Genomic DNA, 57,671 nt, shown 5'->3' with positions numbered 1-57,671 from the left:
TTTGCCGAGCCGGATGTTCTCGCGGATCGACATGTTGAACAGCATGTTCTCCTGGAACACCACCGCCATGCTCCGACGCAGCGAATCCAGCGTGACCTTGCGGACGTCGACTCCATCGATGGTGACGCGCCCCTCGTCCGGGACGTAGAGTCGCAGGATCAGATTGAGCAGCGTGCTCTTGCCGGAGCCCGACGGACCGACGATGGCGATGCGCTTACCAGCATTGAGCTTGAGGCTGAAATTGTCCAGCACCGGCGTCTGGCTGCCTTCGTACTGGAAGGTCACGTGGTCAAAGGTGATGTCGTTGGTGATGCGCGGCAGGTCGGGCGCACCGGGGCGATCGGCGCCGCGCGTGGGCTCGTCGAGCAGCTCCTGGATGTGACGGATTGCGGCGGCCGAGGAGATCGACACCGGGATGAAGTGCATCACGTGGGCGATGTTGTAGGAGACCTCCCAGAACGCGCTTTCGAAGGTGACGAAGGTACCGATGGTGATCTGGCCCTTGGTCGCAAGATAAGCGCCGATCGCGAGCACGACGAGATGCAACAGCAGCACCGAGATGGTGACCGTCCGTTCTACCATCGTCGACAGGAATCCGGCCGCGGCAATCCGGTCGCGGGTCGCGTCGTTGCGGAAGGTGAAGAAGCCGAACATCTTGCGCTGCAGGCTGAACGCCTTGATCACGGCCTGCGCCGCCACGTTCTCCTGCACCATGCCGAGCAGCGCGCTTTCGTTGAGCTTCTGCTCGTAATTGGCCTGCACCGCCTTCGGGGTCAGGATGCGCGGGCCGATCAGCGTGATCGGAAACACCAGCAGCGCGACCACCGCGAGCTGCCAGTTCAGGAACAGCATCAGGATGATGCCGGCGATCAGCTCCAGGAAGGGCAGCGCGGCGCTGTTGGTGAAGGTCTTGACCGAGCCTTCGAAGGCCGAGAGGTCGACCGAGAAGCGCGACAGGATCTCGCCGCGCTTGGTACGGCCGAAATAGGCCGCCGGCAGGTCCTGAACGTGCTCGAACAGGCGCTTGCGGACGTCGGAGATGACGCAAGCCGCCAGCCGCGCGTCCCAGCGCTCGTACCAGACCGCGACGATTGAGGTGAAGATGCCGGCGACCGCGAGCACGCCGAGGATCTTGTACAGCGCCTGAAAGTCCTCCTCGCCGAGCGCGTCGTCGATCAGGAACTTCAGGCTGAGCGGCATGATGACGTTGAACAGCGTCTCGACCAGAACGCCGAACGCCACATAGCCCAGGATGCGTTTGTAATTGGACAGGAACGGCTTGACGAAACCCAGGATGGTCGCGAGCGCGCCGGCGGCCTCACGGGCGGTAAAGACGACGAGATCCTCGTCATCATCGTCGTCGAGCTCAAGCTCGTCGTCGTCCTCCTCCTCGTCGTCTTCAAGCTCGGGCTCGTGAGCGGCAGCGAGCTTGTTCTCGAGCTCGGCTGCCTCTTGCGCGGCGAGCTTTTGTTTGTCGGGAGAGAGAGGCCTGGATGCCATGAAACCAACCGATGCTGACGGCCGGCATGACCGCAGAGAAAGCAGGACATAGCGGAGCGCCGCTATGACGCCGATTCTATGCGATCAGGATGAATTCGGCAAAGCAATTGGCAAGTTCATCCGCTTGTGAGGCTAGTCGTCGTCTTCGTCCTCGACCTTGTCGAAGAAGGAATAGCGCAAGGAATCGGCGTCGGCATACCACTCGCCCGGCCCCTTGTTGGCGGCGAGCGTCGCGGCCCAGAGCGCGTCGGTGCAGTCCTTGCGGTGCATCGACAGATCGAAGCCGTTGCCGAAGAATAGCTCGGACCATTCCCACCATGTCCCGAGCTTCTTGACCCCACGCAACAGATCGTAGCGGTCGATCACGACTGAGGCCATGTCCGAGGTGACCGAGCCGAACACGAGGCCGGTCTTGACCACGCGATTCAATTCGCGGATCGCGCGAACGACCTGCTTCGGAGCCACATGGCAGAGGCTGGTCTCGAACACATAGTCGAAGCTGCCATCCTTGAACGGCATGTCGGTGATCGAGCCGAGCTTGTTGTACTTCTTCAGCGCCTTCGGCGTCTTGGCGTGGATGGCGCGGTTGTTCTCGATGCCCCAGGCATCGATGCCGCACTCACGTAGCGCACCGACCAGCTCGCCGCTGGCAGAGCCCGCGACCAGGAGTTTTGCGCCCTTCGTCTTGCCCCAGACGATACCGATCAGCTTGGTCAGATAATCGGGATCGGTGAAGTGGCTCCAAACCTCGCTGTAGGGACCAAGGCCGCGATAGTTCTCGAAATAGTCGCGGTCGATCTTGTCGGAGATCGGCTCTCCATTCTGCTGCGCGCGCTCGCGGCGCAGCCGCATCATCTCGGTCAGGATGATGTCGGTCGCCGCATCCGAGGAGTCGAGCAGGCCGTTCAGCGTGGAGTCGAACAGATAGTCGCCGACCACCACGATGCCAGGATGTTCCTTCGGCTCGGGCCGGTGGTTGGTCATGACGTCGCGCACCGGCAGCCCCCCCGGGATCGCGTTCACCGACGACAGCCAGCGATGGATCTTGCCTTCCATGAAATGCGCACGCGCGTCGCCGAGCGAGGCCGGCAGCGATTTCAGCGCGGCATCGATCAGCTCCTGATCCGACAGATTGGCAAAGGCCAGCGCATCGGAGCCGGGAATCAGCCAGTTCAGGACTCCGTTCCTACCGACGTCGTGGCGCGCGCCCTCGTTGTAGACACAGCAGCCGCCGAAGGCTTCCGACATGAACCAGGCGCCGGGAATCTTTTCGCCCCAGAACGGGGCGTCGAACAGGATCGAGACGCGCAGGTAATGCGCAGGACGGTCGAAATAGGCAACATGCTTGACCATCGACTTGCGCAGCTGCTCGCCTTCCCACCCCATGGTGGCGAGCCAGGAATGCGGCAGGCAGACCAGCACGAGATCGAAGTCGCGCGTCTCCGGTCCCTTGCCGTTCATCATCTTCAGCTGGTAGCGCCCGGTCGGCGCCCTGCCGACGGTGAGGACACGATGATTGAGCTGGATGTCGGCATTGACCTCCGATTGCAGGCATTCGATCAGCTGCTCGTTGCCGTTCTGGATGGAGTAGAGGCCGATATAGCCGTCGACATCCATCAGATAGTTCTTGAGCGCATTGAGTCCGTTGGTGTTGTGGCTTTCGGTCGCGATGTCAGAGCGCGCCATCACCTTGAAGAAACGCTTTGCGGTCTCGTCCTCGACCTCCTCGTCGAGCACTTGCTCGGCGGTCTTGTAGGCCCAGGGGTTCTCGTTGTCGTGGGCTCCGACGCCCTCGTAATATTCGATCGGCGACATCGCGTCGGCGCAGCGCATGCGGAAGGCCTCGATCGCGGCCGCGGTCTTGGCGCCGTATTTACGGCGCATGCCGGGAACGTCGTTCAGCAGTTCGCCGTCGAGGTGCACCTGCTCGGCGTCCATCGGAATGGTCTGCAGTCCGAAATGCTGGATCAGCTCGCGCAACGGGTCGGGACCCGTCATCGAGTAGTCGTAGATTTCCGCAACGCCGGCCTCGTACATCGCCGGCGCGGAATCGAATTTGCGCGTGACGATCTTGCCGCCGAGCCGGTCGGACGCTTCGTAGATGGTGATACGGCAGAGGTCGCCGAGCTTACGCTTCAGATACCAAGCGCTCATCAGCCCGCCGGGGCCGCCGCCTACGATTGCAAGATCAAGCATGTGAGTTCCGTGGTCTTCCGGCCCTGCCCCCATCACGGGACCACCGGTCTAAGCTCCCTTAGCAGAAGCACTTTTGCGCCTGAAGGAAAGATGAACAAACGTTGATGCCGCATCGCAGCAGTCAATCAAAGCAGCAAAAAGGCCGGCTTTCGCCGGCCTTTTCATTGTCCTCGGTATTCCTACGGATGAACCATTATTCCGCAGGCGGCAGCGCCATCGGCTCGGCTTCCGGTGCCGGCGGCACGACGGACGCCTGCTTCTCGCGCTCATCGAGAATCAGCTTGTCGCGCTTCATGGCAACTTCGCGGATCTTGGCCATGGAAGCGCCGGTGCCCGCCGGGATCAGCCGGCCGACGATGACGTTCTCCTTGAGGCCTTCGAGCGGATCGATCTTGCCGTTGACCGCCGCTTCCGTGAGGACGCGGGTGGTCTCCTGGAACGAGGCCGCCGAGAAGAAGGAGCGGGTCTGCAGGCTCGCCTTGGTGATGCCGAGCAGAACCGGCGTACCCGTGGCGGGCTTCTTGCCCTCTTCCTTGGCCTTCTCGTTCAGCGCGTCGAACTCGATCTTGTCGACTTGCTCGCCGGAGATCATGTCCGTGTCGCCCTGGTCGGTGATTTCCACCTTCTGGAGCATCTGACGAACAATCACTTCGATGTGCTTGTCGTTGATGAGCACGCCCTGCAGCCGGTAGACCTCCTGGATTTCGTTGACCAGATAGGCCGCGAGTTCCTCGATGCCCTTGACCGCAAGGATGTCGTGCGGCGCAGGGTTGCCTTCCACGATGAAGTCGCCCTTCTCGACGACGTCGCCGTCCTGAAGGTGGATGTGCTTGCCCTTCGGGATCAGGTACTCGCGCGGCTCGTCGGTCTTGTCCATCGGCTCGATCGAGATGCGACGCTTGTTCTTGTAGTCGCGCCCGAACCGGATGGTGCCCGCGATCTCGGCGATGATCGCCGCATCCTTCGGACGCCGTGCCTCGAACAATTCCGCCACCCGCGGCAGACCGCCGGTGATGTCACGCGTCTTGGCGCTTTCGGTCGAGACACGAGCGAGGATGTCGCCCGGGTTGACCTTGGCTCCGACGTCGACCGAGAGAATGGCGTCGACCGACAGCATGTAGCGGGCGTCGCCGCCACGGGCGAGCTTGAGCACCTTGCCGTCCTTGCCCTTCACCACGATGGCCGGACGCAGGTCCGAGCCGCCGCGGGTCGAGCGCCAGTCGATGACCACGCGCTTGGCGATACCGGTGGCCTCGTCCAGCGTTTCCGAGATCGACTGGCCTTCGACCAGATCCTCGAAGCCGATGGTGCCTTCCACTTCGGTGAGAAGCGGACGGGTGTACGGGTCCCACTCGACGATGCGCTGGCCACGCTTGACCATATCGCCTTCGTCGACGTGCAGGCGCGAGCCGTACTGGACACGGTGCGTCGCACGTTCGGTGCCGTCGGCATCGACGACAGCCACCACCATGTTGCGCACCATCGCGATCAGGTGACCTTCGCTGTTACGGGCGATGGCCTTGTTCCGGATCACGATCTTGCCATCGAAATTGGCTTCGACGAAGGACTGCTCGTTGAGCTGCGCCGCACCACCGATGTGGAAGGTGCGCATGGTGAGCTGGGTGCCCGGCTCACCGATCGACTGCGCCGCGATGACGCCGACCGCTTCGCCGTGGTTGACCGGCGTGCCGCGGGCGAGGTCGCGGCCGTAGCACTTGCCGCAGATGCCGTTGACGAGTTCGCAAGTCAGCGCCGAGCGGATCTTCACCTCCTGCACGCCACCCTGCTGGATGGCCTCCAGATGGCTCTCTTCCATCAGCGTGTCGCGCTTGATGATCACCTTGCCCGAGCTGTCACGCACGTCTTCGCAGGCCGTGCGTCCGAGGATGCGCGAACCGAGCGAAGCGACCACGGTGCCGGCGTCGACGATGGCGCGCATCTTGATGCCGAGCTTGGTGCCGCAATCTGACTGCGTGATGATGCAGTCCTGCGCGACGTCGACCAGACGACGGGTCAGGTAACCGGAGTTCGCGGTCTTCAACGCGGTGTCCGCGAGGCCCTTACGGGCGCCGTGGGTCGAGTTGAAGTACTCGAGGACCGAGAGGCCTTCCTTGAAGTTCGAGATGATCGGCGTCTCGATGATCTCACCCGACGGCTTGGCCATCAGGCCGCGCATGCCGGCGAGCTGGCGCATCTGGGCCGGCGAACCGCGGGCACCGGAGTGAGCCATCATGTAGATCGAGTTGATGTCGGCATCGGCTCCGGCCGCCGTCTTCTTGGTGGCGGAGATCTCCTTCATCATCGCCTTGGCGATTTCTTCCGTGGCCTTCGACCAGGCGTCGACGACCTTGTTGTACTTCTCGCCATGGGTGATCAGACCGTCGTTGTACTGCTGCTCGAAATCCTTCGCCAGCGTACGGGTGGTGTCGACGATCTTCCACTTGCCGTGCGGCACGACCATGTCGTCCTTGCCGAACGAGATGCCGGCCTTGAACGCGTTGTAGAAGCCGAGCGCCATGATGCGGTCGCAGAAGATCACCGTCTCCTTCTGACCGCAGTGACGATAGACCTGGTCGATGACGCCCGAGATCTCGCGCTTGGTCATCAGCTTGTTGATGATCTCGTACGAGATGCGCGGGTTCTTCGGCAGCAGATTGCCGAGCATGACGCGGCCGGCGGTGGTCTCGATCCAGCGCTTGGAGACCTTGCCGGTCTCGTCCATGCCTTCCCACCGGTACTTGATCTTGGTGTGGAGGTGGATGACCTTCGCGTGCAGGGCGTGCTCGAGCTCGGCCATGTCGCCGAACAGCTTGCCCTCGCCGGGCAGGCCTTCGCGCATGATCGAGACGTAGTAGAGACCGAGCACGATGTCCTGCGACGGCACGATGATCGGCTGGCCGTTCGCCGGATGCAGGATGTTGTTGGTCGACATCATCAGCACGCGCGCTTCCAGCTGCGCTTCGAGCGACAGCGGAACGTGCACGGCCATCTGGTCGCCGTCGAAGTCGGCGTTGAACGCCGAGCAGACCAGCGGGTGAAGCTGGATCGCCTTGCCCTCGATCAGCACCGGCTCGAACGCCTGGATGCCCAGACGATGCAGCGTCGGCGCGCGGTTGAGCAGCACGGGATGCTCGCGGATCACCTCGTCCAGGATGTCCCAGACCTCGGGCCGCTCCTTCTCGACCAGCTTCTTCGCCTGCTTCACCGTGGTGGACAGGCCCTTGGCGTCAAGCCGCGAGTAGATGAACGGCTTGAACAGCTCGAGCGCCATCTTCTTCGGCAGGCCGCACTGATGCAGGCGCAGCTCGGGACCGACCACGATCACCGAACGGCCCGAATAGTCGACGCGCTTGCCGAGCAGGTTCTGACGGAAACGACCCTGCTTGCCCTTGAGCATGTCGGCGAGCGACTTCAGCGGGCGCTTGTTGGCACCGGTGATGACGCGGCCGCGGCGGCCGTTGTCGAACAGCGCATCGACCGCTTCCTGAAGCATGCGCTTCTCGTTGCGGATGATGATGTCGGGCGCGCGCAGCTCCATCAGCCGCTTCAAGCGGTTGTTGCGGTTGATGACGCGGCGGTAGAGGTCGTTGAGGTCCGAGGTCGCAAAGCGGCCGCCGTCCAGCGGCACCAGTGGACGCAGGTCCGGCGGGATCACGGGAACGACGGTCAGGATCATCCATTCCGGCTTGTTGCCGGAGTGGCGGAAGGCCTCGACGATCTTCAGACGCTTGGCAAGCTTCTTGTGCTTGATGTCGGAGTCGGTCTCCTGCATCTCGGCGCGCAAGCTGAGTTCGAGCTTCTCGAGGTCCATGCCCTTGAGCAGCTCACGGATCGCTTCCGCGCCGATCATGGCGGTGAAGGAATCCTGGCCGTACTCGTCCTGCGCCTTCAGATACTCGTCTTCCGACAGCAGCTGACGGTCCTTCAGCGCGGTGAGGCCCGGCTCCAGCACGACGTAGTATTCGAAGTAGAGGATCCGCTCGAGATCCTTCAGCGTCATGTCGAGCAAGAGGCCGATGCGCGACGGCAGCGACTTCAGGAACCAGATGTGGGCGACGGGCGCTGCGAGCTCGATATGGCCCATGCGCTCGCGCCGGACGCGCGACAGCGTGACCTCGACCGAGCACTTCTCGCAGATGATGCCCTTGTACTTCATGCGCTTGTACTTGCCGCACAAGCACTCGTAATCCTTGATCGGCCCGAAGATGCGGGCGCAGAACAGACCGTCGCGCTCGGGCTTGAAGGTACGGTAGTTGATGGTCTCCGGCTTCTTGATCTCGCCGTAGGACCAGGACAGAATCTTCTCCGGGGACGCGATCGAGATCCGGATCTGGTCGAAGACCTGAGCCGGCGTCGTCGGGTTAAAGAGATTCATAATTTCTTGGTTCATCGTCTTCTCCTCGCGTACCGGTCGCCTCCGGCCGCAAATTCGAAAATCACTCGAGCGGGGCGCCCTGCCCTCAAGGCATCGGGAGGGGCGCCAATGCCCGGCCGCGAAGGCCGGGCATGAAAGGTCGTATTACTCGGCCGCTTCCGACGTCGGCGTCGGACCCATCTTGGAATTGTGCAGGTCGACGTTGAGGCCGAGCGAGCGCATTTCCTTGACCAGCACGTTGAACGATTCCGGGATGCCGGCCTCGAAGGTGTCGTCGCCGCGCACGATCGCCTCGTACACCTTGGTACGGCCGGCGACGTCGTCCGACTTCACGGTCAGCATTTCCTGGAGCGTGTACGCCGCACCGTAGGCTTCGAGCGCCCACACCTCCATTTCACCGAAGCGCTGGCCGCCGAACTGCGCCTTGCCGCCCAGCGGCTGCTGGGTGACGAGCGAGTACGGACCGATCGAACGCGCGTGGATCTTGTCGTCGACCAGATGGTGCAGCTTGAGCATGTAGATGTAGCCCACCGTCACCTTGCGATCGAAGGCATCGCCGGTGCGGCCGTCATAGACGGTCGACTGGCCCGACGCGTCGAGACCCGCGAGCTTCAGCATTTCCTCGATGTCGGTCTCCTTGGCACCATCGAACACCGGCGTCGCAATCGGCACGCCGCGGCTCAAGTTGTGGCCAAGCTCAAGCAGCTCGTTGTCGTTGAGCGTCTTGATCGTCTCGTCCTCGCCGTAGACCTTCTTCAAGGTTTCCTTCAGCGGCTTGATGTCCTGCTTCGACAGGTAGGCATCGACCGTCTGGCCGATACGCTTGCCGAGGCCGGCGCAGGCCCAGCCGAGATGGGTCTCGAGGATCTGTCCGACGTTCATGCGCGAAGGCACGCCGAGCGGATTGAGCACGATGTCGGCATGCGTACCATCCTCGAGGAACGGCATGTCCTCGATCGGCACGATCTTCGACACCACGCCCTTGTTGCCGTGGCGGCCGGCCATCTTGTCGCCGGGCTGGATCTTGCGCTTCACCGCGACGAAGACCTTGACCATCTTCATCACGCCGGGCGGCAATTCGTCACCCCGCTGAAGCTTCTCGACCTTGTCGAGGAAGCGCTGTTCGAGCCCCTTCTTCGACTCGTCATACTGCTTCCGCATGGCCTCGATCTCGGCCATCAGCTTGTCGTTGGGCGAGGCGAACAGCCACCACTGCGACTTCGGATACTCCTCGAGCACCGCGCGGGTGATCTTGGTGTCCTTCTTGAAGCCCTTGGGACCTGCAATGCCCTGCCGCCCTTCGAGCAGCTCGGCAAGACGGTTGTAGACGTTGCGGTCCAGGATCGCCTGCTCGTCGTCGCGGTCCTTGGCCAGACGCTCGATCTCTTCCCGCTCGATCGCCAGAGCACGCTCGTCCTTGTCGACGCCGTGACGGTTGAACACGCGGACTTCCACGATCGTGCCCTGCACGCCCGGGGGAACGCGCAGCGAGGTGTCGCGAACGTCGGAGGCCTTTTCGCCGAAGATGGCGCGCAGCAGCTTCTCTTCCGGCGTCATCGGGCTTTCGCCCTTCGGCGTGATCTTGCCGACCAGGATGTCGCCGGCGCGCACTTCAGCGCCGATGTAGACGATACCGGCTTCGTCGAGGTTCTTCAGCGCTTCTTCCGAGACGTTCGGAATGTCGCGGGTGATTTCCTCCGGCCCGAGCTTGGTATCGCGGGCCATCACCTCGAACTCCTCGATATGGATCGAGGTGAAGACGTCTTCCTTCACGATCCGCTCGGAGAGCAGGATCGAGTCTTCGAAGTTGTAGCCGTTCCACGGCATGAACGCGACGAGCACGTTACGGCCCAGCGCGAGCTCGCCGAGATCGGTCGACGGACCGTCAGCGATGATGTCGCCCTTCTTGACGATGTCGCCGACCTTCACCAGCGGACGCTGGTTGATGCAGGTCGACTGGTTGGAGCGCTGGTACTTCATCAGCCGGTAGATATCGACGCCCGACTTGGTCGGGTCGAGATCTTCGGTGGCGCGGATGACGACGCGGGTTGCGTCGATCTGGTCGATCACGCCCGAACGGCGCGCCGCGATCGCAGCACCCGAGTCACGCGCAACCACACCTTCCATGCCGGTGCCGACGAACGGCGCCTCGGCGCGAACCAGCGGCACCGCCTGGCGCTGCATGTTCGAGCCCATCAGCGCGCGGTTGGCGTCGTCGTTTTCGAGGAACGGGATCAGAGCCGCGGCGACCGAAACGAGCTGCTTCGGCGACACGTCCATGTAGTCGACCTTGTCGGGCGTCAGCGGTACGACGTCGCGGGTGCCGCTGGCGCGGCAGACCACGAGGTCCTCGGTGAAGCGGCCCTTGGCGTCAACAGGCACGTTGGCCTGAGCGACCGAGTAGCGGCCCTCTTCCATCGCCGAGAGGTACACGACCTCGTCTGTGACGCGGCCGTCCTTGACCTTGCGATACGGCGTCTCGACGAAGCCATACTTGTTCACGCGCGCGAAGGTGGCGAGCGAGTTGATCAGACCGATGTTCGGACCTTCCGGCGTCTCGATCGGGCAGATGCGGCCGTAATGCGTCGGATGCACGTCGCGCACTTCGAAACCGGCACGCTCGCGGGTCAGACCGCCCGGTCCAAGCGCCGACAGACGGCGCTTGTGGGTGATCTCCGACAGCGGGTTCGTTTGGTCCATGAACTGCGAGAGCTGCGAGGAGCCGAAGAACTCGCGCACGGCGGCAGCCGCCGGCTTGGCGTTGATCAGGTCCTGCGGCATGACCGTGTCGATGTCGACCGAGGACATGCGCTCCTTGATCGCGCGCTCCATACGCAGGAGGCCGATGCGGTACTGGTTCTCCATGAGCTCGCCGACCGAGCGCACACGGCGGTTGCCGAGATGGTCGATGTCGTCGATCTCGCCCTTGCCGTCGCGCAGGTCCACCAGCGTCTTGATGACGCAAAGGATGTCTTCCTTGCGCAGCGTGCGCTGCGTGTCGGGCGCATCGAGGTCGAGACGCATGTTCATCTTGACGCGGCCGACCGCGGAGAGGTCGTAACGCTCGGCATCGAAGAACAGCGACTGGAACATCGCCTGCGCCGAATCCAGCGTCGGCGGCTCGCCCGGACGCATCACGCGGTAGATGTCGAACAGCGCGTCCTCACGCGTCATGTTCTTGTCGGCCGCGAGCGTGTTGCGGATGTAGGCGCCGACATTGACGTGGTCGATGTCGAGCAGCGGCAATTCCTTGTAGCCGTGCTCGTTGAGCACCTTGAGCGATTTGTCGGTGATTTCCTCACCGGCTTCGGCGTGGATCTCACCGGTCTTCGGATTGACGAGGTCCTCGGCGAGGTAGTTGCCGACGAGTTCTTCGTCCGACAGGCGCAGCGCCTTGAGCCCCTTCTCCTGAAGCTGGCGGGCGGCACGGACGGTGAGCTTCTTGCCGGCCTCGAGCACGACCTTGCCGGTGTCGGCATCGATCAGGTCGTTGATGGTCGAGTAACCGCGGAAACGGTTGGCGTCGAACGGAACGCGCCAGCCTTCCTTGGTCCGCTTGTAGAGGATCTTCTTGTAGAACGTGGAGAGGATCGCCTCGCCGTCGAGGCCGAGGGCGAACATCAGCGACGTCACGGGAATCTTGCGGCGACGGTCGATACGCGCATAGACGATGTCCTTGGCATCGAACTCGATGTCGAGCCAGGAACCGCGATACGGGATCACGCGGGCAGCGAAGAGCAACTTGCCCGAGGAATGGGTCTTGCCCTTGTCGTGGTCGAAGAACACGCCCGGCGAACGATGCATCTGCGAGACGATGACGCGCTCGGTGCCGTTCACGATGAAGGTGCCGTTCATCGTCATGAGCGGGATGTCGCCCATGTAGACGTCCTGCTCCTTGATGTCCTTGACCGACTTCGCGCCGGTTTCCTCGTCGATATCGAACACGATGAGGCGGAGCGTCACCTTGAGCGGGGCCGCGAAGGTCATGCCGCGCTGACGGCACTCGTCGACGTCGTACTTCGGCTGCTCGAACTCGTAGCGGACGAATTCCAGCATGGAGGTGCCAGAAAAGTCGGAGATCGGGAACACGGAGCGGAACACGGCCTGGAGGCCCTCGTCGAGGCGCCCACCCGCGGGTTCGTCGACCATCAGGAACTGGTCATAGGACGCCTTCTGAACCTCGATGAGGTTCGGCATCTCGGCGACTTCCTTGATGTGTCCGAAGAACTTGCGAACGCGTTTGCGACCGGTGAATGTCTGCTGCGCCATCGTGGCCTCTCATTTTCGTCGCCCGCTCTGGGCGAACCGTCCGGAACGCGGCTGCCACCGCTCCCCGGGTTGAATTTGTCGAACCCGCTTTGGGGGCCGGAGACTCAGCTTCAGGCAGGAATGTCCTGAATCTGTTCTTCAGACCTTCAAAACGCAAAACGACGCGCGGGGCGCTGGTGCGCGCCCGCCCGTCACAACGATCGTCTTCACGGACTGCAAAAGCCCGAAATAGCCTGCTCTCCCAACGGCTTACAGGGAAATCCGACGCCCTGCCCACCGCGCTTTCGTGCTGCCGACCCGATATGGGGCGACAATAGTGCAGATTCGAGGGACAAACCCTCAAATCCCCACACTTTTTCGTGTTTGGCCCGCGTCGGGACGATCCGTCGCACGCCTTTTGCATCCGGCCCCGGTCTTCCGATCGTCATGGCCGGGCTCAACCCGGCCATCCACGATCGTGGGACGAGATCCCGGGTCTCGCTTCGCGAGCCCGGGATTTTCGCTGAAGTAACTTGCGTTACTTCAGCTCGACCTTCGCGCCAGCCTTCTCGAGCTGGGCCTTGATCTTGTCGGCTTCTTCCTTGTTCACGCCTTCCTTCAGCGGCTTCGGAGCACCCTCGACGAGGTCCTTTGCTTCCTTCAGGCCGAGACCGGTGATGGCGCGGACTTCCTTGATGACCTCGATCTTCTTGTCGCCTGCGCTGGCGAGAACGACCGTGAACTCGGTCTTCTCTTCCGCCGGAGCGGCAGCGGCGCCACCAGCAGCCGGGCCGGCCACGGCGACAGCCGCGGCAGCCGAAACGCCCCACTTCTCTTCGAGGAGCTTCGCGAGTTCGGCAGCTTCGAGCACGGTGAGGCTCGAGAGGTCGTCAACGATCTTCTGCAAGTCAGCCATTGTTCAGTTTCCTTGAGTGTAAGTCTGGTTCGGGTTTGAGTTTTGCGAAGGGCGTCAGGCCGCTTCGCCCTTTGAGGCATGAGCCTGGATGACGCGCGCGAGCTTGCCCGCGGGCGCGTTGGCGAGCTGAGCAAGCTTGGTCGCCGGGGCCACGATGAGGCCGACGATCTTGCCGCGCAGTTCGTCAAGCGACGGCAGCGAGGCAAGCGCCTTCACGCCGTCGACATTCAGGACGGTCTTGCCCATCGAGCCGCCGATGATGACGAACTTTTCGTTCGCCTTGGCGAATTCGATGGCGACCTTCGGCGCCGCTACCGGATCGTTCGAAGTGGCGATCACGGTCGGTCCCTTCAGCATGGGGCCGATGGCAACGACGTCAGTGCCTTCAAGAGCAATTTTGGCGAGACGGTTCTTCGAGACCTTCACCGAGGCACCCGCCTGCTTCATCTGCTGGCGCAGCTTCTGCATCTGGGCGACGGTGAGGCCGGAATATTGAGCAACGATCGCGACGCTCGTGGTCTTGAAGACCCCATTGAGCTGTTCGACCGCGTCTTTTTTTGCCGCTCGTTCCACAGCAAGCTCTTTCCGGTTGGCGGTCAACGCGAAAGCGGGACCGCCGGGCTGCACCCATCGTCCCGCCCAAAACCTGAACCTCAGGGTCAAAACCCATCGGACACGCCGGGCAAGACGACAATTCAAAGCCTGCCCTCCGGGAGCCCGTAAGAGCCCACGGCGTGTCGAGGTCCGAACCAAACTCCTTCCGCGACCACCCCTAAACGGGAGGCGCGAAGTGAAATCCGGTCTTCACCCGTCTATGCAGGCCGTGCGATTAAGCCATTGAGAAATCGAAATTTCCCGCAGGCGCCTGCAGTCTTGGACAGGACAAGGCCAGCCGGCGAACCGCCTGACCTCTGCCCGCATCCCACCGGCCGATGGATTTTCTTTCCTTTTCGGGCAAATCCTTGCGGACGTCCTGAAAAGGAATGATCTCCTACGTGTCGGGTTTTCGGAATACGTGCACGGACGCGCCAGCCAGGGCCGGCGCGTCCGGAGGCGGTTCTTTAACCGCTCTCTGCCCGATTGCCAAGACATAATTCACACCAGTTCCAATCCGCTGCCATCGGGGCTTATTACGGCCCGACAAGGGCCGATTCGACCCGATAAGTGCCGCCCACAAACGACGAGGGGCGGAACCGATTGCCCGATTCCGCCCCTCGCCTCATGCAATTTCCAGACTCAGCCGAGGATCGTGCCCGGCTCGACCTTCACGCCCGGACCCATCGTCGAGGACACAGCAACGCGCTGGATGTAGGTGCCCTTGGAGCCAGCCGGCTTCGCCTTCGAGACGGCATCGGCGAGCGCCTTGATGTTCTCGACCAGCTTCTCCTCGGAGAACGAGGCCTTGCCGACGCCGGCCTGCAGGATGCCGGCCTTCTCGACACGGAACTCGACCGAGCCGCCCTTGGCACCCTTCACCGCACCGGTGACGTCCATGGTCACGGTACCGATCTTCGGGTTCGGCATCAGGCCGCGCGGGCCGAGCACCTTACCGAGACGGCCGACCAGCGGCATCATGTCGGGGGTGGCGATGCAGCGGTCGAAATCGATCGCGCCGTTCTGCACCTTCTCGACCAGATCTTCGGCGCCGACGACGTCAGCACCCGCAGCCTTGGCTTCGTCGGCCTTGGCACCGCGGGCGAACACGCCGACGCGGAGCGTGCGGCCGGTGCCGTTCGGCAAGGTCACGACGCCGCGGACCATCTGGTCGGCGTGACGCGGATCGACGCCGAGATTGATCGCGACCTCGATGGTCTCGTCGAACTTCGCCTTCGCGCGTTCCTTGACCATCTTGATGGCATCCGCGAGCGGGTAAAGCTTTTCGCGGTCAATGCCTTCGCGGGCTTTGTTCAAACGCTTTCCGATTGCCATGACCGCTTACCCCGCAACTTCCAGACCCATCGAACGGGCGGAGCCCTCGACCATCTTCATGGCCGATTCGATGGTGTCGCAATTCAGGTCCTTCATCTTCTTCTCGGCGATCTCGCGCACCTGCGCGCGGGTCACCTTGCCGGCCTTGTCACGGCCCGGGGCCTTCGAGCCGGACTGGATCTTGGCGGCCTGCTTGAGGAAGTAGGACATCGGCGGCGTCTTCATCTCGAAGGTGAAGGAACGGTCCGCATAGATGGTGATGATCACCGGGATCGGGGTGTTCTTCTCTTCCTTCTGGGTCTGGGCGTTGAACGCCTTGCAGAACTCCATGATGTTGAGACCGCGCTGACCGAGCGCGGGACCGATCGGGGGCGAAGGATTCGCCGCACCGGCCGGGACCTGAAGTTTCAGGTATCCGGTCACTTTCTTTGCCATGTAGCACTCCTGTTGTGCCGGCAACCGCCGGCGGTTTCAGGTTCGTGGTTTGGGTCGGATGCGGCTGGCAACCGCCCTCTCCCTCCCACGGCCTCTCTTTGCGGGATGCCTCCCGGCGTCCCGCACTACCCGGTCAGACCTTCTCGACCTGACCGAATTCCAGCTCGACCGGCGTTGCGCGACCGAAGATCGACACTGCGACCTTCACGCGCGAGCGCGCCTCGTCGATTTCCTCGACCACACCCGAGAACGAGGCGAACGGACCGTCGGCCACGCGCACGTTCTCGCCGATCTCGAACGACACCGACGCCTTCGGCCGTTCCACGCCCTCCTGCACCTGGTGCAGGATGCGCATGGCCTCGTTCTCCGAGATCGGCATCGGCTTGTTCTCGGCGCCGAGGAAGCCCGTGACCTTCGGCGTGTTCTTGATCAGATGAAACGCCTCGTCGGTCAGCTTCATCTTCACCAGCACGTAGCCCGGGAAGAACTTGCGCTCGGCATCGATCTTGCGGCCGCGGCGCACTTCCGTGACCTTCTCGGTCGGAACCAGCACCAGCTCGAACAGCTCCTCGAGGCCGCGCTGCTTGGCCTGCTCGCGGATCGATTCGGCGACCTTCTTCTCGAAGTTCGAATAGGCGTGGACGATGTACCAGCGCTTGTCGGACGATTGGGTTGCGGCGGCTGTTGCCATCAGTGAATGCCCAGAAGGAAGGTGATGAGGTAACGGATGATCTGGTCGGCGGCGAAGAAGAAAATCGAGGCCAGCGCGACCATCACGAACACCATGATGGTGGTGATCGTGGTCTCACGACGGGTCGGCCAAGTGACCTTGGCGGTCTCCGAGCGCACTTCCTGCAAGAACTTGAACGGGCTGACTGCCATCGTTTGAGACGCCAATGAGGATTTCAGGGATCCGAACAGCCTGATGTGGCCCAGCCCTCTGTCTCGAAGGATGAGCCGGAAAACCGGGCTCTGCTGTTCGGGGGATTTCAAAGCCGCGCCGGATATCCGCGTCTAACGGGCCGGCTGCGAGTGCGGGCTATCTACTGCGGATGGGGCCAAAGGTCAAGGATCACCGGGTGCTGCCAGTCGGCCTTGGATCCTGGGCAAGCAGATCGGAATAGTTCGGCATCAAGGGGTTAGCCAGCGGATTAGCTGGCAGGAGTGGCAGGGCTCGAACCTGCGACCCCCGGTTTTGGAGACCGGTGCTCTACCAATTGAGCTACACTCCTACGGACCCTCGCGTCGCCGCTTCGGATCAGGCGCGCTTTCAAGCACAGGGGACGGCCGGATTGCAAGGACGGATTGCAAGGGTGAAGCGCGCTGGCTTCGCTTGTGACTGCCGCGGCTTCTGGGTCACAGTCTGCCTCCGACAATAATGTGCCCCCCCGGGAGTGAACATATGACCGCCGCAGCCCCTCACCTCTCGACCGCGCCGAAATCCCCGCCTCTGCCGGAGGCCAAGCCGGAAACGCTGGGCCTGTCGCGTCCCCGCCTCCAGGTGATGTCGGACGCCTTCAGGCGCGAGATCGACAAGGGAACCGTGCCCGGGGTGACCGTGCTGGTGGCGAGAGGCGGCCAGGTCGGCTGGTTCGAGGCGCTTGGCAGGCAGAGCCCGGCGGGGTCCGCGCCGATGGCGCTTGATTCGATCTTCCGGATCTTCTCGATGACCAAGCCGATCGTCTCGGTCGCCATCATGGCGCTGGTCGAGGACGGCCACCTGCTTCTCGGCGACCCGGTCGCCAAATTCATCCCGGAGTTCGCCAACCAGAAGGTCGGCGTGGTCAGCGGCGGCAAGCTGGAACTGGTTGCACCCAAACGGCCGATGACGGTGCAGGACCTGCTCCGTCACACCTCGGGGCTCACCTACGAGCACCAGGGCGACGGTCCCGTGCACAAGATCTATCAGGACTCGCGCGTCCGCAGCCGCAAGATCACCAATGCCGAGCATGCTGCGCTGGTGGCGAGCTTTCCGCTGGTCTGCCATCCCGGCGACGAGTTCAACTACAGCCGCTCCACCGACATTCTCGGCCGCATCATCGAGGTCGTCAGCGGCAAGTCGCTTGGCGCATTCCTCGCCGAGCGCGTGCTCGCCCCGCTTCAGATGACCGAGACCGCGTTCTCGACCAGCGAGGCCAATGCTGGCAGGCTTGCCGAACCGTTCGCCGCCGATCCCTGGACCGGCGACAAGGTCGCGCTTTTCAACATGCTCGAACAGCCGGTGATGGAGTCAGGCGGCGGCGGCCTGGTCTCGACCACGATCGATTACGCCCGCTTCTGCCTCATGCTGCGCAACGGCGGCACGCTCGACGGCGTCAGGATCATCGGTCGCAAGACGCTGGAGCTGATGGCGTCCGATCATCTCGGCCCTCACGTCGTGACCAACGGCACGCTGCTGTCGCCCGGCCACGGTTTCGGCCTCGGCTTCGCCGTCCGCCGCGAGGCCGGCATCGCGCCCTTCCCCGGCAGCGTCGGCAACTATTTCTGGAGCGGCATTGCCGGCACGTTCTTCTGGATCGATCCGAAGGAGGATCTGTTCGCGGTGTTCATGAGCCAGGGCCCGGGACAACGTGACTACACGCGGACCTTGGTGCGGGATCTGGTTTACGCCGCGGTGGAGTGAGGCGCAGGGTCATTCGGGACGATCCGCAGGACCGAACTATGGTGCGCAGTTGCGCACCTGAGAATCTCGAGATCCCGGGTTCGCGCTAAGCGCGCCCCGGGGTGACGCTCTATCGCGTCAACTGATCGTCGCGCCGCCGTCGATCACCATGGTCTGGCCGGTCATGAAGTCCCCGGCCTTCGAGCCGAGGAATACGGCCGCGCCCGCGATCTCGTCGGGGATGCCGATGCGGAGCAGCGGCGAGCGCGCGGTCGAGGCCTTCAGGTTCTCGGGATTGTCCCACAGCGCCTTGGCGAAATCGGTCTTGATCAGGCCGGGCGCGATGCAGTTCACGCGGATGTTGTGCTTGCCGTATTCGCAGGCGAGATTGCGCGCGAGCTGCATGTCGGCCGCCTTGGAGATCGCATAGGCGCCGAGGATGGTCGAGCCCTTGAGGCCGCCGATCGAGGAGACGATGATGATCGAACCGTCCTTGCGCTCGATCATCTGCGGCACCACCATCGAGATCAGCCAGTTGTTGGCGACGATGTTGTTGTCGAGGATCTTCCTGAACTGATCATCGGAGATGCCGGCGAGCGGACCGTAATATGGATTCGACGCGGCGTTGCAGACCAGCACGTCGATCTTGCCGAAGGCGCGGTTGCTCTCGTCGACGAGGTTCTGCAGATTCTCCTTCGAGGAGATGTTGGCGGCGATCGCGACCGCGGTGCCCTTGCCGAACTTCTCGTTGATGCCCTTCGCCACCTGCTCGCAGACGTCGGCCTTGCGCGAGGAGATCACGACCTTGGCGCCGTGCTCGGCCATGCGCTCGGCGATCGCAAGCCCGATGCCGCGCGTCGATCCCGTGATGACGGCAACTTTGCCCTTCATGTCGAACAAGGTCATGTTTCTCTCCCAGATTGGTCTTCAATGTCATTCCAGGGCGATGCGAAGCATCGGACCCGGAATGACGGATTAACTCACGCGAGCTTCTTCACTTCCGGCCCCGCCGGCTGGTGCATCGCCGCATGCGCATCGTCGGCGATCCAAGGTTGCTGGTTCACCATCGGCAACCGCCACACCGTACGCTCGGGACTCGCAAAATAGTCGAGCCGCGTGATCGACACATTGTCGATGTCGAACGACAAGGCCCGCTCCAGCTGGCCGTCGAGTGCGAGGCCGATCGCCGCCTTGATGGTGCCGCCATGCGCCACGGCGATGATGTCCTGCCCGGCCGCCTCATTGTTGATCCGCTCGATGGTGCGGCGCGTCCTGATGTAGAGGTCCATGAAACTTTCGCCACCTGGCGCGGGCTCGTTGATGTCGGCGAACCAGCTCGCGCCTACCGGCCGGCTGGCAATGAACTCGGCGCGGTTCATGCCTTGCCAACCGCCGAGATTCTGCTCGGCAAGGTCCGCCTCCCGTTTCATCGACGCAGGCCGCGGGTAGCCCGCTTCCCAAATCGCTTCCGCGGTCTGGTGCGTGCGCATCAGATTGCTCGAATACCAGACCGCCTTGCGCGGCAACACTTTGGCAACAGCGTTGAACACGTAGGTGTCACTGGTGTCGCAGGCGATATCGCTCTGCCCGTAGATGTTGCCGCCGTCATTGCGCACCGGCGCGTGACGAACCCACCACCAGCGTGTCGTGATCACGTTCGGCTTGTCTGCGGTTGCCATGAAGCTCTTCCATCCCGTGTGATGTCGCTGTACGTCAGGTGTGAACGTGTCTCAAGACACTTTGCCGTTTGAAATTCTGTTTGAAATTCCGTCGCGCGGCAAGCGTCGCGCGAATACCAGAGGGAGAAACGCATGGGCCGCCTGCAAGGCAAATCCGTCATCATCACCGGCGCCGGCAGCGGCATCGGCCGCGCCGCAGCGCTGTTGTTCACCCGGGAAGGTGCCAAGCTGATCGCGGTCGATCGCACCGAGGGGGTGAAGGAGACCGTCGACGAGGTGAAGAAGGCCGGCGGCATTGCGGAAGCGATGATCGCCGACGCCGGCTCCGAGACGGACGTCATCGCCGTCGTCGACAAGGCCGTAAAGACGCACGGAAGGCTCGACGTTATCTGGGCCAATGCCGGCATCTCCGGCGGCCTCGTTCCGCTCGGCGAGCAAACCGTGGAACACTGGCAGGAAGTACTGCGTGTCAATCTGATCGGACCCTTCCTTGCGGTGAAGCACGCGATGCCGCACATGGTGAAGCAGCAGTCCGGCGCGATCGTGCTGACAGCATCGGTCGCGGGCCTCAAGGCGGGCGCGAGCGGACATCCTTATGCGGCGAGCAAGGCCGGCGTGATTTCTCTGGTGCAGACCACGGCCTATTCCCTCACCGGCACCGGCGTGCGCATCAATGCGGTCTGTCCGGGCCTGATCGAAACAGGAATGACAAAACCGATCTTCGACCGCGCCAAGGAGCGCGGCACCCAGGACAAGATCGGCCAGCTCAATCCACTCAAGCGCCCCGGTCAACCGCACGAACTCGCCGCGATGGGACTGTTCCTGGCGAGCGACGAAGCCTCGTATGTGAATGGCCAGGCCTTCCCGGTGGATGGCGGCCTCACCGCGTCGATGCCGTATACGGGTAAGCCGGTCTGATCGCGGCGCTCTTACCAAACCCGTCATCCTGAGGCGCGAGGCGTACGATGCGAACGCATCGTGCGCCGAGCCTCGAAGATGACGGTGATAAATTTGAACATGCAACGGCGTGTTTAGCCCGTCGGACAGCGCAAGGGGTCGTAGCGCCGACGTCATTCCGGGGCGCGACGACGTCGCGAACCCGGAAATCCATTTCACGTACCCTGGTGCAGCGCGATGGATTCCGGGCTCGATGCTGCGCATCGCCCCGGAATGACGGCTACAGCGTACGTTTGCCCATCCGCCCCCCGCGCTGGTATGGTTCATGCAAGCAGCCTCAGCCTGCGCAATCCCCTGACAAGACCATGACAATGCCAAGCTCAAGACCCGATCGTGTTCGACAAATCCTCGCCGACCTCGTCGCCTTCGACACGATCAGCGACCGTACCAACCTGCCCCTGATCGCCCATATCGAGGGCTATCTCGCCGCGCTCGGCCTCAAAGGCGAGCGGATCACCGATGAGACCGGACAGAAAGCCTCGCTCTGGGTCACGATCGGGCCCGAGGATAAGCCCGGCTTCGTGCTGTCAGGGCATACCGACGTCGTCCCTGTTGTGGGCCAAGACTGGAGCCACGATCCGTTCAAGCTGGTCGAGCGCAACGCCAAGCTCTACGGCCGCGGCACCACCGACATGAAGGGCTTTGTCGCAGTGTGTCTCGCGATGGTGCCGGAGATGCTGGAAGCAAAGCTGACCACACCGATCCATCTTGCGATCTCCTATGACGAGGAGATCGGCTGCGTCGGCGTCCGACCGATGCTCCGCGAAGTGGCAAAGAAAAAGGTGCGGCCTCTCGGCGCTTTTATCGGCGAGCCGACCGAGATGAAGGTCATCATCGGCCACAAGGGCAAGCACGGCGTGCGCGCAACATTCCGCGGCCTCGCCCGCCACTCCTCGATCGCGCCCGACGGCGTCAACGCCATCGAATACGCCGCCGAGCTGATCACCGAGATCCGCCGCCGTGCCGTGAAGCTCGCAAGCGAAGCCGAGCGCAACAGTCTCTACGATGTGCCGCATTCAACATTGCTGACCAGCATCGTGCATGGCGGCGCGGCGCTGAACATCGTGCCCGACACGTGCACCGTGGATTTCGAATGCCGCGGCATCGGCATCACCGAGTCCAGGGAGGTGACGGATGCGATCGTCGCCTGGGCCAAGGCCGAGCTGGAGCCGGCCATGAAGGCGAAGAGCCCGGACTGCGGCATCGATTTCGAGGAGATCCTCGACTACCCCGCCCTCGACACCACCGCCGATGCCGCCATCGTCACGCTGGCCAAGAGCCTTGCGGGGCGAAACGATCACGCCAAGGTCGCCTTCGGCACGGAGGCGAGCCTGTTCGCCAGCATGGCCGACATCCCGTCGGTGGTGATCGGCCCGGGCTCGATCGCGCAGGCGCATACGCCGGACGAGTTCATCGAAATGGCGGAGCTGGAGAAGTGTGCAGGCTTCGTGGAGAAGCTGATCGCGCATTGCGCGAAGGGATAGCTCGTCGTCATTGCGAGGAGCCCGCGACGAAGCTGGACGACGGTGAATAATCCACCGGCACAAGCAGACGGTCCTCGATCTGGCCAACCATAAGGCCGTGCTCCGCGTGGGTCATCCGCTTGATCTCGGCCCATTCCGCATCGGCCATGAAGGCCGCCCACGCCGAAGTCCTGGCCGCCTCATCCGGCCACTCCAGCAGATAGGCAAACTCGGTGCGTTCGCCGAACTTGGTTTCCCACATCGCCACGATCTGGAAACCATATCGGCTACGCATGATGCGCGCGGCGTGGTCGCGGAAGCGGGCGTGAAAGGCAGCTTTGTTCTTCTCGAAGATCTCGTAGATGCGCAGTTGCTGGATCATGTCCGTCTCCTTGGTGTGAGGAGATGGGGTCGAACGGCGCGTTGTCAAACCGGAGGCAGCAGTTCGCGGATCCCGTGTCCCGGACGCGGTGCGGCACGAAGTGACGCTCCGCAGAGCCGGGACCCAGAATGCCTGGCGACGCCGCTCAGTTGTGCAATCTTAGGTCGCTGAGATCATCAGTGCTGGGTTGCGCAGCAATGCCCTTGTTCGTTTAGGGCGAGCAAGCGGAACGGCACTCCCTACATCGGAGTGACGAACGATCTTCCGCGTCGAATGAGCGAGCACAAGGCCAAGCTAGTCCCCGGCTTCACGAAACAGCACGACGTTACTCAGTTGGTCTATGTCGAAACCTTCGAGTCAGTTGTCGAGGCGCGCTCGCGTGAATCCGGATTGGCGCGATCTGACGGATAAGCTGAATACCTTGGCGTCATGACTGGGTCCCGGCTCTGCGGAGCAGCACTGCGTGCTGCACCGCGTCCGGGACACGAGGGCCCAACCAAACGAAAAAGGCGCGGCCGGCAGCCTCGCCCCTTTGTCTATCCTAGACCGCGCCCGCCTTCTGCGCGTAGTCCCAGGACGCTTTTGACAGGGGCACGGTGCGCTTGGCTGATTCCAGCGCCTTGGCATTTGCCGCGGTGCCGTCACGGACGCGGCCCGCAATTCCTTGCGTGATGCCGGCGAGACGGAACAGATTGTAGGCAAAGTACCAGTTGAGATCAGGCACCGTCATCTTGGTGACGTTGCAATAGATCTGCGCGGCCTCCTCCAGGCTCGGGATGTTGAGCGCCTTGAGGTCGGCGTCCTCGAGGCCCGGCATGATCCACTGCATCAACAGGTAAGTGAAGTCGGCCATGGGATCGCCGAGCGTCGACAGCTCCCAGTCCAGCACGGCCTGCACGCGCGGTTCCGTCGCGTGGAAAATCATGTTGTCGAGGCGATAGTCGCCATGGACGATCGAGACGCGCGCCTGCTCCGGCACGGTCCTGGGCAGCCATTCGGCAACCTTCTCGAACTCGGGAATATGCTGCGTCTCTGAGGCGCGATATTGCTTGGTCCAGCGGTCGATCTGCCGCGCGAAATAATTGCCAGGCTTGCCGAAATCGCCAAGGCCGATCGCGACAGGATCGTACATGTGGAGTTTCGCCAGCGTCTCGATCTTGCTGGTGAATATCTTTCGGCGGGAATCGTTGTCCTGGCTCGGCAGCGTCGGATCCCAGAACACGCGCCCCTCTTCCATCGACATGATGTAGAAGGCCGCGCCAATGACGCTGTCGTCCTGGCAGAGGGCATAGGCGTGCGCGACCGGAAAACCCTGCTTTCCAAGCGCCGCGATGACGCGATACTCACGATCGACCGCATGCGCGGACGGCAGCAGTTTGCCGAACGGCTTGCGGCGCATCACGTAGGAGCGCTTCGGCGTATTGAGCCGGTAGGTCGGATTGGACTGGCCGCCCTTGAACTGCAGCACGACCAGCGGGCCTTCAAAGCCTTCGACATTGTCGCGCATCCAGGCTTCGAGCCGCAGCTCGTCGAAGCGATGACGCTCCTCGACCGGCTTGGTGCCCGAGAACTCTTCGTCTTTCCTGACGCCGTCAGCCACGGTGACGCTCCCTCTTTTCATTGTCGTCATTCCGGGGCTCGCGCAGCGAGAACCCGGAATCTCGAGATTCCGGGTTCGATGCTTACGCATCGCCCCGGAATGACGGTGTGGGGAGCATTACCCTCCCCGATTTTCAGTGCTTCGGAGAGTTGGCATACTTCCGAACCTCTAACCTTGCAATGGCGCGATTGTGCACCTCGTCCGGGCCGTCGGCGAGACGCAGCGTGCGGATGTGGGCGTAGTCCTTGGCAAGACCGGCATCGTCAGAGACGCCCGCGCCGCCAAAGGCCTGGATCGCTTCGTCGATGATCTTCAGCGCCATGTTGGGAGCTGCGACCTTGATCATGGCGATCTCTGCCTGCGCGGTCTTGTTGCCGACCTTGTCCATCATGTCGGCGGCCTTGAGGCAGAGCAGCCGAGTCATCTCGATGTTGGTGCGGGCCTCACCAATGCGCTGCTCCCACACCGAATGTTCGACGATCTTCTTGCCGAAGGCGGTGCGCGAGGAAAGCCGCTTCACCATCTTCTCCAGCGCCTCCTCGGCCTTGCCGATGGTGCGCATGCAGTGATGGATGCGGCCAGGTCCGAGCCGGCCCTGCGCGATTTCGAATCCACGGCCTTCGCCGAGCAGGATGTTCTCCTTCGGCACGCGCACGTTTTCGAGCAGCACCTGGGCGTGGCCGTGCGGTGCGTCGTCGAAGCCGAATACGGGGAGCATCTTCTCGACCTTGATGCCTGGAGTGTCGAGCGGAACCAGAATCTGCGATTGCTGCTGGTGCTTGGCCGCATTGAAATCGGTCTTGCCCATCAGGATCGCGATCTTGCAGCGGGGATCGCCGACGCCCGATGACCACCATTTGCGGCCGTTGATGACATAGTGATCGCCGTCCTTCTCGATGCGGGTCTCGATGTTGGTCGCGTCGGAGGACGCGACCGCCGGCTCCGTCATCAGGAAGGCCGAGCGGATCTCGCCGTCCATCAGCGGGCGCAGCCATTTGCGTTTCTGCTCCTTGGTGCCGTAGCGGATGAACACCTCCATGTTGCCGGTGTCGGGTGCGGAGCAGTTGAACACTTCAGAGGCCCAGGTGATGCGGCCCATTTCTTCCGACAGCAGCGCATATTCCAGATTGGTCAGCCCCGCGCCGCGGAATTCGTCGTCCTCATGCTCGCTCGGCGGCATGAACATGTTCCAGAGGCCTTCGGCCTTCGCCTTCTTCTTGAGGTCTTCGAGTATGGGGATCACCTTCCAGCGCTCGCCGCTCTGATCCTGCTCGTTGTAGACAGGCACCGCCGGACGCACGTGCTTGGCCATGAAGGACCGCACGCGGTCGAGCCATTCCTTCTGCTTGGGCGACATATCGAAGTCCATGGGACGCTCCTCGTCTCTCTTTGCGATCTCGTTTTGCGCCGGACTGTCCTCCCGCCTTGCACGACCCGCAAGCGCGAACATGTGCGCTTTGCGAACGCTTCGGAACCGGCTCGCATTGCGAACGAGTTGCGATTGCGGATTGACTTTCTCCGGCCTTCAAACAATAGTTTCATACAACTGTTTGAATTGCAACTCCCCTCGCTTCGCTCCCCCGTTCGTCATTCCGGGGCGACGCGGAGCGTCGAACCCGGAATCTAGAAGTTGCGGCGCGAGATTCCGGGTTCGCGACTGCGTCGCGCCCCGGAATGACGAGGTTTCTCACCATGGCCAGCGATCATACGAGGTCTGCCATTCTCGCCGCCGCCGAACGGCTCTACGCCGATCGCGGCTTCGGCGACGTCACGCTGCGCGACATCGTCGCCGAGGCGAATGTCAATCTGGCTGCGGTGAACTATCATTTCGGCTCGAAGGACGAGCTGATCGCGGAATTATTTGTCACCCGCTCGATCGCGACCAACCGCGAGCGTTTGCGCGAGCTGAAGGCGGCGGAAGAGCAAGGCGGCGGCCGCGCGCCGATCGAGGTCATCCTGCGCGCGCTGGTCGGGCCGACACTGCGCGGTTGTCTCGGGCCGGAGAACCAGCGCTCGACCGCAGCGCGCTTCATGATCCGCGCCTCGATCGAATCCGTGCCGCCGATCCGCCGCATCAAGAACCGCGAGATCGACCATTTGCGGAAGTTCGTCGGCGCGATGCGAAGGGCCCTGCCCGACCGCAGCGACGTCGATATTTATTGGGGCCTGAATTTTGCGCTGGCGATGGCGCACCACACCATTCGCGAGAGCGAGCGGCTGACGAAACTGTCGGACGGCCAATGCGATCTCGACGATGTCGAGGACGTGGTCGCGCGCGTCGTCAGCGTCGCGACCATGGCGCTGGCGGCTGGGCGGACGGAGACGAAGGCGTCGGCAAAGGTTGCCGCGCGCTAGCGCGATGCTGTCCAAATTCCTGCCCGCCCCGCAAGCAGGAGGGCTGGGACGCCAGAGTTCAACGTGTGGTCTGGCGGGTCAGGCCCGCTGCGGCATCTCCTCGGCCTCTTCCTTGGCGAGCAGCAGCAGCATTTCGATCCCCATGTCGCCTTCTTGCGGCGAGCGGATGAACTTGATCTCTTCGGCGCTTTGCCGCAGTGCGGCAATGATGGCGACCGCCTGGTTGGCCGTTGCCGCCTCGGTCGCCAGAATTCCCTTCTGGTCCTTCGCCTGGAACCCGATCGTGTAGGACATCCATTTCCCTCCCGAACTCAGTGGAGGGATCGAATCAGAATCTCGAGCAAAGCGGAAGCCTGTGCGACTACGGACCGGGATTATCTGGGGATTGCGCGCAAGCCCCGCACAAGTCCGCCCCGTCGACATGGTTCCGCCACTCATCATCGGCACGCGGGATCGGAACTTAAGGCAAGCAGCGAGGCAAGAAGCGCTAGATGATACCCTGCTGCTTCAGTTCCTCGATCTTCCCCGCATCATAACCGAGCTTGCCGCCAAGCACTTCCCGGGTGTGCTCGCCGAGCAGCGGCGGGGCGCGGTAGGTCTCGATCGGGGTCTCCGAGAAGGTCAGCGCGTTGCGGATCAACGATAGATCGGGCTCGAAGGGATGGTTCACCTTCACCCGCATGCCGCGCGACTGGACGTGCGGATCGGAAAACACCTGCTCGAAATTGTTGATCGGGCCTGACGGCACGCCGGCCTCCTCCAGCTTTTCCAGCCAGTACGCCACCGGCTTCTTCAGGAACAGGCCGGCGAAGATCGCCATGATTTCCTTGCCGTGCACGACGCGGTCGTTGTTCTTGATGAAACGTGGATCGCTCGCGAGTTCCGGCTCGCCGAGCACGGCGCAGGTCTTGCGGAACTGGCCGTCATTGCCGACCACCAGCATCAGCTCGCCGTCGGTGCAGCGGAACACGCCGGCCGGCATGCCGCCATTGCCCCAAGTGCCGCGGCGCGGCGGCGTCTTGCCGTTGACGAGATAGATCTGCAGCCAGTGCGACAGCGAGGCGATCACGGTGTCGAACAGGCAGACGTCGAGATGTTGTCCGACGCCACCATTGGCATCGCGATGGTAGAGCGCCGACAGAATGCCGATCGAGGTGTTCATGCCGGTCATGTAGTCGACGATGGAGGGACCGACCTTCATCGGACCCTCGCCCGGCTCGCCGTCCATGTGGCCGGTGACGCTCATCAGACCGCCCATCGCCTGCAGGATCGCGTCATAGCCGGCACGCGGCGCGTAGGGGCCGGTCTGACCAAAGCCGGTCACGGAGCAATAGATGATCTTGGGATTGATTGCCTTGATCGTCTCATAGTCGAGACCGTAGCGCTTGAGATCGCCGACCTTGTAGTTCTCCATGAAGACGTCGACGTCTTTCGCAAGCTCGCGGATGATCGCCTGCCCCTCCGGCTTGGCGATGTTGACCGTGACCGACTTCTTGTTGCGGTTGGCGCAGAGATAGAACGAATTGTTATTGTTCGCCTTGCCCTCGGGGTCGGTCAGATAAGGCGGGCCGAAGGCGCGCGCATCGTCGCCGGTGCCGGGCCGCTCGATCTTGATCACCTCGGCGCCGAGATCGCCCAGCATCTGGGCCGACAAGGGCCCGGCGAGCACACGCGTGAGGTCAAGGATCTTGATGCCTGAGAGCGGCAGGGCCGACATGTCGATTTCCTCCGGGGAACTGGTATTGGCGGGGCGGCGAGACCGCGGACCACGCTCCCTGCGGATACACCATTTTGGGGTCCCGAGCACTGCGCTCTCGGCATACGGCCATCTCTCAGCGGCCGCCAGACTCGTATTTCCGCCTCGCGAATAACCCCTACATTGCGCCAACTGCGGCTAGCTGCGGGCGGCGCCGTCCGAGCAGGACCAGGATCAGCACCGTCGCGCAGGAAAACAGAAGAGTGAGGCCAAGCGCGCCGCGGCTGCCGAACTGGGTGAGCAGGCCGGCGAGCAGCGGCGGCGAGATCGCGGAAGCCAGATTGAGCGGCAATGCGATCATCGACATCGCCTTGGCGAATTCAGCCTGGTCGTAGAACACGAGAGGGATCGTCGCCCGCGCCACGGCCATCGCGCCGCTGCCGGCGCCATAGAGCAGGATGAAGACCGCGACCGCCCAGGTCGCGCTCTCGCTCAGCATCAGCAGCACCATGGCGACCGGAAGCGCCGTGCCGGCGACGAGCCCGGTGGTGATGCCGTCCCAGCGGCCGCCACCGAGAAAGTCGAGACCGCGCGCGCTGACCTGGATCACGCCCAGCATCGAACCGAACGCAAGCGCCTGCGCCGGCGCAAGGCCCTCCGCTCGCAACAGCTCGATCAGAATGGCGCCGATTCCGAAATTGACGAAGGCATTCATCGTGATCACGCAGACGACGAGACCAAACGTGCTTCTCGGAATCGCGGGCGGCGGTACGGCCTTGACGGCCTCGCCACGATCCTCCGCCGCGAATTTCCGGCGCGGCGCGAGAAAAGCATAGAGCGGAAGGTTGATGGCAAGCATCATCGCCGCATAGACCAGACAGGTCCCGCGCCAGCCGAGCAGGCCGCTGAGGAACGAGGTGGTCGGCCAGAAGATGCTGCTGGAGAGGCCAGTCACCAGCATCAAGGCGCCAATCGCATTCTTGGCGCCTCGTCCGACCACCTCGTTCAGCATGATATAGGCGCCGGTCGACAAGGTGGCGCTGCCGCCCATGCCGAGAATCACCCATCCAGCAAAATAGAGCGCCGGCTCGCGTGCGAAGGACAGAACGACAAAACCCGGCGCAGAGACGACAGTGCCCGCCATCATCACCTTGCGCGCGCCGTGCCGCGCGAAGGCCTTGGCGAGCCAGGGCGCGCACAGGCCCATAGTGACGTAAAGAACCGAGCTGCCCGCGAACACTGCCGGCAGGCTCATGCCGAGATCGGCCCCGAGGTCGCGGCCGATCACGGCCGGAAGGCCGATCGTACCCCATCCAATCAGTTGGGTGATCGCAAGCACCAGCAGGACCCCGATGAGCCTGCCCTCAGATTTCAAGAAACGCATTCCAGTCGTCGCCTGCCCGGCAGGCGCCGATCACGCCTGTGCGTCCCGTCTTATCCGGAGACTCAGCGCGCGGGAACGCCGACCGCCGAATAGCAGAAGGCGGCCAGGAGCATGTCGGGCCAATATCAGGCTGGGATGGTCGCCCCTACCGCCCGATCCCGAGCAAGGATCGCGCTTCGGCCGCGGTGGCGGCTTGGCGGCCGTGGCGCGCCAAGGCCTCGCAGGCAATGCTCACGAGTTCCGCATTGCTGGCGGCGAGGCGCGTCTTGTTCACCCTGATATTGTCCTCGAGCCCGGTGCGAACCGCATCGGCCCCGCGCGCCAGGGCCCAATCCATGACCTCGGCTTGATGGCGGCCGATCCCGGCCGCGGTCCAGGTCGCCTTCGGGATCAGGCGGCGGAGCTCTGCCAGCAGAATGTCGAGCACATGCTCGTCGGCCGGCATCGCGTTCTTGACGCCCATGACGAATTGCACGTGCGGACGCTCATCCATCAGCCCCGCCTCGATCAGGCGTCGCGCGCCGTGCAGATGCGACAGATCGAATATCTCGATCTCAGGACGAACGCCATTTTCCTTCATGCCGGTGGCGAGAGTCTCGACCAGGGCCGCGCTGTTCTCGTAAACGATGGTCGGAAAGTTCACCGACCCCGTGGACAGGGAGGCCATGTCCGGCTTCAGATAAAGCGACGATCCGCGCGCTGAGGGATCGCGGCCGCGCCCGCCGGTCGAGAACTGCACGATCATCCCAGGACAATGCTTCCGGATGCCCTCCTGCACCAGAGCGAAGCGCTCGGGGTCGGAGGACGGCGTCTCATCGTCGTTGCGAACATGGATATGGGCGAGCGTAGCGCCGACCTCGAAGGCCAGGTGCGTCGATTCGATCTGTTCGGCCGGCGAGATCGGCACCGCCGGGTTGTCCTTCTTGCGCGGCACGGAGCCGGTGATGGCGACGGCAACAACTGCGGGATTCATCCTGCAACCTCATCATGATCGTGCTCACGCGCACTAAACTTCAACCCAGAGTCAAACTATATCGCGAAGCGATGCCGCTGCGAACATCATCGCAGCGGCACTGCCTCCTCCTGTACGGATCAGGTCTGAACCGCAGCAGCACTATTCGCCTTGCCTGCACGCCGCCGCTCGTAGTCGGCTTGCGCCATCGGAACGGCCGCGGGATTGCCGAGATCGTCGATGTGGATCCGATAGGTTTCCCGGGCCGTGACTGCCGCAAGCGCCGCGATAACAGTGATGCCGAAGGCGATCGCCCCCACCGTCATTGGAATGTTGGCCGAGCCGGGAGGCGCCACTGTCGCAAACAGAGCCGGCAGCAGGGCCGTGATGGTCGTCCCGATGTTCTGCGAGATCGCCATTGCCGACACGCGGGTGCGCGTCGGGAACAGCTCCGGGTAAAAGCTCGGGAAGATCGCGTTGTAGCCTTGATAGACGACGCCCCACATCAACAGCGAGACCAGGATCGCCAGCGGCACGTTCTTGATGCTGATGGCATAGAGGTAGACGAAGGCGAGCAAGCCGGACAGCAGCGCACCGACGATGATCGGAGGCTTACGACCGATCCTGTCGGAGAGATTACCGACGAAGGGAATGACGAATACGGCGACCATGTTTCCGAGCACTGGGATCCACAGATAGACGTCCTTGGCAAAGCCGATGCCATAGGCCGGCTGGACCGCGTAGGCCGCACCGAAGATGGTCGCAACCACCGGGATGACGTTCATCAGCGCCATGCAGATGACCCTGAGCATGTCGGGCCAGCTCAGTCTGATCGCCTGGACGATCGGAGCCCGTGGCGTTTCTCCCCGGCTCTCCTCCCGCGCAAAGGCAGGGGTCTCGTCGACCTCGCGACGAATGATGTAGCCTGCGACAATGACGAAGAAGCTGAGCAGGAAGGGAATGCGCCAGCCCCAGCTGTTGAAGGCGTCGGCTGGCATATAGGCCGCCAGCGGCAGGAACACGGCGGCAGCCAGAATCTGTCCGGCTTGCACGCCCTGCAGGGCAAAGCTTGCAAAGAAGCCGCGGCGACCGAACGGCGCATGCTCCAGGATCATCGAGCTTGCGCCGGAGATTTCACCGGCGACGGCAAAGCCCTGCACCAGGCGCAGGACCACGAGCAGGATCGGCGCGAGAATGCCGACCTGCTGATAGGTCGGCAGGATGCCGACCGCCATGGTCGAGAGCCCCATCAGGAACATGCAGACGAGGAGAATGGTCTTGCGGCCATGGGTATCGCCCCAATGTCCGAGCACGAAGGCGCCGATCGGCCGCGCCACATAGCCGACGCCATAGGTCGCAAGCGATGCGACGATCGCGACAGTGGGATTGTCCGATGGAAAAAATATCTGCGGGAAGATCAGCGATGCCGCAGTCGCGTAGATGAAGAAATCATAATATTCGAGAGCCGACCCGATCCAGCCGCTTGCGGCAGCCTTCCTGGACTGGCTCATGTCATGGATCGCGCGCGTTGTAGCCATCAGAAAAATTCCTCCCGATCTGTTGTTTGTTGGCGTCCCGTTGGCGGGCTTCGCTGGACGATTGGACAGCAATTCCCGGACGCTTCGCGGAGCTCCGCGAGCGCTTGGCACTGCCGGTCGGTGTCTTGAGTGAGATGACAATAGGCTTTCGCCGGACTAACACAATTACCCAGTTATGCGATAAACCTAACATGATGTTATGGAGGGTACTCGAACCGCGCGGCGGCTATAGCCGCAAAACCCGCAGCAGTCACGTCCGGGCGACCTTACTCCGGCGGATTGAACGTTCGCACGAAATACACGGGCTCCCTGCCCTTCTTGAGCCGATAGAGCTGCGCCGGGCGGTTCAGGCCCCGCCGCATTTTCGCGACCGGCTCAATCATGTCGGCCGACAGGATCCGGGTGCGGAAGGCGCTCTTCTCCAGAGGCCGGTCGAGCACGATCTCGTAGACGCGCTGCAGATCGGGCAGCGTGAATTCCACAGGCATCAGGTAAGCGGGCAGCGAGGTGTATTCCACCTTGTTGCGCAGGCGCTGGATTGCACTTGCCAGGATCTCGCCGTGATCGAAGGCGAGCTTCTCCTTCAGCCTTCCGCCTCGAATCGGACACCAGCGCGCATCGCTGGTGAGCTCACTTGCGTCGGCCGGAATCAGCGCAAAATAGGCGTGTGTCGCCGACCAGCCGCGCGGATCGCGCGTCGCGCTTCCCCAGCTGCCGAGCTGCTCGAGGTAAGGGCTGGTAACTCCGGTCTTCTCCTTCAGCTTGCGCGCCGCACAGGCGGCGAGATCGCGGTCTTTCGCGACGTCAACGAAGCCGCCCGGCAGCGCCAAGCTTAGCGGAAACGGCTCGCCCGCGCCGGCCGGACGCTGCACCAGCAGCACCTGAAGCTGGTCGTGAAGAATCGCAAACATCACGACGTCGACCGTGGTCAGCGGCCGCGGGAAGTCCATTTGCCCTGATTTTCCAGACCCTTCGGTCCGATCCTCGCCCGCCATCGGCAGCCTCCCCTGTCCGGCCTTGACAGTAGCACAGTTAGTTGTACAGTCCAACTTACTTAGTTGTTCAGACCAACTTATAGCATCGTTGGAGACGGCCATGTTCGGCATCCGATTTATCAAGGCCCAGCCCACCACCTTCCTGATGAAGTACCGCGCCGGCGCGGTCGTCGCCGAAGGCACCGGCCTCTCCGCGCTGTACTACGCGCCCGTGACCACGCTCGTCGCCGTGCCCGTCGGCAGCCGCGACGCCTCGTTCATCTTCCAGCAGATCGCGCGCGACTTTCAGACGCTGACCGTGCAGGGCCACATCACCTATCGCGTCAGCGAGCCGAAGAAGGCGGCCTCGATGCTCAACTTCACCCTGAAGTCCGATGGCAAGACCTACGAGACCGACGATCCCGAGAAGCTCCCTGAACGCATCCTCGGCACGGTCGAGGTGCTCGCCCAACAGGCGATCAAGGAGCTGACGCTGAAGGACGCGCTCCAGGCTTCCGACCGCATTGCCGAGATCATCGCGATCGGATTGCGGGGACGCGCCGACATCGAAGCTCTCGGCCTCGAAATCCTGGGCGTGGCCATCCGCGGCATCAAGCCGACGCCGGATACCGCAAAGGCGCTGGAGGCTCAGGCACGCGAGGCGATCTTGAAGAACGCTGACGAAGCGATCTTCGCGCGGCGCAATTTCGCCGTCGAGCAGGAACGCGCCATTCGCGAGAGCGAGCTCGACACCGAGATTGCGGTCGAGCAGAAGAAGAGGTCCATTCGCGAGACCCAGATGGATGCCGAAGCGAGCGTTGCCGCCAAGCGCAACCAGCTGCGCGAGGCCGGCATGGCCGCGGACATCGTGCTGGAAGGCAAGCGCAAGGATTTCGTCGGCCTCAACGCCGAGAACACCCGCACGCTCGCCGATGCCGAGGCCTATCGCGTCGGCGCGCTGATGAAGATCTTCGAGGGCGTCGACACCCGCGTGATCCAGGCGCTCGCCGCGGCCGGCATGCAGCCGGGCCAGCTGATCGCGCACGCCTTCTCCGGCATCGCCGAGAAGGCCGAGAAGATCGGCCAACTCAACGTCTCGCCCGACCTGCTCAGCCAGTTGATCGGGAAGCCGAAGCCGGAGGCTGCCAATGTCCGCCGCCAATGACCGCAAGATCGTGCTGGTGACGCGCAAGACCAGGCTGGAGGATCTGATCGCGCGTTACCTGACGGCGGCACAGGCCCGCTTCTATGTCGAGCATCTCGGCGCCGACTTCTCCGACTATGAGCGCGAGCACGAGGTCTATCAGGCGCAGCGGCACGCGACGCTGCAAGTGCTTGAGCAATGGGGGCGCTATCAGGTGATCGAGCGCGGCTTCCTGCCCAACTTCATCTTCGCGCCCGATGACATCGTCGTCGCGCTGGGGCAGGACGGCGTCGTTGCCAACACCATGAAATATCTCGATGGCCATCCGCTTGTTGGCCTCAACCCAGACCCTGCCCGCTACGATGGAATCCTGCTTCCCTTCGCGCCGCGTGATCTGGCAAAATTGCTGCCGGAGGTCGCCGCCGACAAGCGCAACAGCCAGACTGTGACGATGGCGGAAGCCCGGCTCAGCGATGGGCAGGTGCTCCATGCCGTCAACGACCTCTTCATCGGCGCCCGCACGCACGTCTCAGCGATCTATGAGATCGCGGCCGGCGGGACGACGGAGCGGCAATCCTCGAGCGGGCTGATCGTCTCGACCGGGCTGGGATCGACGGCCTGGTTCAAGAGCATCGTCACCGGCTCGCTGGCCATCGCCGGAAGCTTTGGCCAGCCCTCCTCCCTCGGCGACTACGACGCCCTGCCCTGGGACGCCGCGGAGCTGCGTTTCGCCGTGCGTGAGCCCTTCCCGAGCCGCTACTCCCAGACCAATCTCGTTTGCGGCCGCCTCGCCTCCGAGGAGCAGCTGCGCATCCGCTCACTGATGGCAGAGAACGGCGTCATCTTCAGCGACGGCGTCGAAGCCGACCGCCTCGACTTCAACGCAGGCGCCGAGGTCACGATCGGAATTGCCCGGCGGCGCGGCCGGCTGATCGTGTGACGTGGCTAGATTCCGAGTGCGTTCTCACCCGTCTCGCGGCCGGGCACGCTGAGATGAATCTCGTGCCCCTGGCGGAGCGCCAGCGAAGCAGCGGCCACCGCGGACTCAAATGCCGCCTCCTTGGTGGCGTATTTGCTTTTGACGTCACCGTCGTGCAGCACGCCCCACTCGTCCTCGACCGGTACGATCGCGTATTGGGCAAGGCCCATCATCCCTCTCCTATCGTTGCGTGACATGCGGATGCGCCGCCGTTACCCGCCAGACCGTGTTGCCGCTGTCATCGGCCACCAGCAGCGCGCCTGATTTGTCGATGGCGACGCCGACAGGACGGCCCCGCGCCTGGTTGTCTTTGTTGAGGAATCCCGTGACGACGTCCTGCGCCGGCCCGCTCGGCTTGCCGTCGGTGAACGGCACGTACACGACCTTGTAGCCGTTCAGAATCTGCCGGTTCCAGCTACCATGCTCGCCGACGAAGGCGCCGTTGCGATAGGCCTCCGGCAGCTTGCTGCCGCTGGAGAAGGCAAACCCAAGCGGCGCGACATGGGAGCTCAAGGCGTAGTCGGGTACGATCGCTTTTTCCACCAGATCCGGCCGCTGCGGCTTGACGCGGGGATCGACGTGCTGGCCGTAATAGCTGTAGGGCCAGCCGTAGAAGCCGCCCTCCTTCACCGAGGTCATGTAGTCGGGCACGAGATCGGGTCCGAGTTCATCGCGTTCGTTCACCACCGTCCACAGCGCGCCGGTCTGCGGCTCGAAGCTGAGGCCGTTGGGATTGCGCAGGCCACTGGCAAAGATGCGCCAGCGGCCGCTGGCGCGGTCGACCTCGAGGATGTCGGCGCGATTGTGCTCGGCCTCCATACCGTTCTCGGTGATGTTGCTGTTGGAGCCTACGCCGACGTACAGCTTCGAACCGTCGGAACTTGCGACCAGGCTCTTGGTCCAGTGATGATCGATCGGACCGCCCGGCAGCGGGGTCAGCACCGTGCCCGGCGCAGTAATCTTGGTATCGCCTTCGGTATAGGGATATTTCACGATCGCGTCGGTATTGGCGACGTAGAGGTCGTTGCCGACCAGCGCAACACCGAACGGCGAGTTGAGGTGGTCGAGGAACACGCTCTGCGTATCAGGCACGCCGTCGCCATTGGTGTCACGCAGCAGCGTGATGCGATTGCTGTCGCCGGTGTCGCCGCCGGAGGTCGCCCAGGACTCGATGAAGCCCATTACGATCTCCTTCGGCCGCTTGATCGCGGCGGCCTTTGGCGCCTTGGACTCGACCACCAGCACGTCGCCGTTGGGCAGCACGTAGAGCGAGCGCGGATGCTGCAGGCCGGTCGCGAATGCCTTTGCCTGCAGGCCCTGCGCGACATCAGGCGTCTCATCCTTCTTCCAGCCGACGATGCGAGCGATGTGCATCGGCGGCAGCAGATATTGCTTGATCTCGGGGAGTACAGGATTGGCGCCGATCTGGGCCTTGGGATCGCCGCTGCCGTCATTGCAGCCGGCGAGCAGGCCCAGGAGTGAAACGGACAACAGCGCGCGTCTAGCAAAGGACATCATCGCGCAACTCCCACGCCGTGGCGGTACACCATGGCCCAGCCAAGCCAGCCGGTGACCGGCAGGATCAGCACGGTGAGCACCGAAAGAACGAGCCCCCACGGCCACACCGAGGTCCAGGCATCGCGCGTGTGAATGAGCGCGTTGATGATCGCGAGGATCATCGCCACGACGTTGCCGATCAGATGCGGCCAGGCTGGCGACTGCGCGCGCACCAGGCGATTGCCAAGGAAGTCAGTCAGGCCGGCGATCGCAGCCAGCACGCCGAAAATGACCCCGGCGAGGAGAAGCCAGGCGGAGAAATCCGCCCACATGATCTCGGCAGACACGACATAGGTGATGTCGGTCAGCAGCGCGCCGATGAAGCATACGATCGGGACCGGCACCAGCATCGGATGAATGGGATGGCCAGCGATTTGCGCAGTCGAGCGCACGCGCACGATGTCTTGCACTGACGGCCTCGTGTGGCATGTCGCCCCTACCCGAGCGGCCAACTCGTGCTCGCGGTGATTGTTCCTAGAATCGGGCCGGAACCAGCGTAGTCGCCTGATACGCCTCATAGGCGCGCTTCAAGCCATCGTGAAGCGAGGTCGTCGCGCGCCAGCCGAGCTCGTCGAGGCGGCTGATATGAGCAGCTTGCGCGGTGTGCCGTCGAAGCGTCGAAGGAGATCTCGCCGCGATAGCCGACGATCCCGGCGAGGAAGACCACCTGCGGGCTAAACCGTTCCTTTTCCGAGGATTCAAGCCGCGGGTCCGGGCGTGCCGCCGATGGGTTGAAGGCAATACCTTGAGAACCTGGTAACACTTGTATGATGTGATTTTTCCGCAATATTTGATTGGGTTGGGGGGGCAAGTGACGTTTCGGGAAACAGCAGCGGCGATCGACCCGCGCGAGCCGAATCCGCGCCCCTTTCCCCGTGAGCACGGAGACATCCAAACCGCCGTCGTGAATCTTGTCGACCGCCTCGCTCCCATCGTTCCCGTCGCGCGCCAGACCGATTTTGCGCGCGAGATCGCAAGCCTGATCGCGAGCACGCCGAGTACGATGGGCAAAAACATGTTCCTGCGCCAGAGCATCATTCGCCGCGGCACAGCAACATCAGATCATGTGATCGACGGTTTGGCTGCCTGGCTCACCGTCCTCTTCGACCTTGCCAATCTCCAGCAGGATCGCGACAGGGCCATGGGCCTCGAAGCCAGGATCCCGAAAAAGGCTCTCGATCGTCTCGCGCGGGCGCTCTCACGGTCGCGCAATGGCTGCATCATTGCAGTGCCTCACATCGGGAGCCTCGAACTGTTCGCGGCACATCTGAAGGACCGTGGATTCAACGTCGGCTTCGTCTATTCGATCGGCCGGCAGCCGACGCCGACCGAGCGGTGGATCTACGCGGGGCGGAGCGCAACGGCAGCTACGCCCATCGCATTCGCAAGACGCAATACCGGAGCCGAGATCTCGAGAGTCCTTCAGAACAACGGCGTCGTCTTCATGGTTGTGGACGTCTACCCCAGCGCCAGATACGCCGGGATCACCGTCAAGGCTCACGACTCCGATTTCCGCTATCCACCTGGACCTGCCCGTTACGCACGGACGGGCACTCTGGTTCTGCCCGGCTTTGCGTCGCGCCGCGACGCGACGGGCTTTTCCATGAACATTCTCGCCCCGATCGCATACCCGACATGGATGCCTGCGCAGGCCGCAGCATCCGAATTCACGCAGGAGGTCGCGGCGCATGTCGATGGCTTCACGGCGACACAGCCGGCGGCCTATTGGCTCTGGCACCCTATCCCCAACGATCCCTATCTCGCGATCGCGCAACGCCAGCGACCGGATCTCCTGACCGCGATACCGCCCGAAAATGACGAGGCCGTCGCGCTCGCGGTGGAAGAAGCGGGCGCCAGGTGGACTGCACCTGACTTGGCCGCCCCCATTCGCTCGGCGGAAGATTCGCCCCTTGCATCATCAGCGCTTCCGGAAACCGTCAGCTGACTGACACGCCACGAAATCCCACGAGGCGGCCGCTTGTCGCGATCCTCGCTTGCGCCGCCCTCGAGGCATCAGGCATCGCACTGATCTTCCCGACCCTGCCCAATCTGCTGCGTGCCATGGCCGGCACGGATAACGTATCCGCGCTCTACGGGACCCTGCTGGCACTACATGCGCTCACACAATTCCTCGTCACGCCGGTGCTCGGCGTCCTGTCGGACCGGCTCGGCCGTCGGCCAGTGCTCCTGCTGGCCCTTGCCGATTCGACCATCGACTATCTGGTCATGGCCTTCACGCCACATCTGTGGCTGCTGTTCATCAGCCGCACCATCGCCGGGTTAACCGCGGCGGGCGTGGCAATGATCACCGCCACCATCGCAGACGTCACGCCCGAAGCGGGGCGCGCGCGCCATTTCGGCCTGTTCCATGCCTGCTTCGGCGCGGGCTTCGTCGTCGGTCCTGTCATCGGCGGCCTGCTCGGCGACATTTCGCTGCGCGCGCCCTTCCTCGCCGCGGCCGCATTGAGCAGCATGAACGTCCTGATTGCGTGGTTCGTTCTGCCGGAAACGCACCGCACCGCACACAGGCCCTTCCCATGGCGGACGCTGAACCCGCTTGCACCGCTGCGCTGGGCGCTGACGTTCCGCACGCTGATCCCGCTGCTGACGGTGTTTCTGCTGGTCAGTCTGGTCGGCCAGACCTACAGCACGCTCTGGGTGCTCTTCGTCACGGACCGCTTCCATTGGAGCGCAACCGAGATCGGCCTTTCGCTCGGCATCTTCGGGGCATTGGTGACCCTGGTGCAGGCCTTCGCCATTGCACCGCTCACAACACGGCTCGGCGAACGCGGTACGCTGCTTCTCGGCATCGGCTGCGAGGCCATCGCCCTCCTCGTCCTCGCCTTCACGCACGCAAGCTGGATCGCCTTCGGACTGATCCCATTGATCGCGTTCGGCGGCATCAGCGCGCCCGCACTGCGCGCGCTCCAGTCCAAAGCCGTTGATGGCGAACGCCAGGGCCAATTGCAGGGCGTCGTCGCGAGCTTCGTCAGCCTGGCTGCGATCCTCGGCCCGCTCGCCTTCGGCGGAATCTACGCCTTGTCGCGGCCGGACTGGACTGGGCTTGTGTGGATCATCGGCGTTGCGATCTTCGCTGTCGCCTTGCCGATGGTGCCGAAACGCGCGGTCGAGCAAAGATAGGTGGACGGCGATCCCACGCGAAGATCGCCGTCCTTTGCAGCCCGTTCTACTGCGAACGATCCGAGGTCCAGCCCTTGTAATCCTTGATATTGTCGCGGGTCACGAGCTTCGACGGCAGCAGCTCGACGGTCGAGGCCGGCTTCTGACCGTTAAGGATGCCGACGCCGACCTGCACGGCGCGCCGCGCCATGAAGAACGGGTCCTGCGACGCCGACGCCTGGATCTGCGGCGATGCCGGATCCTTGAGCGCTGCCTCGATGTCGGGCGCACCGTCGACCGAGGTGATGATGATGCCGCTGCGGTTTTGCTGTTTTGCCGCAAGATCAGTGCCGATCGCCTGCGGATCGTTGATGGCGAAGATGGCGTCGATCTTGGGGAAGCGCGTCAGGTAGCCCTGCGCGACGGTGAGGCCGCCTTCGCGCGAGCCCTTGCCATCCTGGTCGCTGGACAGCACCTTGATCCCCGAATTCTTCCCAAAGACATTCTTGCAGCCGGTCACGCGGTCGATCACGGCGGAGACCTGCGGTCCGTTCTCGATGATGACGTCGCCTTTGCCGCCGAGCTTGTCGACGATGTACTGGCACGAGATCTCGCCGGCCTGGACATTGTTGGTGGTCACCGTGGCATCGGCGCCCTCGGCCGCGGTGTCGACGGCAACGACGACGATGCCCGCCGCCTGCGCCTTCTTGATCGCGGGTCCAATCGCCTTGGGGTCGCCGGGATTCAAAAGGATCAGGTCGACGCCGGCGGCGATGAAATTGTCGATTTGCGTCACCTGCTTGCCGAGGTCGTATTCGAAGCCGACAGTGGTGATCTTCACGCTAGGATTGGTCTTCTTGGCCTCGAACTCGGCGCCCTTCGATAGGGCCACGAAGAACGGGTTGCCCATCGAGCCCAGCGAGACGCCGATCGACTTGAGCTCCTTGGCCGAAGACGGTGCGGTTGTCAGGGCAAGCGCCATCGCGGCGCCAGCAAGCATAGTCATCTTCAACATTGTCTTCCTCCCTGGTCTGTCTTCAAAGCCGGTACGGCAGACCAGTTGCCGCAACCGAATTTCACACCGCGCACTCAGGTGCACGCAGAGCCTTCAAGTTCTGGCGGAGCCCTGCAGTCGATACCGATCGAGCGCGACGGCGCCAATGATTACCAGGCCCTTGATCACATATTGCCAGATGTCGGAGACGCCGGTGAGGATCAGGCCGTTCGAGAGCACGGCGATGATCAGCGCGCCGATCAGCGTCCCCCAGATCGAGCCGATGCCGCCGACGAAAGACGTGCCGCCGAGGATGACTGCGGTGATGGCGTCGAGCTCGTAGCTTTGGCCGAGTTGCAAGCCGTTGGCCGCATACAGGCGCGCCGCCTGCATGGCGCCGCCTAGTCCCGCCAGCAATCCCGACACGCCATAGACGAAGATCAGGACGCCCCAGACCTTGATGCCGGCAAGCCGCGCCGCGCTTTCGTTGCCGCCCACAGCATAGATATGCACGCCCAGCACGGTGCGCCGCAGCACCAGCCACGAGACAAGGATGACGAGCAGCGCGATCACCGAGAGCCATGGGATCGAGGCGACGCCGGGCACGAGTGTCAGCGAACCGTTGCCGATGAAAGCGTAGGGAATCGATGGATTGAACACCGTGGTGTCGGCGCCGAGCAGCCGCGCCAGGCCGCGCACCGCGGTCAGCGAGCCCAGCGTGACGATGAAGGGCGGCAGGCGCAACAGCGCGATCAGCGCGCCATTGACCACGCCGAAACCGAGGCCAGTGAGAACCGCGACCGGCAACCACAGGCCACTCAACTCGGGCAGTTTCGAAATTGTCAAGCCGGCCATCGCCGACGCCGCCAGGATCGAGCCGACCGACAGATCGATGCCGCCGGTCAGGATGACGAAAGTCATGCCGGCGGCGAGCACGGTGTTGACGGCGGCCTGCTGGAGGACGATGCCGAGATTCTGTCCGGTGAAGAAACGGCCATCGGACAGGAAATGAAAACCGATGCAGAGGATCAGCAGCACCGGCAGCATGCCGAGCGCGCTGATCAGCAGCCTCACCCGCTGGCGTTTGGTCTCTGCGGCAGCACCATTGGTCGTCGTCGGTGCGGGCTGGGCCTTCGAGGCAGCATTGTCAGGCATCGAGGTGCTCCATCCCCGTGGCAAACGCCATGATGTCCTCCTGTGTCAACGGCGAATTCGGGCCACGTATGACTTCACCCGCGATGAGCCCCGACCGCATTACCAGGACGCGGTCGCAGATGCCGATAATTTCAGGCAGATCGGACGAGATGACGAGAATCGCGGTGCCGACCTTGGCGAGATTGTCGATGATCGAATAAATCTCCGACTTGGCACCGACATCGACGCCGCGCGTCGGCTCATCCAGAATCAGGACCTTTGGCGCAATGGCGAGAAGCCGCGACAACAGCAGCTTCTGCTGGTTGCCGCCGGAGAGGCCGCCTGCGGGAACGCCGATATTGGCGGCGCGGATGCTGAGCCCGACGAAAGCCCTGTCGGCGCGCTCGCGCGCCTTGTCCCGGTCCAGGAACCAGCCGAGCTTGGCATCGCGCCCCAGCACAGCGAGATTGATGTTGTCCAGACACGACATGTCGAGAAACAGGCCGAGCGCCTTCCTGTCCTCGGTTAGATAGGCAATGCCCGCCTCGAGCGCCTCGCCGGGCGTGCGGATATCGATGGGCTGGCCCTCGAGTTCGAGACGGCCCGAAATTTTCGGCGCCGCGCCGATAATGAGATGCGCAAGCTCGGTGCGGCCGGCCCCGATCAGGCCGGCAAGCCCCACCACCTCGCCCGCATGCACGGTGAGCGAGCAGCCCTTCACGCGCTGCCCGTCGGCCATGTCGATCGCGGTGAGCACGGGGTGACCCCTGCCGGCGTTGGGATCATGGTCCTTCTTATAGAAAGACGAGACGTCGCGCCCGACCATCATACGAACGATGGTGTCGGCGCGGATGTCCTGCTGGTCGAGCGAGCCGACCAGTCGACCGTCGCGCAGCACGGTGACGCGGTCGCCGAGCGCATAGACCTCGTCCATGCGGTGCGAGATGTAGATGATGGCGAGGCCCTCGGCGCGGAGCTGACGGATGAGCGCAAACAACCGTTCGCTCTCGCCGGCTGACAGCGCGGTGGTCGGCTCGTCCATGATCAGGATCTTCGATCGCGCGTGCAGCGCACGCGCGATCTCGACGAGCTGGCGCTGGCCCATGGAGAGATGCGCCACCAATGTCGACGGCAGGAAGTCCGCCCCCAGCCGCTCCAGAATCGGACCAACGCCCTCGCGCATGGCGCTCCGTGCCAGCAAACCTGAACGCGAGACCTCTCGGCCGAGATAAATATTCTCCGCAACGCTCAGATTGGGGGCCAAAGACAATTCCTGATAGATGATCGAGATGCCCGCGGCACGGCCGCCGAGCGGACCCTCGATCCGCGCCGGCTTCCCCTCGATCCGGATTTCCCCGCCCGGATCGGGCCGGAAGGCGCCCGACAGGATCTTCATGAGCGTCGATTTGCCGGCGCCGTTTTCCCCCATCAAGGCGTGAACCTCGCCGGCATAGACCGTCAGGTCAACCGCGCGAAGCGCCTTGATGCCGAAGAAGGATTTTGACACTCCCCGCATCTCGAGGATCGGATCGTTCATCGTGCCTCCCGCCGCACAATGCGTTTCCCTGTCCGCCTCTCATTTTTACAGACGCGGTGCGCACATTAAACAAAAGGCCGCAGCACAGGGCAACAGCGAACAGACAGAAATACCGACGCAAAGCGATGCTAGTGGCGCGGCCGATACAGCTCGCGCCAGGCGGGAAGCCGCGCCGCATACGCGTCCGCCAGCGCGCGATCGGGTTCGAAAGTTTCGACGCGTTGCGGTGGCGTGCAGACAGCTTCGATTGCCTCGCCTGTGACAGCAAGCCGCCCCAATCTTGCCGCACCAAACGCGGCCCCAGTTTCTCCGTCGGCGAAACGATGGATCGGAATAGTCAACACATTGGCGAGCACCGAGAGCCAGAACCCAGACCGTGAACCGCCGCCAATGACATCGGCCTCCGTCACAACGATGCCGGCATCACCAAGCGCGTCCCGGCAATCGGCGAGCGCGAAGGCGACGCCCTCGAGCACCGCCTGCACGACCGCCGCGCGGTCGGTGCCGTGACTGAGACCATCGAGCATGCCGCGCACGACAGGATCATCGTGCGGCGTCCGCTCACCCGCAAGATAAGGCAGGAAGCTCACGGGAGACGGCGCCTGCGGCCGCGAGCCCAGTGGCGCCAGCAGCTCGGGTTCAGTGAGGCCGAACAGGCGCGCGGCCCAGGCAAGGCAGGAAGCCGCCGAAAGGATCGCGCCAGCCTGAATCCACATGCCGGGGATGGCGTGGCAGAAAGTATGGACCACGCGGTCCGGATTGGCGGCAATGTGGTCGGTCGGCGCCAGCAAGGCGCCTGAGGTTCCCAGCGAGATGAAAGCGGTTCCCGGCTCGATCGCGCCGATACCGATCGCGCCCGCGGGATTGTCGCCGGCGCCGCCCGCGATCATCGGCCGCCGAACCATTCCCCACCGCTGCGCGAGCTCGCCGCATAGTGTCGCCGCGGGGGCGCACCCTTCGACCAGGCGCGGCATGTGTGCACGCGACAGGCCAGTCGCGGCCAATGCCGCATCCGACCAGTCCCGTCGCGCGACGTCGAGCCACAGGGATCCCGATGCGTCCGAGACATCCTCGATCGCCTCGCCTGACAGCACCAGCCGCAAATATGCCTTGGGCATCAGGACACGTCTCGTCGCAGCAAAGATCTCAGGCTCGTGTGTCGCGATCCAGAGCAATTTTGGTGCCGTGAAACCGGGCATCGCCTTGTTGCCGGTCGTCGCACGCAAGGCAGGCCAGCGTTGCTCCAGGACGCGGCACTCCGCGGCGGAACGCCCGTCATTCCAGAGGATGCAGGGCCGCAACGGCCTGTCGTTCGCATCGAGCAGCGTCGCACCATGCATCTGGCCGGACAGCCCGATGCCTTCGACCGCCGCCAGCTCTTGTCCACATGACGCCTTCAGAGCATCCAGTGTCGCAAAGGTCGCCGCGATCCACTGAGCAGGATCCTGCTCGAAATAGCCTTGACGCGGCGAGGCGGTCGTCAGCGCCCGGCTCTCGCTTGCAATCACGCGCTGGGAGCCGTCGACCAGAACCGTCTTGACCGCGGAGGTGCCGAGATCGATGCCGAGATACATGATGAGGTTCCCGAGGTTCGGGGCCAGTGCGGACGCGCCCTACGACTTTGATCGCGTTTAATCAATCGGCGCGCAATTCCGGACCAAGTGTTATCCCGCCAGATGGCAGCTTTTTGCCTGCCGATGTTGCATCGGCGCAGCAGTTGAAGCTTGCCAGTTGTGGTTGATTTGACCACAGTGATGGAAACGAGAACCGTCTGATGCGTTTGCACGGGGCTTGATCCCCTTTGCCGCACCGGAGCAGCCATGCAGCGATCCAGGGCCGTCTTCATCACGGGTCTCGTCTACGCCTTGATCGGCCTTGTGCTCGCGAGCGGCGGGCTTTGGCTTGCCACGTTGGGTGGGTCCATCTTCTATGTTGTGCTCGGTGGCGGCATTCTCGCCACCGGCGCGTTGTTGCTGGCGCAGCGTCGCTCGGCATTATGGCTGTTTGCGATCGTGCTGGTTGGCACGCTGGGGTGGGCCATCTCGGAGGTGCAATTCGACTGGTGGCCGCTCGCATCGCGCGGTGACGTCGTCTTCCCCATGGCGCTCTGGCTTCTCACGCCCGTGATCGTTCGCGGGCTGGTGCGCGACGAGCCGGTGTCCTACCGAAGCGCGACCCTGCCGCTCTGGGTCGGCGTGGCGGCTTCTTCCGCCGTCCTCGTCGTCGCCCTTCTGTCGAGCTATCACGACATCAACGGCACGATCGTCGAGCAAGCGTCCACCACGCCGCAAAGCGAGGCCGATCCTCAACCCGATGCCGATTGGCGCGCCTATGGACGCACGCAATTCGGGCAGCGCTATTCGCCGCTGAAGCAGATCACGCCCGACAACGTCGGCAAGCTCAAGGTCGCCTGGACCTTCCGCACCGGCGACGTGCCGACACCAAACGATTCCGGTGAGACGACGTTCGAGGTCACGCCGATCAAGGTGCGCGACACGCTCTATCTGTGCTCGCAGCACCAGGTGCTATTCGCGCTCGACGCCAAGACCGGCAAGGAGCGCTGGCGATACGATCCCAAGCTGGTGTTCAACAAGACGTTCCAGCACATGACCTGTCGCGGGGTCTCCTACCACGAGACCTCGGTTGGCGCGGTCGACAGCAGCGGCGCTCCCGCGCCCGCAGAATGCCCCCGGCGGATCTTCCTGCCTGTCAACGACGGACGCATGATCGCTCTCGACGCCGACAGCGGCAGGCTCTGCGAGAGCTTCGGCGATCACGGCAGCCTCGACCTCCAGCAAGGCATGGGGATCAAGACCGCAGGCTTCTTCGAGCCGACGTCGCCGCCGGTCGTCAGCGACAAGATCCTGGTCGTCGCTGCCGCGGTGATCGACAATTATGCGGTCGACGTGCCCTCGGGTGTCATTCGCGGCTTCGACGTCTACACCGGCAAGCTGGTTTGGGCCTGGGACTCCGCCGCGGCGGACGAGAACGAGTTGCCGTCGCCGACGCGTCACTACACCAACGGTTCGCCGAATTCGTGGATCACGGCCTCGTTCGATCCGAAACTGAACCTCGTCTACATCCCCACCGGCAACAATGGCCCCGACATCTGGGGCGGCAATCGCAATGCGCTGGTCGAGCGCTATTCCAGCTCGATCGTTGCGCTCGACGTCAATACCGGCAAGCGCGCCTGGTCGTACCAGACGGTGCATCACGATCTCTGGGACATGGACGTTCCCTCGCAACCGAGCCTGGTCGATGTGACCACGGCCAAGGGCGTCGTTCCCGCGATCATTCAGCCGACCAAAGTGGGCAACATCTTTGTGCTCGATCGCAGGACCGGCGAGTTGATCGTGCCCGCGCCGGAACGCACCGTGCCGCAAGGGGCCGCCCCCGGCGACCACACCGCGCCGACCCAACCGTTCTCCGAGCTGACATTCCGCCCCGAGGCGAGGCTGACCGGCGCGGACATGTGGGGCGGCACGATCTTCGACCAGCTCCTGTGTCGGATCATGTTCCAGCGGCTTCGCTACGAGGGCACCTTCACGCCGCCGTCGTTGCAGGGCACGCTTGTCTTTCCAGGCAATCTCGGCATGTTCGAATGGGGCGGCATCGCAATCGATCCGGTGAGACAGATCGCCATCGCCAACCCGATGTCGTTGCCGTTCGTATCGAAGCTCATTCCGCGCGGCCCGCAAAATCCTCCCGCACCGACGGCCGAGAAGCCTGTTGGCAGCGAGGCCGGGACCCAGCCAATGTATGGCACCCCATTCGGAGTGGTTCTCCAGAGCTTCCTCTCGCCCCTCTCCGTGCCGTGCTACCGGCCGCCATGGGGCTCGATGGCTGCGATCGATTTGAAGACGATGAAGATCGTCTGGCAGCATCCCAACGGCACCATCCGGGACACCACGCCGCTGCCGCTGCCCTTCAGGATGGGCGTTCCGATGCTGGGTGGGCCGATCACGACCGCCGGCGGGGTCGCGTTCTACACCGGCACCTACGAGTACACGATCCGCGCCTACGACGTGCGCGACGGCAAGGTGCTGTGGCAAGATCGCCTGCCGGCCGGCGCCCAATCGACGCCGATGAGCTACGAGGCGGGCGGCAAGCAATATGTCGTCACCGCGGCCGGCGGCCACGGCTCGTTCGGCACCAAGCGCGGCGACTACGTCATCGCCTACGCGTTGGGGGATTGAACGTCGCGGGTTCTTTCCCGCTTTAAAGAGCTCGGGTGGTTGGGCTTGGGCGCAAACTACCCTGAAAAGTTTCAGGACGTAGTTCGAGAAATGATTTTTTTGGAGCGGGTGAAGGGAATCGAACCCTCGTATTCAGCTTGGAAGGCTGCTGCTCTACCATTGAGCTACACCCGCGACAGCGGCTCCCTAACACGGCCGCGCGGCGGTCTCAACCGTCCCGGGTCGGTCTTTCCCGCCCCGCGGCTGGGTTTGTTCCCGCCTTCGGGCGCCACCCCTTAACGGCGCGGCGGTTTAGCCCTATATTGAGTGTCCCGAAACCAACGAAAGGAGGTGATCCAGTGTCTTATCTCAAGCGCTGTCACCTCGCTGGGATCGCCCGCTAAGCTTCAACCAGAGGCTTGGCATCGGGGCGTTTCCAGCCCTGGACCAGCGAGCAAGAAATCGGGCGCGACGGGGTTCTCCCCGCCGCGCTTTTTCTTTGCTCTGATCGCTTTCCACGGTATCGCGGCGCGCCGCTCAGGCAGGCCCCTCGCCCGCAAGCATCTCTCGGATCTTCTGCGACAGGTCCGCCTTCCTGTACGGCTTCTGGAGCAGCGCCACGCCGGGATCGAGATGTCCCTCGTGGATCATGGTATCGTCGGTATAACCGGAGGTGTAGAGCACCCGCACGCCTGGCCGGCGCAGCCGGACCGCTTCGGCCAATTCCCGCCCGTTCATGCCGCCGGGCATGATGATGTCAGTGAACAGGAGATCGAAGCTCGCGCCCTGGTCGACCAGCGCAAGCGCGCTTGCGCCATCGCTGGCGGTGAGCGTGCGATAGCCGAGGCTGCCGAGTTGGGCGATGACATAGCCTTGCACCAGCGGATCGTCCTCGACCACGAGGATCGTCTCCTGCCCGCGCGCCGGCACTGGCGCCTGAACCGACCCGGACCTCGCCGCCGCCCCGCCCGCCGATTGCGGCAGGAACAACCGTACCACCGTGCCGCGGCCCTCCTCGCTCTCGATCGCGACGGTGCCGCCGGTCTGCTTGGCGAAGCCGTAGACCATGCTGAGGCCCAGCCCCGTGCCGCGGCCGACCCCCTTGGTGGTGAAGAAAGGCTCGAACACGCGGTCGCGGATGTCGGCCGGAATGCCGTGGCCGGTGTCGGCCACGGCCACCATGACGTAGGAACCAGCCTTACCCTCGCCGTCGCCGCTGCCGTCGAGCTCACGGTTTGCGGTCTCGAGCGTGAGCCTGCCACCGTCGGGCATCGCATCGCGCGCGTTGACGGCGAGATTGACGATCGCCGACGAAAGCTGCGACGGATCGGCCATCGCCAGCCACGCATCGTCCGCGAGCCGGGTCACGATCTCGACATGCTCGCCGAGGGTCGGCCGCAGCAGCCGCGCTGTCTCGACGACAAGACCGTTGACGTCGACCTCGCGCGGCTCCAGCGGCTGTCGCCGCGCGAAGGTCAGGAGCTGCGACGTGATCTCGGCGCCACGCGAGGCCGCATCGTCGATCAGCTGGGCGATCGCGGCGAGGTCGGGCTTGTCCGCAAGCCCCTCCCGGATGATTTCGATGGTGCCGGTGATGACGGTAAGCACATTGTTGAAGTCGTGCGCGACGCCCCCGGTGAGCTGGCCGATCGCATCCATCTTCTGGGACTGGCGAAGCCGCTCCTCGGTCTCGCGTTGTGTGGTGAGATCGGTGGCCGAGCCGCGATAGCCCATGAAGCGCCCGTCATCGGCGAACACTGGCTGACCGTTGACGCTGAAATAGTGCTGCCGCCCGGCTGCATCGCGGCCGCGATATTCGAATTTCCGGAACGGCTCGTGGCGGTCGAGCACCGCCATGTGCTCGCGCCATTTCTGCGGGTCGGCGTCGTGGTCCGAGGCGGCATCGAGGCGGCGCTTGCCGATCAGGCGCTTGGGATCCAGGCCGAAGGCACCGGCCCGGTCCGAGATGTAGGTGAACACGTGATCCGGTCCGGTCTCCCAGAACCAGTCGGACGCGGTCTCGGCGTAGTCGCGGAAACGCCTTTCGCTCGCGTGCGCATCCTCTTCGGCGCGCCGACGGATCCTCAGGTCGCGCTCGAGCGTCGCATTGGCCTCGCGCAGCTCGTCATAGGCAAGGCCGAGGTTGACGCACATGGCGTTGAAAGCTTCGATCACCTTGTCCAGTTCGTCGGGATATTGGGGCGCCCGGCGCTCCAGCTGCAAAGGAGGCGTCGGCCGCGCCAGGCTGTATTTGCTGACGAACTCGGCAATCGCGACCAGATGGCGCGTCACCAGAATGTGGAACATGTAGATGATGAACAGCGAGACGACGAATGTCTTTGCCGCCTGGCTTGCGAGGATGACCAGGGCCCGGTTCAGCAATTGCTGATAGACATCGCTCAGCGTCGCCTCGACGTGCAGCACACCGATGGGACGCGCGATCCCCTGGACGGTGGTGGTCAGCGGATAGTCGCGCGTCACTACCGAGCGGCTCCTTCGCTCGCCGACGGCGACACGGATCGGATTGGAGCGATCGGCGATCTCGCGAACCTCGGCGGCGCGGATACCGGGCAGCCGCAAGATCCCGTCGAGCTGAAGCTTCAGCTGGTTCTGATCAAGATTCCACAGGCTTTCGCCGAGGCTGTCCGTGGTGCTGCGGCCGACCTCCTCGAGCCGCGTCTCGATCACGCCGACTTCACGATCATAGTCCAGATAGAGCTGGAGCGCGGTCAGTGTCAGCGTCACGACCGAGGAGAACAGCAGCACGGCGGCAAGCAAACGGGGCCCGATGCCGTTCCGCGACCAATTGAAAATCCGCGACAGCAGCGCCGACAACATTGGAAACGAAAACGCCGTTCCGATGCCGGCCAGATCCTGCTTCGCAGCCGCCGGCGCAACAGCACGGCCGCGATCGGGATTCTTCTCGCCTGCGTTGTCCATCATCCCATCCCCGAATATCGCGACACCCTCTCCGGCCTGCCGGTCAACCACGCGCAATTCGGCGGTTTTGATACTCCCTCAGCGCGCGATGCGCGCAGCAATCCTGTCGGCCCTTGGGCGATCTGAGGTCGGCGGGGTCATATCTTGCGCCCGGCAGCACGATATCGGCGCAAACTACCACCTCGCGTGCTAGAATGACATCGGTGAAAATCCGGAGTCGCCTGCACGCAGGCGACTTGTGGGCCTCGTGACTCCGCGCGAGTGCCATCTTCGGTAGATTGTATGAACACTCGAAGCCAGCGGTAGCGAGCATCGACCAGAGAGGCGCCCATGTGGCGGATACTCGTCATCTGCCTGTCGCTGTTCATATCAGGCGCGTCTTCCGCGCAGTCGGTGATCCGGCTGGCGCGGATCGCCGACATCCCGGATCAGTATGTCGGCGGCGAGATGCTGCGGGCCGTCTACGCCAAGCTGAACATCAAGCTCGAATTCGAGGACGTGCCCGGCAAGCGGGCGCTGGCGCTGTCGAGCGCTGGCGAGGTCGACGGTGAAATCCAGCGGATCGGGACACTGTCGCGCGATTATCCGACGCTGCTCCAGGTCACGCCGGCGATCAACTACATCGAACCGGCGGTGTTCACGACCAAGCTCCATTTCGATGTGGATGGCTGGAATTCGATCAGGAGCTACAGCATCGGCATCGTCCGCGGCGTCGGTTCGTCGGAAGCCGGCACGCGCGGCATGGACCGCGTCACGGCGACCACGAGCCTCGAGAACATGATCAGGATGCTCGATGCCGATCGGTTCGACGTGATGGTCACCGATCTCTTCAGCGGGCTGGCCGCGATCCGCAAGCTCAATCTACAGGCAAGGATCTATCCGCTCTCCCCGCCGCTCGAACGCATCCACATCTACCATTATTTGCACGAGCGCCACCGCGACCTCGTGCCGAAGGTTGGACAGGTGATTGCGCAGATGGAAGCGAGCGGCGAGCTGGCGGCGCTACGCGAGGAGCTCGTCAAGCAGGTCCTGAGCGCACGGTGATGACGCCGGTTCAGAACCCGAATATGGCGAGCACCGACGGGCGCTTGCCGCGGCGACTTTCGACGATGCGCTCGCCGCCACCCTCGGCGGAGCTGCCGTAATAGCGGTGATGACCCGCCTGATCGTGCAGATCGGCAGGCTCCGACTTCCCTGCCCGCCGTGCATCGCAAATGATTTTGATGGTATGACCCGACATTGCCGGCTCCGATGAGCTTCGATCGCTCTTGTGGCCATCAGTCGCCGCGTCTCCGGACGGCGTTCACCGGCGAAGGCGGCAATCGGGTTTCAGCATGGCTTCGTCGCGTATGCGCGATGCAATATTTTGGTCGTTCGGGATTGTCGGGATCGGCCGCGATCATACGTCCTTCGGGCTGCGCGCCCAAAACAAGCGAGGTGAAGATGCTCTACGCGATCCTGGCCTACCACGTCGAAGACGAGCTGTTGGCGTGGACGCCGCAGGAGGACGCCGCTGTCGTGGCCAAAGTCATCGAGGTTCAGGCGCCCCTGAGGGCCAGCGGACACTTTGGCCCGGCCGCCCGCCTGGATGGCACGAGAAAGGCCCGCACCTTGCGCGGTCCCGGCGCGGGTGTCGTGCTGGACGGGCCGTTCGCGGAGACCAAGGAGCAGCTTCTCGGCTTCCATCTCGTCGAATACGACACCGATGAAGAGGCGATCGCGGCGGCGCGGAAGCTGCGCGAGGTCAATCCGACGGCGGTCTATGAGATCCGCCCGGTTAAGCTTTACGTGCCTGCCGATGGGTTCGGTGCGACAGCAGCTGACAAATGAGCACGAAGCCTATGCATTCGGTTCGCCTGTTGGCCCATAGAAGCGCCGGATCAGCAGCCCGCCGAAGGCAATGAACCACAGGAAGGGCGCGACCTCAGGCGCAAAGCTCGCGACGATCGTGCCCGGAATGAACACGAGCAGCGGAAACAATGAGGCAAGAGTCTCACGCCGCCAACCGCCCAATATGGTCCACCACAGCCAGGCATTGAGGCCGGCAATTGCAGTGAGGTGCAGACCGTAGAGCACAGCAACGGCGCTGCTCATGGTATAATTGGTGTAGAGGCCGTTGGTGACCGGCAGCAGCACGATCGAGAGCAGGAACAGCAGATTGAGGATCACGACCCCGCGGCTCCCCACGGGTTGACGCGCCAACCGCCGGTGATGGCTGATCCAGAACAGACCGGCGATGATGAAGCTCAGCGCAAAGCCGGCGAGCTTGCCGGAATAGACTTTGGCAAGATCGCTCCAGTCGGGCGCGCTGGCGAACACCGCAGCCTTCGGCAGGTCGTAGGCCAAAAGCGTCATGGCAACACCAAAAATAGTATTGCTGAGCGATTCCAACCGCCGCATTTCGAATTGTTCGGGCTTGGGCTTGGACTCGGGCTTGGGCTCGGTCATGCCGGTGCGCTCTGGGGCTGGAACTTTGGGCCGCCTTTTCCCTAGGTGTTCTCAGCGGTTCCGTCCAGCCGCATTGCGATTCGGGAGCGGATCGCCGATTCTCGGTCTTTCACTGGGGCGATTCGTGACGTCATATCTGGACACGCTCAATGCGGAGCAGCGCCGCGCCGTGGAGCATGGCGTGGCTGATGGCGCGACCGTGGGCGCCCCCCTGCTCGTCATTGCCGGCGCAGGCTCCGGCAAGACCAACACGCTCGCGCATCGCGTCGCCCACCTGATCGTCGCAGGCGCGGATCCCCGCCGCATCCTCCTGATGACCTTTTCGCGCCGCGCGGCCGCCGAGATGGCCGGCCGGGTCGAACGCATCGCCCGCAAGGTGCTGGGCGAGAACAATGCCGCGATCATGCGCGATGCGCTGACCTGGGCCGGCACGTTCCACGGCATCGGCGCGCGACTGCTGCGCGAATATGCCGAGCGGATCGGCATCGATCCCGCCTTCACCATCCACGACCGCGAGGACTCCGCCGACCTGATGAACCTGGTGCGGCACGAGCGCGGCCTGTCGAAGACCGAGAGCCGCTTTCCCGCCAAGGGCACGTGCCTGTCGATCTATTCCCGCTGCGTCAACGCCGAGATGGAAATCGAGAAGGTGCTCGGTCAGCATTATCCCTGGTGCGCCGGCTGGGCCGCCGAGCTGAAGGGGCTGTTCGCCGCTTACGTCGAGGCCAAGCAGGCCCAGCACGTGCTCGATTACGATGATCTGCTGCTCTACTGGTCGCAGATGATGAGCGACGCGCTGATCGCCGAGGAGATCGGCGGCCGCTTCGACCACGTGCTGGTCGACGAATATCAGGACACCAATCGCCTGCAATCCTCGATCCTCCTGGCGCTGAAGCCCGACGGGCGCGGGCTCACCGTCGTCGGTGACGATGCGCAGTCGATCTATTCGTTCCGCGCCGCCACCGTTCGCAACATCCTGGATTTTCCGCAAAGCTTTTCGCCGCGCGCGGAGATGATCACGCTCGACCGCAACTACCGCTCGACGCAAGCGGTGCTGGCGGCGGCCAACGGGGTCATCGGCCTCGCGCGCGAGCGCTTCACCAAGAACCTGTGGACCGACCGCACCTCGGGACAGAAGCCACAGCTCGTCACCGTGCACGACGAGGCAGACCAGGCGCGCTACATCGTTGAGCAGGTCTTGGCCAATCGCGAGCAAGGCGCGCTGCTCAAGCACCAGGCGGTGCTGTTCCGGACCTCCTCGCACTCCGGTCCGCTCGAAATCGAGCTGACCCGCCGCAACATTCCCTTCGTCAAGTTCGGCGGCCTGAAATTCCTCGACGCCGCGCACGTCAAGGACGTGCTGGCGCTGCTGCGTTTCGCCGAGAACCCGCGCGACCGCGTCGCCGGCTTCCGCATCCTGCATCTGTTGCCCGGCATTGGCCCCGCGACAGCGCAGCGCGTGCTCGACCAGATGGCGGAGAGCACCGATCCGTTTGCCGTGCTCGGCCGGCTCCCGGTGCCGCCGCGCACCGGCGCTGACTGGACCGACTTCGTGCGCACGATCGAAAACCTGCGCTATTCGGAATGGCCTGTCGATCTCGAGCGCGTGCGGCTCTGGTACGAGCCGCATCTCGACCGCCTGCACGAGGATTCCGAGACGCGCCGCGCCGACCTGATGCAGCTCGAGCAGATCGCCAGCGGCTATGCCTCGCGCGAGAAATTCCTGACCGAGCTTACGCTCGACCCGCCGGATGCGACCAGCGACAAATCCGGACCGCCGCTGCGTGACGAGGACTATCTGATCCTCTCCACCATCCACTCCGCCAAGGGCCAGGAGTGGAAGTCGGTGTTCGTGCTCAACGTTGTCGACGGCTGCATGCCTTCCGATCTCGGCGCCGGTACCAGCGCCGAACTCGAGGAAGAGCGCCGCCTGCTCTATGTCGCGATGACACGCGCCAAGGACGACCTGCATCTCGTCGTGCCGCAGCGCTTCTTCGTCCACGGCCAGGCCGCCAAGGGCGACCGCCACGTCTATGCCTCGCGCACGCGCTTCATCCCGGAGCAGCTCGTCTACCTGTTCGAGCGCACCGCTTGGCCGAAGGCCGCGGCGGGCACAGCGCGCGCCCCGTCACAGGGGCCGAAGATCGACATCGGCGCACGGATGCGGGGGATGTGGCGGTAGACGCAAGAGCCCGGCCGCGGGACCTGTCAGGATATCAGGAGCAACAGAGGTCCGACATGAAAGCCGTCGTCGTCGAGCAATACGCCCCTATCGATCATATCCACCTGAAGGACGTTCCGTCTCCGCTTCTGGAGCCGGGACAGTTGCGCATCCGGGTGGAAGCGGCCGGGATCGGATTCGTCGACGGCTTGAAGGTCGAGGGGCGGTATCAGACCAAGGATCCCCTTCCCTTCATTCCCGGCACCGAATTCGCAGGCATCGTGGCCGAAGCGCCTGGCGGGCCGGGCGGCTATCAACCCGGGATGCGCGTGATGGGCATGACGCGCTCGGGCGCGCTTGCCGAAGAGATCGTTGTCAGGCCTGACGCGCTCCATCCCTTGCCGGACGGTGTCGCGGCCGAGGTCGCCGCCTCGTTTCGCGCCAACTATCTGACGGCGCTGTATGCGCTGAGTGCGCGCGCCATGCTGGCTGCGGGCGAGCAGCTGCTCGTGCTGGGTGCGGCCGGAGGCACCGGAATCGCGGCGGTCCAGATCGGCAAACTGCTCGGCGCGCGCGTCATCGCAGCGGCATCGACCCCGGAGAAGCGCGAGTTCGCGCGCGGACACGGCGCCGACGCAGTGATCGATTATACGCAAGGAGACTGGCGCGACACGTTCAAGCAGTTGACGGGCGGAAACGGTGCCGACGTCATCTTCGATCCCGTCGGCGGCGAAATCTCGGTGCAGGCTTTTCGTTCCATCGCCTGGCGCGGACGCCATCTCGTGGTCGGCTTTGCCGCGGGTGCAATCCCCGCGCTGCCGTTCAATCTGCCGCTGCTGAAAGGCGGCGCTCTGCTTGGTGTCGACCTCGCTCAAATCCCCACACGCGAGCCCGACGTGCAGAAGCGTTTGATGTCGCAGTTGACCGCCTGGCTTGCCGATGGCCGGCTGAAGCCTGTGGTCGGCCACGTCTTCGCGCTCGAGGATTTCCGCGAGGCGTTCAGGACGATGCAGACGCGTTCTGCGCTCGGCAAGATGGTGGTACGGATCGCACCATAGGCCACACAAACGGAAACCGAGCATTTCCGAATGCCGCCTTGTCGCTTGGATGCGGTCCATTAAATCTGATCGATCCTCCCCACAGAGATCTGATCGATGACCGCACCGCTTCAATTCGGACTGGATACTTTTGGCGACGTCACAAAGGACGCCTCAGGGAGCATGCTTCCGCATGCGCAGGTGATCCGCAACGTCGTCGACGAGGCGGTGCTGGCGGACGAGCTCGGCCTCGACTTCATCGGCCTCGGCGAGCACCACCGCGCCGATTTTGCGATCTCCTCGCCCGAGACCGTGCTCGCGGCCATCGCATCGCGCACCAAGCACATCCATCTTGGGTCGGCCGTGACGGTGCTGAGCTCGGACGATCCCATTCGCGTGTTCCAGCGTTTTGCGACACTGGACGCGCTCTCGGGCGGCCGTGCCGAAGTGATCCTCGGCCGCGGCTCGTTCACGGAATCCTTTCCGCTGTTCGGCTTCGACCTGCGCAAATACGAGGAGCTGTTCGAAGAAAAGCTCGACCTGTTCGCCGCATTGCTGTCGCAGAAGCCGGTGACGTGGCAAGGCAAGCTGCGTCCGCCGCTGAAGGATCAGCTGGTCTATCCGCCGGTCGAGCACGGCACGCTGAAGACCTGGATCGGCGTCGGCGGCAGCCCGCAATCGGTGGTGCGCGCCGCGCATTACGATCTGCCCCTGATGCTCGCGATCATCGGCGGCGATCCGACGCGCTTTGCGCCTTACGTTGACCTCTATCACCGCGCCTTCAAGGAATTTGGCCGCCCCGCCCAGCCGATCGGCGTGCACTCGCCCGGCTATGTCGCCGAAACCGACGAGCAGGCGCGCGAGGAGCTGTGGCCCGACTACAAGGCGATGCGCGACCGCATCGGCCGCGAGCGCGGCTGGCCGCCGATGGGCCGCGATGAATTCGTCAGCGAGGCCGAGCACGGCTCGCTCTATGTCGGCTCGCCGGAAACGGTCGCACGCAAGATCGCCAAGACCGCGAAGGCGCTCGGGATTGCGCGGTTTCAGCTGAAGTATTCGGCAGGACCGTTGCCGCACGAGAAGCTGATGAAGAGCATCGAGCTGTACGGGCGCAAGGTGGTGCCGATGGTCAGGGAGATGCTGGGGTGAGACATGCTTGGAGCCGGTCCGCCTGCGCCCTTCGGGCTACGGCGTGACAGCCTTCGCTCACTTCGCGCCACGAGCACTTATGCTGGCTTGCCCAGCCATAGCTCGCGAAGCGAGC

46 protein-coding genes, 2 tRNA genes and 1 pseudogene (1 of these 49 running past the window's edge) are annotated in these 57,671 nt (G+C 63.6%); 15 read left to right on the top strand and 34 right to left on the bottom strand.

Features of this window, described 5'->3' with window-relative positions; all coding sequences use genetic code 11:
• From BM374_RS17090 to BM374_RS17040, 11 genes are all read right to left on the bottom strand, one after another.
• Window positions 1-1,500, bottom strand: the 5' portion of a protein-coding gene (locus BM374_RS17090) for an ABC transporter ATP-binding protein (RefSeq protein ID WP_092294134.1). Its footprint begins 525 nt before the window's first position; 1,500 of the gene's 2,025 nt are visible here — the first part of the coding sequence; the start codon lies at window positions 1,498-1,500; the stop codon falls past the left edge of the window.
• Between the two features lie 132 nt (window positions 1,501-1,632).
• Window positions 1,633-3,696 carry an FAD-dependent oxidoreductase gene (locus tag BM374_RS17085; RefSeq protein ID WP_092294132.1) on the bottom strand — a complete coding sequence of 688 codons (2,064 nt, stop codon included), beginning with the start codon at window positions 3,694-3,696 and terminating at the stop codon, window positions 1,633-1,635.
• Window positions 3,697-3,889: 193 nt separating this feature from the next.
• Window positions 3,890-8,086 carry a DNA-directed RNA polymerase subunit beta' gene (gene rpoC, locus BM374_RS17080; protein ID WP_092294130.1) on the bottom strand — a complete coding sequence of 1,399 codons (4,197 nt, stop codon included), beginning with the start codon at window positions 8,084-8,086 and terminating at the stop codon, window positions 3,890-3,892.
• Window positions 8,087-8,215: 129 nt separating this feature from the next.
• Window positions 8,216-12,340, bottom strand: a complete 4,125-nt coding sequence (gene rpoB / locus BM374_RS17075) for a DNA-directed RNA polymerase subunit beta (RefSeq protein ID WP_092294128.1) — start codon at window positions 12,338-12,340, stop codon at window positions 8,216-8,218.
• A gap of 517 nt (window positions 12,341-12,857) precedes the next feature.
• On the bottom strand, window positions 12,858-13,235 hold the full coding sequence (rplL, locus tag BM374_RS17070; RefSeq protein ID WP_024342440.1) for a 50S ribosomal protein L7/L12: 378 nt from the start codon (window positions 13,233-13,235) through the stop codon (window positions 12,858-12,860).
• 54 nt (window positions 13,236-13,289) lie between these two features.
• A complete protein-coding gene (gene rplJ / locus BM374_RS17065; RefSeq protein ID WP_092294972.1) occupies window positions 13,290-13,808 on the bottom strand; it encodes a 50S ribosomal protein L10 in 519 nt (172 codons plus the stop codon).
• A 663-nt stretch (window positions 13,809-14,471) separates the two neighbouring features.
• The gene (gene rplA / locus BM374_RS17060; protein WP_092294126.1) at window positions 14,472-15,164 is read right to left on the bottom strand and encodes a 50S ribosomal protein L1; all 693 of its coding nucleotides are present in this window, start codon (window positions 15,162-15,164) and stop codon (window positions 14,472-14,474) included.
• 6 nt (window positions 15,165-15,170) lie between these two features.
• Window positions 15,171-15,599 carry a 50S ribosomal protein L11 gene (gene rplK / locus BM374_RS17055; RefSeq protein ID WP_057745528.1) on the bottom strand — a complete coding sequence of 143 codons (429 nt, stop codon included), beginning with the start codon at window positions 15,597-15,599 and terminating at the stop codon, window positions 15,171-15,173.
• A gap of 133 nt (window positions 15,600-15,732) precedes the next feature.
• A complete protein-coding gene (nusG, locus tag BM374_RS17050; RefSeq protein WP_092294124.1) occupies window positions 15,733-16,290 on the bottom strand; it encodes a transcription termination/antitermination protein NusG in 558 nt (185 codons plus the stop codon).
• Window positions 16,290-16,481: a preprotein translocase subunit SecE gene (gene secE / locus BM374_RS17045; RefSeq protein WP_092294122.1), complete on the bottom strand. Its 192-nt coding sequence runs from the start codon at window positions 16,479-16,481 to the stop codon at window positions 16,290-16,292. Before secE ends, nusG begins: the two co-directional genes overlap by 1 nt.
• Window positions 16,482-16,755: 274 nt before the next feature.
• A tRNA-Trp gene (locus BM374_RS17040) sits at window positions 16,756-16,831 on the bottom strand.
• Between the two features lie 170 nt (window positions 16,832-17,001).
• Between BM374_RS17040 and BM374_RS17035 the strand changes: the two genes are divergently transcribed.
• Entirely contained in the window at window positions 17,002-18,222 is a 1,221-nt protein-coding gene (locus BM374_RS17035) for a serine hydrolase domain-containing protein (RefSeq protein ID WP_092294120.1), read from the top strand.
• A 117-nt stretch (window positions 18,223-18,339) separates the two neighbouring features.
• On the opposite strand, the gene BM374_RS17030 is transcribed toward BM374_RS17035, so the two are convergent.
• Window positions 18,340-19,107 carry an SDR family NAD(P)-dependent oxidoreductase gene (locus tag BM374_RS17030; protein WP_092294118.1) on the bottom strand — a complete coding sequence of 256 codons (768 nt, stop codon included), beginning with the start codon at window positions 19,105-19,107 and terminating at the stop codon, window positions 18,340-18,342.
• Window positions 19,108-19,181: 74 nt separating this feature from the next.
• Window positions 19,182-19,880: a histidine phosphatase family protein gene (locus BM374_RS17025; protein WP_092294116.1), complete on the bottom strand. Its 699-nt coding sequence runs from the start codon at window positions 19,878-19,880 to the stop codon at window positions 19,182-19,184.
• 132 nt (window positions 19,881-20,012) lie between these two features.
• Between BM374_RS17025 and BM374_RS17020 the strand changes: the two genes are divergently transcribed.
• Window positions 20,013-20,798, top strand: a complete 786-nt coding sequence (locus BM374_RS17020) for an SDR family NAD(P)-dependent oxidoreductase (protein WP_092294114.1) — start codon at window positions 20,013-20,015, stop codon at window positions 20,796-20,798.
• Between the two features lie 350 nt (window positions 20,799-21,148).
• Complete coding sequence (gene argE, locus BM374_RS17015; protein ID WP_092294113.1) at window positions 21,149-22,321, top strand: acetylornithine deacetylase; 1,173 nt, start codon at window positions 21,149-21,151, stop codon at window positions 22,319-22,321.
• 7 nt (window positions 22,322-22,328) lie between these two features.
• Here the strand turns inward: argE and BM374_RS17010 are convergent, their stop codons facing one another.
• Entirely contained in the window at window positions 22,329-22,682 is a 354-nt protein-coding gene (locus BM374_RS17010) for an NIPSNAP family protein (RefSeq protein ID WP_092294111.1), read from the bottom strand.
• 273 nt (window positions 22,683-22,955) lie between these two features.
• Here BM374_RS17010 and BM374_RS17005 point away from each other — a divergent pair, with 273 nt between their 5' ends.
• Window positions 22,956-23,093, top strand: a complete 138-nt coding sequence (locus BM374_RS17005; RefSeq protein WP_244552617.1) for a GIY-YIG nuclease family protein — start codon at window positions 22,956-22,958, stop codon at window positions 23,091-23,093.
• Window positions 23,094-23,223: 130 nt separating this feature from the next.
• On the opposite strand, the gene BM374_RS17000 is transcribed toward BM374_RS17005, so the two are convergent.
• Window positions 23,224-24,282, bottom strand: a complete 1,059-nt coding sequence (locus tag BM374_RS17000) for a phosphotransferase family protein (RefSeq protein ID WP_092294970.1) — start codon at window positions 24,280-24,282, stop codon at window positions 23,224-23,226.
• A gap of 133 nt (window positions 24,283-24,415) precedes the next feature.
• Window positions 24,416-25,651, bottom strand: a complete 1,236-nt coding sequence (locus BM374_RS16995) for an acyl-CoA dehydrogenase family protein (protein ID WP_092294968.1) — start codon at window positions 25,649-25,651, stop codon at window positions 24,416-24,418.
• Window positions 25,652-25,974: 323 nt separating this feature from the next.
• Here BM374_RS16995 and BM374_RS16990 point away from each other — a divergent pair, with 323 nt between their 5' ends.
• Window positions 25,975-26,637: a TetR/AcrR family transcriptional regulator gene (locus tag BM374_RS16990; RefSeq protein ID WP_092294966.1), complete on the top strand. Its 663-nt coding sequence runs from the start codon at window positions 25,975-25,977 to the stop codon at window positions 26,635-26,637.
• A gap of 78 nt (window positions 26,638-26,715) precedes the next feature.
• Here BM374_RS16990 and BM374_RS16985 read toward each other — a convergent pair whose 3' ends face one another.
• From BM374_RS16985 to BM374_RS16960, 6 genes are all read right to left on the bottom strand, one after another.
• Window positions 26,716-26,931 (bottom strand): hypothetical protein, encoded by a 216-nt coding sequence (locus BM374_RS16985; RefSeq protein WP_092294107.1) that lies wholly within the window; start codon window positions 26,929-26,931, stop codon window positions 26,716-26,718.
• A 193-nt stretch (window positions 26,932-27,124) separates the two neighbouring features.
• Window positions 27,125-28,354 carry a CaiB/BaiF CoA transferase family protein gene (locus tag BM374_RS16980; protein WP_092294105.1) on the bottom strand — a complete coding sequence of 410 codons (1,230 nt, stop codon included), beginning with the start codon at window positions 28,352-28,354 and terminating at the stop codon, window positions 27,125-27,127.
• A gap of 157 nt (window positions 28,355-28,511) precedes the next feature.
• Complete coding sequence (locus BM374_RS16975) at window positions 28,512-29,717, bottom strand: MFS transporter (RefSeq protein WP_092294103.1); 1,206 nt, start codon at window positions 29,715-29,717, stop codon at window positions 28,512-28,514.
• Between the two features lie 145 nt (window positions 29,718-29,862).
• Window positions 29,863-30,690 carry a 3-oxoadipate:acetyl-CoA acetyltransferase gene (locus BM374_RS16970; protein WP_092294101.1) on the bottom strand — a complete coding sequence of 276 codons (828 nt, stop codon included), beginning with the start codon at window positions 30,688-30,690 and terminating at the stop codon, window positions 29,863-29,865.
• Window positions 30,691-30,809: 119 nt separating this feature from the next.
• Window positions 30,810-32,207: an MFS transporter gene (locus BM374_RS16965; protein ID WP_092294099.1), complete on the bottom strand. Its 1,398-nt coding sequence runs from the start codon at window positions 32,205-32,207 to the stop codon at window positions 30,810-30,812.
• A 266-nt stretch (window positions 32,208-32,473) separates the two neighbouring features.
• Window positions 32,474-33,202, bottom strand: coding sequence for an NUDIX hydrolase (locus BM374_RS16960; RefSeq protein ID WP_092294097.1), 729 nt, complete (start codon window positions 33,200-33,202; stop codon window positions 32,474-32,476).
• 100 nt (window positions 33,203-33,302) lie between these two features.
• On the opposite strand from BM374_RS16960, the gene BM374_RS16955 reads away from it, so the two are divergent.
• Together BM374_RS16955 and BM374_RS16950 are read left to right on the top strand one after the other, a co-directional pair.
• Entirely contained in the window at window positions 33,303-34,346 is a 1,044-nt protein-coding gene (locus BM374_RS16955) for an SPFH domain-containing protein (RefSeq protein ID WP_092294095.1), read from the top strand.
• The gene (locus BM374_RS16950; protein WP_092294093.1) at window positions 34,330-35,265 is read left to right on the top strand and encodes a diacylglycerol kinase catalytic domain-containing protein; all 936 of its coding nucleotides are present in this window, start codon (window positions 34,330-34,332) and stop codon (window positions 35,263-35,265) included. Before BM374_RS16955 ends, BM374_RS16950 begins: the two co-directional genes overlap by 17 nt.
• Window positions 35,266-35,270: 5 nt before the next feature.
• Here the strand turns inward: BM374_RS16950 and BM374_RS16945 are convergent, their stop codons facing one another.
• The 4 genes and pseudogenes from BM374_RS16945 to BM374_RS39405 form a co-directional block, all read right to left on the bottom strand.
• Window positions 35,271-35,474 carry a hypothetical protein gene (locus tag BM374_RS16945; protein WP_092294964.1) on the bottom strand — a complete coding sequence of 68 codons (204 nt, stop codon included), beginning with the start codon at window positions 35,472-35,474 and terminating at the stop codon, window positions 35,271-35,273.
• Between the two features lie 10 nt (window positions 35,475-35,484).
• Window positions 35,485-36,822, bottom strand: a complete 1,338-nt coding sequence (locus tag BM374_RS16940; RefSeq protein ID WP_502689444.1) for a PQQ-dependent sugar dehydrogenase — start codon at window positions 36,820-36,822, stop codon at window positions 35,485-35,487.
• Window positions 36,819-37,271, bottom strand: a complete 453-nt coding sequence (locus BM374_RS16935; protein ID WP_092294091.1) for a DUF2231 domain-containing protein — start codon at window positions 37,269-37,271, stop codon at window positions 36,819-36,821. The genes BM374_RS16940 and BM374_RS16935 overlap by 4 nt, the downstream gene beginning before the upstream one ends.
• Before the next feature lie 64 nt (window positions 37,272-37,335).
• A pseudogene (locus BM374_RS39405) lies at window positions 37,336-37,519 on the bottom strand (GDP-L-fucose synthase); the annotation flags it as partial.
• A gap of 153 nt (window positions 37,520-37,672) precedes the next feature.
• On the opposite strand from BM374_RS39405, the gene BM374_RS16925 reads away from it, so the two are divergent.
• Window positions 37,673-38,806: an LpxL/LpxP family acyltransferase gene (locus tag BM374_RS16925; RefSeq protein ID WP_092294089.1), complete on the top strand. Its 1,134-nt coding sequence runs from the start codon at window positions 37,673-37,675 to the stop codon at window positions 38,804-38,806.
• Window positions 38,803-40,002 (top strand): TCR/Tet family MFS transporter, encoded by a 1,200-nt coding sequence (locus BM374_RS16920; RefSeq protein ID WP_210188583.1) that lies wholly within the window; start codon window positions 38,803-38,805, stop codon window positions 40,000-40,002. Before BM374_RS16925 ends, BM374_RS16920 begins: the two co-directional genes overlap by 4 nt.
• Before the next feature lie 46 nt (window positions 40,003-40,048).
• Here the strand turns inward: BM374_RS16920 and BM374_RS16915 are convergent, their stop codons facing one another.
• The 4 genes from BM374_RS16915 to xylB all read right to left on the bottom strand — a co-directional run bounded on the left by BM374_RS16915 (window position 40,049) and on the right by xylB (window position 45,220).
• Window positions 40,049-40,996 carry an ABC transporter substrate-binding protein gene (locus BM374_RS16915; RefSeq protein ID WP_092294085.1) on the bottom strand — a complete coding sequence of 316 codons (948 nt, stop codon included), beginning with the start codon at window positions 40,994-40,996 and terminating at the stop codon, window positions 40,049-40,051.
• 93 nt (window positions 40,997-41,089) lie between these two features.
• On the bottom strand, window positions 41,090-42,130 hold the full coding sequence (locus BM374_RS16910; RefSeq protein WP_092294083.1) for an ABC transporter permease subunit: 1,041 nt from the start codon (window positions 42,128-42,130) through the stop codon (window positions 41,090-41,092).
• Window positions 42,123-43,646, bottom strand: a complete 1,524-nt coding sequence (locus BM374_RS16905) for a sugar ABC transporter ATP-binding protein (protein WP_092294081.1) — start codon at window positions 43,644-43,646, stop codon at window positions 42,123-42,125. The genes BM374_RS16910 and BM374_RS16905 overlap by 8 nt, the downstream gene beginning before the upstream one ends.
• A gap of 128 nt (window positions 43,647-43,774) precedes the next feature.
• Window positions 43,775-45,220: a xylulokinase gene (gene xylB, locus BM374_RS16900; RefSeq protein WP_092294079.1), complete on the bottom strand. Its 1,446-nt coding sequence runs from the start codon at window positions 45,218-45,220 to the stop codon at window positions 43,775-43,777.
• Between the two features lie 246 nt (window positions 45,221-45,466).
• Between xylB and BM374_RS16895 the strand changes: the two genes are divergently transcribed.
• A complete protein-coding gene (locus BM374_RS16895; RefSeq protein WP_092294077.1) occupies window positions 45,467-47,842 on the top strand; it encodes a glucose/quinate/shikimate family membrane-bound PQQ-dependent dehydrogenase in 2,376 nt (791 codons plus the stop codon).
• A gap of 100 nt (window positions 47,843-47,942) precedes the next feature.
• On the opposite strand, the gene BM374_RS16890 is transcribed toward BM374_RS16895, so the two are convergent.
• Both BM374_RS16890 and BM374_RS16885 read right to left on the bottom strand, forming a co-directional pair.
• A tRNA-Gly gene (locus BM374_RS16890) sits at window positions 47,943-48,016 on the bottom strand.
• A 342-nt stretch (window positions 48,017-48,358) separates the two neighbouring features.
• Complete coding sequence (locus BM374_RS16885) at window positions 48,359-50,761, bottom strand: ATP-binding protein (protein ID WP_092294960.1); 2,403 nt, start codon at window positions 50,759-50,761, stop codon at window positions 48,359-48,361.
• A 330-nt stretch (window positions 50,762-51,091) separates the two neighbouring features.
• Here BM374_RS16885 and BM374_RS16880 point away from each other — a divergent pair, with 330 nt between their 5' ends.
• The gene (locus BM374_RS16880; protein WP_092294075.1) at window positions 51,092-51,805 is read left to right on the top strand and encodes a substrate-binding periplasmic protein; all 714 of its coding nucleotides are present in this window, start codon (window positions 51,092-51,094) and stop codon (window positions 51,803-51,805) included.
• Window positions 51,806-51,815: 10 nt separating this feature from the next.
• Here BM374_RS16880 and BM374_RS16875 read toward each other — a convergent pair whose 3' ends face one another.
• Complete coding sequence (locus BM374_RS16875) at window positions 51,816-52,001, bottom strand: hypothetical protein (RefSeq protein ID WP_092294073.1); 186 nt, start codon at window positions 51,999-52,001, stop codon at window positions 51,816-51,818.
• Window positions 52,002-52,204: 203 nt separating this feature from the next.
• Here BM374_RS16875 and BM374_RS16870 point away from each other — a divergent pair, with 203 nt between their 5' ends.
• On the top strand, window positions 52,205-52,591 hold the full coding sequence (locus tag BM374_RS16870; protein WP_092294958.1) for a YciI family protein: 387 nt from the start codon (window positions 52,205-52,207) through the stop codon (window positions 52,589-52,591).
• Window positions 52,592-52,600: 9 nt separating this feature from the next.
• Here the strand turns inward: BM374_RS16870 and BM374_RS16865 are convergent, their stop codons facing one another.
• On the bottom strand, window positions 52,601-53,209 hold the full coding sequence (locus tag BM374_RS16865) for a TMEM175 family protein (protein WP_092294071.1): 609 nt from the start codon (window positions 53,207-53,209) through the stop codon (window positions 52,601-52,603).
• 124 nt (window positions 53,210-53,333) lie between these two features.
• Between BM374_RS16865 and BM374_RS16860 the strand changes: the two genes are divergently transcribed.
• The 3 genes from BM374_RS16860 to BM374_RS16850 all read left to right on the top strand — a co-directional run bounded on the left by BM374_RS16860 (window position 53,334) and on the right by BM374_RS16850 (window position 57,556).
• The gene (locus tag BM374_RS16860; RefSeq protein ID WP_092294069.1) at window positions 53,334-55,391 is read left to right on the top strand and encodes an ATP-dependent helicase; all 2,058 of its coding nucleotides are present in this window, start codon (window positions 53,334-53,336) and stop codon (window positions 55,389-55,391) included.
• 56 nt (window positions 55,392-55,447) lie between these two features.
• Window positions 55,448-56,428: an NADPH:quinone oxidoreductase family protein gene (locus tag BM374_RS16855; RefSeq protein ID WP_092294067.1), complete on the top strand. Its 981-nt coding sequence runs from the start codon at window positions 55,448-55,450 to the stop codon at window positions 56,426-56,428.
• Window positions 56,429-56,524: 96 nt separating this feature from the next.
• Window positions 56,525-57,556: an LLM class flavin-dependent oxidoreductase gene (locus BM374_RS16850; protein ID WP_092294065.1), complete on the top strand. Its 1,032-nt coding sequence runs from the start codon at window positions 56,525-56,527 to the stop codon at window positions 57,554-57,556.
• Window positions 57,557-57,671 lie beyond the last annotated feature (115 nt).

It is taken from the genome of Bradyrhizobium sp. Ghvi (assembly GCF_900115265.1).
GTDB lineage: Bacteria > Pseudomonadota > Alphaproteobacteria > Rhizobiales > Xanthobacteraceae > Bradyrhizobium.
Note: the sequence above shows the minus strand (reverse complement) of the source record. Positions and strands in the feature narration are given on the sequence as shown.

What these genes read in the sequence shown, in the direction of transcription:
- BM374_RS17085 (WP_092294132.1), bottom strand. Translation starts at nt 3,696, where the DNA reads ATGCTTGATCTTGCAATCGTAGGCGGCGGCCCCGGCGGGCTGATGAGC.
- rpoC (WP_092294130.1), bottom strand. Translation starts at nt 8,086, where the DNA reads ATGAACCAAGAAATTATGAATCTCTTTAACCCGACGACGCCGGCTCAG.
- rpoB (WP_092294128.1), bottom strand. Translation starts at nt 12,340, where the DNA reads ATGGCGCAGCAGACATTCACCGGTCGCAAACGCGTTCGCAAGTTCTTC.
- rplL (WP_024342440.1), bottom strand. Translation starts at nt 13,235, where the DNA reads ATGGCTGACTTGCAGAAGATCGTTGACGACCTCTCGAGCCTCACCGTG.
- rplA (WP_092294126.1), bottom strand. Translation starts at nt 15,164, where the DNA reads ATGGCAATCGGAAAGCGTTTGAACAAAGCCCGCGAAGGCATTGACCGC.
- rplK (WP_057745528.1), bottom strand. Translation starts at nt 15,599, where the DNA reads ATGGCAAAGAAAGTGACCGGATACCTGAAACTTCAGGTCCCGGCCGGT.
- nusG (WP_092294124.1), bottom strand. Translation starts at nt 16,290, where the DNA reads ATGGCAACAGCCGCCGCAACCCAATCGTCCGACAAGCGCTGGTACATC.
- secE (WP_092294122.1), bottom strand. Translation starts at nt 16,481, where the DNA reads ATGGCAGTCAGCCCGTTCAAGTTCTTGCAGGAAGTGCGCTCGGAGACC.
- BM374_RS17035 (WP_092294120.1), top strand. Translation starts at nt 17,002, where the DNA reads ATGACCGCCGCAGCCCCTCACCTCTCGACCGCGCCGAAATCCCCGCCT.
- BM374_RS17030 (WP_092294118.1), bottom strand. Translation starts at nt 19,107, where the DNA reads ATGACCTTGTTCGACATGAAGGGCAAAGTTGCCGTCATCACGGGATCG.
- BM374_RS17025 (WP_092294116.1), bottom strand. Translation starts at nt 19,880, where the DNA reads ATGGCAACCGCAGACAAGCCGAACGTGATCACGACACGCTGGTGGTGG.
- BM374_RS17020 (WP_092294114.1), top strand. Translation starts at nt 20,013, where the DNA reads ATGGGCCGCCTGCAAGGCAAATCCGTCATCATCACCGGCGCCGGCAGC.
- argE (WP_092294113.1), top strand. Translation starts at nt 21,149, where the DNA reads ATGCCAAGCTCAAGACCCGATCGTGTTCGACAAATCCTCGCCGACCTC.
- BM374_RS17010 (WP_092294111.1), bottom strand. Translation starts at nt 22,682, where the DNA reads ATGATCCAGCAACTGCGCATCTACGAGATCTTCGAGAAGAACAAAGCT.
- BM374_RS17005 (WP_244552617.1), top strand. Translation starts at nt 22,956, where the DNA reads ATGAGCGAGCACAAGGCCAAGCTAGTCCCCGGCTTCACGAAACAGCAC.
- BM374_RS16995 (WP_092294968.1), bottom strand. Translation starts at nt 25,651, where the DNA reads ATGGACTTCGATATGTCGCCCAAGCAGAAGGAATGGCTCGACCGCGTG.
- BM374_RS16990 (WP_092294966.1), top strand. Translation starts at nt 25,975, where the DNA reads ATGGCCAGCGATCATACGAGGTCTGCCATTCTCGCCGCCGCCGAACGG.
- BM374_RS16985 (WP_092294107.1), bottom strand. Translation starts at nt 26,931, where the DNA reads ATGTCCTACACGATCGGGTTCCAGGCGAAGGACCAGAAGGGAATTCTG.
- BM374_RS16980 (WP_092294105.1), bottom strand. Translation starts at nt 28,354, where the DNA reads ATGTCGGCCCTGCCGCTCTCAGGCATCAAGATCCTTGACCTCACGCGT.
- BM374_RS16975 (WP_092294103.1), bottom strand. Translation starts at nt 29,717, where the DNA reads ATGCGTTTCTTGAAATCTGAGGGCAGGCTCATCGGGGTCCTGCTGGTG.
- BM374_RS16970 (WP_092294101.1), bottom strand. Translation starts at nt 30,690, where the DNA reads ATGAATCCCGCAGTTGTTGCCGTCGCCATCACCGGCTCCGTGCCGCGC.
- BM374_RS16965 (WP_092294099.1), bottom strand. Translation starts at nt 32,207, where the DNA reads ATGGCTACAACGCGCGCGATCCATGACATGAGCCAGTCCAGGAAGGCT.
- BM374_RS16960 (WP_092294097.1), bottom strand. Translation starts at nt 33,202, where the DNA reads ATGGCGGGCGAGGATCGGACCGAAGGGTCTGGAAAATCAGGGCAAATG.
- BM374_RS16955 (WP_092294095.1), top strand. Translation starts at nt 33,303, where the DNA reads ATGTTCGGCATCCGATTTATCAAGGCCCAGCCCACCACCTTCCTGATG.
- BM374_RS16950 (WP_092294093.1), top strand. Translation starts at nt 34,330, where the DNA reads ATGTCCGCCGCCAATGACCGCAAGATCGTGCTGGTGACGCGCAAGACC.
- BM374_RS16945 (WP_092294964.1), bottom strand. Translation starts at nt 35,474, where the DNA reads ATGGGCCTTGCCCAATACGCGATCGTACCGGTCGAGGACGAGTGGGGC.
- BM374_RS16940 (WP_502689444.1), bottom strand. Translation starts at nt 36,822, where the DNA reads ATGATGTCCTTTGCTAGACGCGCGCTGTTGTCCGTTTCACTCCTGGGC.
- BM374_RS16915 (WP_092294085.1), bottom strand. Translation starts at nt 40,996, where the DNA reads ATGTTGAAGATGACTATGCTTGCTGGCGCCGCGATGGCGCTTGCCCTG.
- BM374_RS16910 (WP_092294083.1), bottom strand. Translation starts at nt 42,130, where the DNA reads ATGCCTGACAATGCTGCCTCGAAGGCCCAGCCCGCACCGACGACGACC.
- BM374_RS16905 (WP_092294081.1), bottom strand. Translation starts at nt 43,646, where the DNA reads ATGAACGATCCGATCCTCGAGATGCGGGGAGTGTCAAAATCCTTCTTC.
- xylB (WP_092294079.1), bottom strand. Translation starts at nt 45,220, where the DNA reads ATGTATCTCGGCATCGATCTCGGCACCTCCGCGGTCAAGACGGTTCTG.
- BM374_RS16895 (WP_092294077.1), top strand. Translation starts at nt 45,467, where the DNA reads ATGCAGCGATCCAGGGCCGTCTTCATCACGGGTCTCGTCTACGCCTTG.
- BM374_RS16885 (WP_092294960.1), bottom strand. Translation starts at nt 50,761, where the DNA reads ATGGACAACGCAGGCGAGAAGAATCCCGATCGCGGCCGTGCTGTTGCG.
- BM374_RS16880 (WP_092294075.1), top strand. Translation starts at nt 51,092, where the DNA reads ATGTGGCGGATACTCGTCATCTGCCTGTCGCTGTTCATATCAGGCGCG.
- BM374_RS16875 (WP_092294073.1), bottom strand. Translation starts at nt 52,001, where the DNA reads ATGTCGGGTCATACCATCAAAATCATTTGCGATGCACGGCGGGCAGGG.
- BM374_RS16870 (WP_092294958.1), top strand. Translation starts at nt 52,205, where the DNA reads ATGCTCTACGCGATCCTGGCCTACCACGTCGAAGACGAGCTGTTGGCG.
- BM374_RS16865 (WP_092294071.1), bottom strand. Translation starts at nt 53,209, where the DNA reads ATGACCGAGCCCAAGCCCGAGTCCAAGCCCAAGCCCGAACAATTCGAA.
- BM374_RS16855 (WP_092294067.1), top strand. Translation starts at nt 55,448, where the DNA reads ATGAAAGCCGTCGTCGTCGAGCAATACGCCCCTATCGATCATATCCAC.
- BM374_RS16850 (WP_092294065.1), top strand. Translation starts at nt 56,525, where the DNA reads ATGACCGCACCGCTTCAATTCGGACTGGATACTTTTGGCGACGTCACA.